Source organism: Azospirillum sp. TSO22-1, assembly GCF_003116015.1.
GTDB lineage: Bacteria > Pseudomonadota > Alphaproteobacteria > Azospirillales > Azospirillaceae > Azospirillum.
In genome coordinates this window covers 55013-97474 of sequence record NZ_LGQZ01000011.1, presented here as the reverse complement: position 1 = coordinate 97474, position 42462 = coordinate 55013, and the positions used below count along the sequence as shown (strand labels likewise).

Below are 42462 nucleotides of genomic sequence, written 5' to 3'. Positions count from 1 at the left end.
AAGGCACGTCGGTTCTGGGCGGAACCTTGAGCTACGGCGGCAGCAGCCAGGGCGCGGTCAACGCCGGCAGCTACGCCATCACGCCCGGCGGCCTGACCTCGAGCAATTACGCCGTCACCTACGCCAGTGGAACGCTGACGGTCGGCAAGGCGCGGCTGACGGTGACGGCCGACGACAAGAGCCGCTTCTTCGGCGACAACAACCCGGCACTTACCTATACCATCACCGGCTTCGTCAACGGCGAGGCCGCCGGCAGCGCCAACCTCGGCGGCGCCCCTCTGCTCACCACCAGCGCCGGGACCGCCACGCCGGCCGGATCCGCGCCCATCGCCGCATCCGTCGGCACGTTGTCGGCACGGAACTACGACTTCGCCACGACGGACGGCACGCTCATCATCCTGCCGGCGCCCCCCCTGGCCACCACCCCGGCGGCGACGACCACGACGACCTCGCCGACAACACAAACAACGCCGGTCGTCTCGCCATCCACCACGGTGGTGACGGTGGCACTGGACAACCCGGCGGAGAGCGGAACGCCCACCGGCACCAGCAATCCCGGCGCGCCATCGACGATCGTGCTCGCTGCGGGCGAAAACCAGCGGACGGCCTCGATCACCGCGGCCGTATCGGTTAACCTGCTGCAGACGGCGGCGTCCGGAAGCAACGGCGTGGTGACCGTGTCGGTCCCCAAGGAGGTCATGACCCAGAGCGGCGGCTTCACCTTCAAGCTGCCGGACCAGATGACCGGCGGGGCCAGCGGCGACGTCACCATCACCGCGACCACGGCGGAAGGCAGCCCCCTGCCGAACTGGCTCCGCTTCAACGCCGACAGCAAGACGTTCGTCGCGGCCAATGTTCCCGACGGCGGGTTGCCGATCAGCGTGGCGGTCTTCGTCAATGGCCAGCGGACCGACATGACCATCGCCGAGCGTGGATGAGCCTGGACACCGTTGCACCTGGATTCGGGAGCCGTCATGAGCAACGTCGTTTCGCAAGTGGTCTACCGGCCGGCTCGGCGCCACCCCGACCGGCCGGCGGTCATCACCCGCACCGGAGAGGTCTTCTCCTACGCGCAGGCGGCGGAGGCCGTCGGGCAACTGGCCTGGCACCTGCGCACGCAGGGCATCCGTCCCGGGCAGGTGGTCGGCGTGTCGATGAGCGGGCATTCGCTGCACCTGCTGACGCTGCTGGCGCTGGCGCAGGTCGGCGCGGTATCGCTGCCGCTGCACCCGGCGGCGCCGGCGGAGCGTCGCCTGCTGGCGGCGCGCACATTCGGCGCGACCTGCGTGGTGTCGGAAAGCCGGGACCTCGCCCTGGCCGGGCTGACGTTCATCGGTTTGGACCGGTCGGAGTTCCGCTCCGACGGCCCCTCCGACCGCGACGTCCACCCGACGTCGCCGGACGACCCGATGCACATCATGGTCAGCTCGGGAACCTCGGGCGACCCCAAGGCGATGGTCTGGACGCACGGCAACGTCGCGCGGCGCAACCAGACGTTCGAGCCGGGCGGCGATTCGCTCAAGCGCGTGCTGCAAATGGACCTGAACTTCTTCGTCGGCTTCGGGCCGGCGCTGCGGGCCCTCGCCCATGCCGACGCGCTGGTGTTCCCCATGAGCCCGTCGGCGGAACACGTGCTGCTGACGCTGATCACCCAGAAGATCACCCACGCCTATCTCTCTCCCCATCAGGCCAGCCTGCTGGCCGGGCTGGTGGGGGCGAACGTCGCGAACGCCTGCCCGGATCTGGTCAGCCTGCGGGTGGTCGGGGAGCGTCTGAACGCCCAGCAGCTGCAGGCGCTGCGCCGGCGGCTGACCCCGAACGTCTACGTCGCCTACGGCGCCGTGGAGGCGGGCGTGGCGACCCTGGCGACGCCGGACATGCTGGAGCGGCACCCGGAAACCGTGGGCGCCCCCTCCGCCTGGGCCGAAGTCCAGGTGATCGATGCGGCCGGCGCACCGGTTCCGGCGGGGACGGTCGGCGAAATCCGCATCCGCTCCACGCAGCAGGTGAGCGGCTACCACCTCGACGAGGCGCGGACGCAGGCCCGGTTCCGCGACGGCTGGTTCCATCCGAACGACCGCGGCCATGTCGATGCGGAGGGGCTGCTCTACATCGAAGGGCGCGTGGACGACATGATCAACGTCGGCGGCGCGATGGTGGACGCCGAGGACGTCGAGCGGACCCTGTGCGCCCATCCCGCCGTCCGCGAGGCGGGGGCCTTCGTGCACGCCAGGGCCGACGGCCAGGCGTTCCTGTCGGCGGCGCTGGTGCTGGCCGACGCCGGGCGGCTGGCGGAGGTCCAGGCGTACGCCCAGGCCAAGCTGGGGCCGCTGGCCCCGGTGCACTACGTGCTGGCGAGCGCGCTGCCCCGCACGGCGACCGGCAAGATCCAGAGACGGCTGCTGGCCGCCGCCTTTCCGCCGACCCGGGCGGACGCCGCGTCGCCGCGGCGTCCCGCCGTCTGAACCGGGGAGCCGCCGCCATGCCGCCGACGTTCATCGGGATCGCGGGACTGCCGCGGGCGGGATCGACCCTGCTGTGCCAGCTGCTGGCGCAGCATCCCGAGGTCGACTGCGAGGGACACAGCTCGCCGCTGTGCAACGCGCTGCTCATGCTGCGCCGTTTCCTCAGCGACGACGACTTCATGCTGGCGCAGCTCGACGCGCAGTTCGACCGGTCCTACGCCAACCTGCGCAACGCCATGCGCGGCTTCCTGCACGGCTGGCACGCGGCGTCGGGCAAGAGCGTGGTGGTGGACAAGAACCGGGGGTGGCTGCACAGCATCGACCTGCTGCTACATCTCGACCCCGACGCGCGCCTGCTGATCCCCATCCGCGAACTCGGCCAGATCTACGGCTCCATCGAAGCGCAGCACCAGCAGACGATCCTGCTGGATTTCGCCGACCATCTGGCGGACTTCGACCGCCTCGGCCGGGCCGACCAGCTGTTCGCCGGCGACAAGGTGATCGGTGCGCCGCTGGCGTCGATCCGGGCCGTCGGAGACCTGCCGCAGGAGGTGCGGAACCGCCTCTATTTCGTGAAGTTCGAGGATCTGATGCGCAATCCCGCCGGCGTCATGTCGGCCGTCTTCGCCTGGCTGGGGTTGCCGCCGCACGACATCGACTGGAAGACGCTGGCCGTCGCGCCGCACGAAAGCGACAGCCACTACCGCTTCAAATACCCGCATCGGCGGCGGGACCGGTTGGTCCCGCCCCGTCGCCACGACGTTCCGCCCCGCATCCAGGCGCAGATCGAAGCGGCGTGCGATTGGTACTACGCGTGGTTCTATCCATCAGCGGAACAATGACCGGAAAAAGGCGTGCAGATGACAAACAACGCACATGATGTTCGCCCTGCCGGCAGCGCCGGCTATGAAGTCAGGGCGGTCTTCATCCTCTCGATCGGCCTGGGTCTGGTGGGGCTGGATCGCTTCATCATCATGCCCCTGTTCCCGGTGATGGCCAAGGATCTGGGGCTGACCTACAAGGACATGGGGCTGATCTCGGCATCGCTGGCGCTGACGTGGGGGCTTTCCGCCATCTTCATGGGACGGCTGGCCGACCGGATCGGGGTGAAGGCGGTGCTGGTTCCCGCGGCGCTGGCGTTTTCGGGGCTGGTCGCCCTGAGCGGGGTCGCCGGCGGCCTGGGCAGTCTGCTGATCATCCGCGCCCTGATGGGCTTCGCCGAGGGGGCCTTCGTTCCCGCCGGCATCGTCGCCGCCATGCGCGTGTCGAAGCCGACCCGGGTGGGATTGAACGTCGGGCTCCTGCACATGGCGATGGCGCTGTTCGGCCTGGGAATCGCGCCGATCATGGCCACGCAGCTCCTGAAGGTCCTGCCGTCCTGGCATTGGATCTTCGTCATCGCCGCCGCGCCGGGCGTGCTGATGGCGTACGGCCTCAAGCGGATCCTGCGCTCCGAGCCCGCGCCGGCGGACGCCGGGCGGGCGCTTGGGCCGGGCGTGTCCTGGCGGTCGGTGGTGCGGCGCCCGGCGATCGTCGCCAACGCCCTGGCGATGGCCTGCTGGTTGTCGGCGGTGACGATCAAGGCGGCGCTGCTGCCCAACTACCTGACCGATCATCTGCATCTCCCGCTCGACCAGATGGGGTTCGTCCTGTCCGGTCTGGGGGTGGGGGGAGTGATCGGCATGCTGACGGTGCCGGCGTTGGGCGACCGCTTCGGTTACAAGCGCGTGGCGCTCGCTTCGGCGGTCCTGCACCTCGTCGCCCTGGGCCTGTTCACGTTCGCCGGCCCGGACGTCGTCTATCTGTTCGCGCTGCTGCTGTTGTCCAGCCTGGCCGGCGCCGGCGCCACGGCGCTGACCGTCGGGCCGCTGACCGGCGGAGCCGTGGGACGGCCGCTCGCCGCCACCGCCACGGGAATCGTGGTGGGATGCGGCGAAATCATCGGCGGGGCGGTGACGCCCGTGCTGGTCGGCTCGCTGGCTGCGAACAACGGAATCGGCGTGGTTCCAGTCTGCGCGTTCGTGGCCGTCGGGCTCGGTGGCCTCGTCCTCGCCTTGGGCGTCCGAGAGCCGGCCGGCTGGGGGTATGGGCGCAGGTTGGAGGCGGTTCCTTAACTGTGTTTCGACGTGCAACCTTGGCTCTGACGCAGTTTTGGAATTGCGGCCGCCATAGCGCTGCTCAGGATGTCGGACGTCACATCCGAAAGAAGCATTTTGATCCGCCGCCGCGCCCGAACATTGTCATGTGCAGGGCGCCACGCTGAACGTAGACGTGACTAAACCGCTGCCCCTTGGAAGTGTTAACATCCGATATGCTCGTCCTCCTCAACTCGGCGTTGGGGTCGGAAAGCTACGCTTTCGCTTGCGGCACCTCCATCACAGTGTTCTTCCCATCGGCTCCTCGTTGGGAACGGTGACAGGCGCTTACGCAGTCCTCAGGACTCCTTGGCCTGCTTGCGGCGTGGCACCACGGCCGGATCGACTGTGATGGCGCGATAGATCTCCACCCGCGCGCCCTCTTCGACCGGAGCGTCGAGGGCGATGACCTTGCCGTACACCCCGACACGCTGGGTCTCGAGGTCGATCTCCGGGAACTGCTTCAGGAGCCCGGAGCGTTCGATGACCTCCCGCACGCTGATGCCTTCGGGCACCTCGAGGGTCTGCTGGGAGTGGCGCTTGGGCAGGGCGTAAACGACCGAAACCTTCATCGGCGGATCTCCTTCGCCTTACACGCAATGCCCGGCGGGGCCGGTGGCGATGGCCTTGCCGGCCCGCAGATCGAGGAGCCGCTTGCCGACGACCATGAAACCGGCGGCCAGGAAGCCGCCCGGCGGCAGGATCATCACCAGCACGCCAGAGTCGAGCGGCGACACCTTCATCTCCAGGAACTTGAACGCTGGCCCCAGCAGCAGCGAGGCGTCGGCGAACAGCGTGCCCGAGCCGATGATCTCGCGCACCGCGCCGATGGCGGTCAGCGCCAGCGTGAAGCCGATGCCCATGAACAGGCCGTCCATCAGCGACGGCAGCACCGGCTCCTTGGCCGCGAACACCTCCAGCCGGCCGAGCGGCAGGCAGTTGGAGACGATCAGCGGGATGAACAGGCCCAGCACCTTGTAGAGTTCATGCATCCAGGCGTTCATCGTCAGGTCGACCAGCGTCACCATCGCCGCGACGATGAGGATGTAGACGGGGATGCGCACCTCCTGGGTGATGTAGCCGCGGAAGGTGGCCACCAGCAGGTTGGAGGCGGCCATCACCACGGCGGTCGCCACCCCCATGCCGAATCCGTTGGTGGCGCTGGTCGTCATCGCCATGGTCGGGCACATGCCCAGCAACTGGGCGAGGACGCCGTTGTTGTCCCACAGCCCATCGCGCACGATCGTCCGGTAATCCGTAGCCATCAGCGCACCTCCACCATCTGGGGCCTGTGGGACGCGAAGAACGCCAGCCCCTCGCGCACGGCGCCCACCACGCCGCGCGGGGTGATGGTGGCGCCGGAGAACTGGTCGAACTGGCCGCCGTCCTTCTTGACCTTCCACTTGTCCTTGGGCGGCAAGTCCAGCGACAGGCCCGAGAAGCGGGTGATCCAGTCACCCTTGGCCGGATCGATCTTGTCGCCGAGGCCAGGGGTCTCCTTGTGCTGGGTGGCCCGCACGCCGAGCACGCGTCCCTCCGCGTCGACCCCCAGCATCAGCCGGATTTCGCCGGCGTAGCCCGAGCCCAGGATCTCGTAGGCGACGCCGGTGACCTTGCCGCCCTTGGTGGCGCGGTAGACGGTCAGCGGCTTGCCGTGCTCGCCCGTCAGGGTGATGGCGTCGGTGACGGGGTTGTTGTCGTGCAGGCCGGGTGGGATCACCTGCGCCAGCGAGTTCTGCTTGTCCTCCAGCGCGCGCGCGGCGATGGCGTCGGCGGTCAGCACGTCGGTGAGGGCGAGGATGGCGCCGAAGCCGGTGCAGAAGGCGCCCAGCACGGCGGCGTGAAGCCAGGTCGGCTGCGTGGTCATTTGCCCCCCTTGATCGGCAGAGGATCGCCCTTGCGGGTGCGGCCGAAGACGCGCGGGCGGACGTGTTGGTCGATGATCGGCGTCAGCGCGTTCATCAGCAGGACGGCGAAGGCCACACCCTCGGGATAGCCGGCGAAGGTGCGGATGATCCACGTCAGCAGGCCGCAGCCGATGCCGTAGACCAGTTGCCCCTGCTTGGACACCGGCGAGGTCACGTAGTCCGTGGCGATGAAGAAGGCGCCGAGGAAGGTGGCCCCGGAGGTGACGTGGAACAGGCCGCCGGTGAAGCGGTCGGGGGACACGGCGTGGAACAGCGTGCCCAGCACGAACAGCGTCCCGATCATCGCCACCGGGATGTGCCAGGAGATGATGCGCTTCCACAGCAGGTAGGCGCCGCCGGCCAGGATCAGCAGGGCCGAGGTCTCGCCGAGGCTGCCGCCGTGGACGCCCAGCGCCATGTCGAGGAGGTCGGGAACCTGCTGGATCGAGGTGCCGACCGGAATGCCGCGCGACAGTTCCGTCTTGATGTGGCCGAGCGCCGTGGCCGCCGTCATGCTGTCGAGCGTGCCGCTGCCGAAGGTGATGCGCAGGCTGTCGAGGAAGCCCGGCGCCCCGGCACTGAACAGCGGATGCGGCGCCACGAAGGCGGTCATCTGCACGGGGAAGGACACCAGCACGGCGACGCGGCCGACCATGGCCGGGTTGAAGACGTTCTGCCCCAGCCCGCCGAAGACGTGCTTGGCCAGCGCCACGGCGAACAGGGCGGCGATGACGGCCACCCACCACGGCGCCCACGGCGGCAGGCTCATCGCCAGCAACCAGCCGGTCAGCACCACCGAACCGTCGGTCAGCGCGGGCTGCAACGGCTTGCGGGCCATCGACAGGCACGCCGCCTCGATGAGGAGGCAGGAGCCGATGGTGACGACGAACAGGAAGATCGCCGGCCAGCCGAACAGCCAGGCGTCGAACAGCGTGGCCGGGACCAGCGCCGCCAGCACCGTGGTCATGGTCGATTGGACGCTGGTGGGGGCGTGCGTGAACGGCCCGCTTTTGTCGGTGAAGGCGGTGGTCATGCACGGGCCTCGCTGTCGGCGGTGGGGGCGGCCTGCTGGGCCTTGCGGGCGGCGGCGGCGGCGCGCTTGGCCTCCGCCAGCTTCTCCAGGCGGGCGCGGCGGGTTTCGACCAGGGTGCTGATGTGGTCGCGCTTGCGCGCCTCGCGGTCGAGGTCGTTGAGATGGCCCTTGGCGTAGTTGAAGTAATGCACCAGCGGGATGTGCGACGGGCAGACGTAGGAGCAGCTGCCGCACGACACGCAGTCGCGCACGCCGAGCTTGGCCGCCGCCTCGACGTTGTCCTTGCGGATGTAGGCCGCCATCTCGACCGGAACCAGACCGCAGGGGCAGATGGTGACGCAGGTGCCGCACCGGATGCAGGGCTGCGACGGCCGCTCGTTGGTCTCCTCCGCGGTCAGCGCCAGGATGCCGGAGGTGCCCTTGACCACCGGCACGTCGAGCGACGGCAGCGGCTGGCCCATCATCGGCCCGCCGCTGACCAGGCGCTGCGGCGGCCGGCTCAGGCCGCCGCAGAACGACACCAGATCCGACACCAGCGCCCCCAGCGGCGCCTCGACGTTCCTGGCGTCCTTGACGGCGCCGCCGCCGACGGTGACGACGCGCGCCAGCAGCGGGCGGCCGAAGCGCACGGCGTGGTGGACCGCCCGCGCCGTCGCCACGTTGTGCACCACCACGCCCAGGTCGGCGGTCAGCTTGCGGGCCGGCGTCTCCTGGCCGATGATCGCCTGCGTCAGGTGCCGTTCCGACCCCATCGGGTACTGCGCCGGCACCGCGGCCAGCGAGACGTCGCCCAGGCCGGCGCCCAGGCCGGCGCCCAGGCCGGCGATGGTCTTGCCGACGATCTCCAGCGCTTGCGGCTTGTTCTCCTCGATGCCGATGACGACGCGCCTGGCGCCCAGGGCGCGCGCCATGATCCGCGCCCCGTCGATCACCTCCGCCGCGTGCTCGCGCATCACCCGGTCGTCGCAGGTGAGGTAGGGTTCGCACTCCGCGCCGTTGATCAGCAGGATGTCGATCGCCCGCTCGGTGCCCAGTTGCAGCTTGACGGCGGAGGGGAAGGCCGCCCCGCCCATGCCGACGATGCCGGCCCACGCCACGCGGTCGCGGATGGCCGCGGGATCGGCGTCGAAGGGATCGGCGATGGGGGCCGGCAGGTCGTCGGTCCAGGCATCCGCGCCGTCCGGCTCCAGCACGATGGTCGGTTGCGGCAGGCCCGAGGGATGGGGGGCGGCGAAATCGGTGATGGCGGCGATGCGGCCGGAGGTGGGCGCGTGCACCGGCGCCGACACCGCCCCGATGCGGTCGGCCAGCCGCTGCCCCTTCTTCACCAGATCGCCCTCCGCCACCACCGGCGCCGCCGGGGCGCCGATGTGCTGCTGCAGGGGCAGGTAGAGGGCGCGCGGCAGCGGCAGGGCGACGATCGGGCTCTCGCTGGTGCGCTCCTTGCGGTACTCGGGATGGACGCCGCCGCGGACGGGGAAGAGCTTCATCGGGCGGCGCTCCTCAATGCGCGTTGTCGAGAACGTTGTCGGCGGCGGGGGCTGCCGCCTGCGGTTTGTCCCAGTGCCAGCTACCCAGCGTCACCGGGACCTTGCACATGGTGATCGCCTCGGTCGGACAGGTCTTGAAGCACTTCCTGCAGCCGTGGCAGTTGTCGGGGATCACGGTGTGGAGCTGCTTGGGGGCTCCGATGATGGCGTCGGCGGTGCATTCCCCGATGCAGCGCAGGCAGCCGATGCACAAATCCTCGTTGATCAGGGCGTATTCGGGGCCGGTGTCTTCGTGCTCCGACAGGTCGGCGGTGACGCCCAGCTTCTTGGCCAGCTTTTCCGCCACCGCCTTGCCGCCGGGCGGGCACAGCGTCACCGGCGCGTCGCCGCGGGCCAGCGCCGCCGCGGCCTGGGCGCAACCGACGTAGCCGCATTGGCCGCACTGCGAACCGGGCAGTAGGTCCTGGAGTTCGGCCTCCAGGGGATTGCCCTCGACGCGGAGGAGGCGGGCCGCGACCCCGAGAACGGCGCCGAGCGTGACGCCCATCGCCGCAAGACTTCCGACGGCAAGCAACATGTCGTCCCCTCCTAGTTGGCGCTGATGCCGGAAAAGCCCATGAATGCCAGCGCCAGCAGGCTCGCGGTGATGAAGCCGATGGGCGGCCCGGCGAACAGCGGCGGCACGTCGGCCAGCGTCAGCCGTTCGCGCAGGCCGGCGAACAGCACCATGACGAGGCTGTAGCCGAGCGACGAGGCGAAGGCGAACAGCGTGGCGTCGATGAAGCCGTACTTACCCTCCACCAGCAGCAGCGTCACGCCCAGAACGGCACAGTTGGTGGTGATCAGCGGCAGGTAGATGCCCAGGAGCTGGAACATGGTCGGCGACACCTTGCGGATGACCGCCTCGGTGAACTGCACCGCCGCCGCGATGACCAGGATGAAGGTGACGGTGCGCAGATAGCCGAGGTCGAACGGCTTCAGCAGGAAGGCCTCGATGACCCAGTCGCCCATGGACGACACCGTGATGACGAAGGTCGTCGCCATGCCCATGCCGACCGCCGTCTCCACCCGGGTGGTGACGCCCATGAACGAGCACAGGCCGAGGAAGCGTGCCAGGATGACGTTGTTGACCAGAGCCGCACTGACGATCAGCAGAAATGTCTCTTGCATGAACCCCGTTCCCCTCCGTCACTCTTGATGGCAGGCATCGGTGGCCGGCGGTGCCCGCCGCACGAACCGCGGCGAGAGCAGACCGAGCCGGTTGAGCCGGCGCGCCCGGAGATGCGCCAGGCCGAAGCCCAGCGCCAGGCCCGCCAGCGCCGCCAGCGCCGCCGGCCCGTCACCGCCGCCCGACCATTTGGCCGTCAGCCCGCCGGCGAACAGCAGCAGCAGCGGCAGCGCGTAGGCGGTGGCGGCGGCGCGCAGCAGCGCCCCGTCCTCCACCCCGACGACCACCCGGTCGCCCACGCGCAGGTCATGCTCGTCGGGGAAGGCGAACCGCTTGGCCGCCATCCGGCGGCTGTTGCCCGACTTGGTGCCGCACAGCATGGCCGAGGCGCAGCCACCGCAGCCGGACACCGTTTCCGGCTCCAGCCAGACGCGCCCGCCCTCGACCGCCACCACGCGGGCCAACCCTTCGGACAGCCCGCGGCCGGCGTCGTCGACGTCGGGGGAGGCGCCGAGCGCTCCGTTCATTCCCGTCACGCCCTGACCGTGGCGGTGACGCCGTCCGGAGTTGCGTAAATGGCCATTTCGGCGCCGGTGGCGCGCAGCAGCGCCTGCCGGCGTTCCGGGGCGACCATCAGCATGGCGGTGGACAGGCCGTCGGCCCGCGTCGCCGTCTCCGCCACCACCGAGACGCTCTGCATCGCCGGCGCGGTGGCGCCGGTGCGGGTGTCGATGAGGTGGGTGAAGCGTCCGGCGTCGTCGAACAGCGTGCCGTAGCCGCCGGAGGTCGAGACGCAGCGGTCGACGACGTCGATCTCGGTGACGGCCTTCGACGGGTCGGCCGGGTTGGCGATGCCGATGCGCCAGGCCGAACCGTCCGGCTTGGTCGAGAGCGCCCGCGGTTCGCCCATGTCCACCAGCATCTTCTCGAAGCCGTGGCCGCGCAGCACGGCGGCCACCCGGTCGGTGATGTAGCCCTGGGCGCCGCTGTTCAGCGTCAGCGCCATGCCCGGCCGGGCGAAGGCGATGCGTGCCGGCGACGCCTCGACGCCGCGCCAGCCGACCAGCGCCAGGGCGGCGTCCAGGTCACGGCGCGAGGGGCCGTCCGGGTCCGGGCGGGCGGCGGTGAAGTGGCGGAAATAGGTCTGCCACAGCGGCTGCACCGTGGGGTCGTAGACACCGTCGCTGGCCGCCGCGAGGGTCAACGCGTGGCCCAGCAACTCCACCAGTTCCGCCGGGGGATTGGTCAGGATGCCGTCGCGGTTGAGGGACGAGAGCGCCGAGTCTGCGCGGTAGACGCTGAAGATCCCCTCCAGCCGGGCCAGTTCCTTCAACCCGTCCTGGATGGCGGCGCGGGCTGCCGTTTCATCGTGGTGGTAAAGCTGGATGGCCGAGGGAGCGCCGAGCGTCGTGCCCTCCCACCGTACCAGTTGGGCGCGTGCACCGCCGGCCCTCATCAGGAGTGGCAGACCGGCGGCGGCAGCAAGAACCGTGATGGCGCGGCGGCGAGTGATCCTAATGGTCATGAAACGGCGGCCCCCTTCGACAAACCAACCCCGGATCAGCCTTCCGCGCGTCGCTTCAGTCAGGCCAAGAAGAAAATTACGCGGGCGGCGTATTGTTCGTCGCAATGATGACGCGGGGGGCGGCCCGTAACTTATCTATTTTGCGTGAACGCTTGCGACGAACTGCCGCATGCGGCGCCGTCCCGAGGCGGGGCCTGCTGTCGGAAAGGGCCTGTCGTGAAGGGACGTGCCGGGCGAGGCGCATCACGGCACCCGTCAGGATCAGGCGCCGCAGCATCGGCGCTGTGGCCGATTGCAGGCGCGCGGGAGGCCTCGGCCTTGGAACGGGAGCATCCCCGACCGACTCGGGGATGAGCTGCTCCGCAAGGCGGAACTCCTGCATCGCGGCGTAGTAGCGGTGGTGATGCATGTTGGCGCGCGCCGCATTGAGCGCCGCCGCGATCCGGTCGCCGATGACAGGCCCCTCCGGCAAACCCGCCTCCCACGAATGCCTGCCTCCAACCATGTCGTATGCGGCCGAGCTTGGCCGCGAGCTGCAACTCCAGATCAAGGCGTGGCGTGGCAAGTTCTTCGTCTTCCTCAGCGACCGCCGCGTGCCGCCCACCAACAACGGCAGCGAGCAGGAAATCCGCCCGTCCGTCGTGTTCCGCAAGGTGACCAACGGTTTCCGCTCCGACTGAGGGCCGGGCATCCACGCCGGGTATCGCTCCGTGACCGGGACGGCGCGCCGACAAGGGCAGTCCGCCTGGACCGCCATCCGCTCCCTGGTCGATGGGACCTTCGCTATCGCCTGAACGTCGGGGCGCCAACCCGGTGAGCAATCACGCCACGCATCTCGAATCCACAGATAATTTTATAGCGTATCATTATATACATAATGGAATTAACCGGCGCATACTTAGATATTCTTGCTGTTTCCATATTTTTATTATGGACTCCCGTGCGCTGCATCCCTAGCATTCCGTTACCTTTACTTTCGCAGGGCGGGGACTGTGGTAACGGAACCGGCGCGCATCGGGGGTTCGGGGCGGTGGAGAGCGGACGGCGTGCTGCTGTCGATGCCGTTCGGCCTGCCGCACATGCCGTCGCTCGGGCTGTCGCTGCTGAAAGCCGCCTGCGCCCGCCGGGGCCTGCCGGTCGAGGTGCGCTACGGCTATCTGCCCTTCGTCGAGGCGATCGGCTACCGGCTCTACCAGCGCATCGCGCAGGGCGGGCTGCGTCACCTCGGCGAATGGATCTTCCGGCCGGCGCTGTGGGGACCGCCGTCGGCGGCCGACGATGACGCGTTCTGGGACGCCTTCGCCGCCGATTCCACCTCCGACCTGCTGCCCGGCGAGACCGTCGCCGACCTGCGCCGGCTGGTCGGCACCTTGCAGGCGCAGGCCACCGCCTGGATCGAGGGCTGTGCGGCGGACACCGACTGGACGGCGTACCGGTTCGTCGGCTTCACCAGCCTGTTCCAGCAGAACCTCGCCTCGCTGGCACTGGCCCGGCGCATCAAGGAGCGCGCGCCGGCGACGACGGTCGTCTTCGGCGGATCGAACTGCGAGGGGGAGATGGGGCTGGCGCTGATGCGCGCCTTTCCCTTCGTCGACTATGCCTTCTCCGGCGAGGCCGACGACACCTTTGCCCCCTTCACCGAAGCGGTGCTGGCCGGGGCGGAGCCGGCCGACGCGCCGGGCATCATCCGCCGCGACCCGGCGACCGGCGCCCCGGTGCCGCCGCGCGCCTGGGCGGCGCCGGTGGAAAACCTGGACGCCCTGCCCTACCCTGACTTCGACGACTACTTCGCCCAGCTCCCGTCGATCAGCCATCCGGTGCGCCCGCACGTCAACTTCGAGACGGCCCGCGGCTGCTGGTGGGGGCAGAAGAACCATTGCCGCTTCTGCGGGCTGAACGGCTCGACGCTGGCCTTCCGCAGCAAGTCGCCGCACCGCGCCGTCGCGGAGATCGCGCACCTGGCGTCGCGTTACGGCACGCCGCACGGCGCGGTGCTGCTGCGCGCCGCCGACCAGATCCTCGACATGGGTTATTTCACCGAGGTGCTGCCGCACCTGCGCGCCGCGGCCGGCGGCATCCCGCTGTTCTTCGAGACCAAGAGCAACCTGACCCTGGCCCAGGTGCAGGCCCTGGCCGAGGCCCGCACCAAGATGATCCAGCCGGGCATCGAGAGCCTGAGCACCCCCGTGCTGCGGCTGATGCGCAAGGGCTGCACCATGCTGCAGAACGTGCAGATCCTCAAATGGTGCACGGCCGTGGGCGTGGTGCCGATCTGGAACCTGCTGTACGGCTTCCCAGGCGAGGAGCCGGAGCACTACGCGGCGACCGCCGACATCATCCCGCTGCTGGTGCACCTCCAGCCGCCGAAGAACGCCGGGCGCATCCGGCTCGACCGCTTCAGCCCCTACTTCATGGACCCGCGGGGGCACGGCCTGACCAACCTGCGCCCGCCGCCGGCCTTCGCCCACCTCTACCCGGTGGCCGAGGAGGATCGGGCCGGCTTGTGCTACCGCTTCGACTTCGACTACGCCGACGGCCGCGACCTGTCCTATGCCGGGCCGGCGCTGGAGGCGGCCCGGCGCTGGATGGAGGCGCCGCACCGCGGCCCGCTGGTCGGCTTCGACGACGGCGAGCGCTTGGTGGTCTGGGACGCGCGGCGCGAGCCGGCGCGCTGGACCGCCTTCGACGGGGCGTTGCGCGACGCCTTCCTGTTCGCCGACGCCATCCGGCCCGAGGCCGAGGTGGCGAGGCGGCTCGCCGCGATCCTCGGGCCCGAAGCAGGCGCGGTGGTGCACCGCCAGTTCCTCGATGAAGGATCCCGCCGCGGCCTGCTGCTGCGCGAGGACGGCAAGCTGCTCGGCCTGATCGTGCTGAAACCCGGCGCGACCGCCCCGGCGCTGCCGCCGGGCATGATCGAGATTGTGACCCCAAAGGCGGCTTGCCGGACGACGGCGCCGGACTCCGCCCCCCATCCCACCGACGCCGTCGCTTTCGAGGAGGTGTGAATCATGACGACCGCCCTGCGTACCCTGTCCGAGACCGCCGCGGCCCCGGCCGTGGAGGCCCGCCGCGTCGAGGTCAAGCTGAGCCTGTACGGCGCCGAGGCGGCCCGCCTGCCGGCCGTGCCGGGGCTGGGCTGCCTGGAACTGTCGGGCACCGGCCTGATCAGTTCGGAATGCGGCACCTCGGCCTTCACCATGGCCGGCACCGTGCGCTGCCACCGGTCCTCCGCCGGTCTGACGCTGCGCACCGCGACCTTCACCGGCACCCGGCTCAGCGGCTATGACGCCGGCCCGGTCGAACTGACGCTGTCCAGCCCGGAGATCGTCCGTCCGGCGGGCTCGTTCGAGGTCGAGACGACTCTGTTCCTCAGCGACGCCAACAACGCCGCGCTGCCGGTTCGGGCGGTGCTGCGCGGCTTGGTGGCCGACGGCGCGCTGCGCGAGCTGACGGTGGAGGGCGGCGGTGCCGGCTTCTGCTTCGCCGAGTTCCTGGCCGACGGCGAGTGCCTTGACGAGGAGGAGTGATCCCATCCCGTTTCCCGTCCGGCCGGCCGTGCCTCCCGGCGCGGTCCCAGCCGGGCGGGAGCGGCGGGCCGACGCGCTGCTGCTGTCCATGCCCTTCGGCGCGCCGCACCTGCCCTCGCTCGGACTGTCGCTGCTCAAGGCGACGCTCGAGCGCACCGGGCGGCGCGCCGAGGTGGCCTATCTCGGCCTGCGCTTCGTCGACCGCGCCGGCTACCGTCTGTACCAGCGGATCGCGCAGGGCGCGGGTTTCCTGCTGGGCGAATGGATCTTCCGCGCCGCCCTGTGGGGGCCGCCCACGCCCGCGCAGACCGACGCCTTCTGGCGCGCCAACTTCCCCGACGGTACCGCCCGTCTGGACCCGGACGACGCCGGGCTGAAGCGCCGCGTCGCCGCGCTCCAGGCGGCCGCCACCGTCTTCGTGGAGGACTGCGCCGCGGCGTTCGACTGGGCCGCTTATCCGGTGGTCGGCTTCACCACGCTGTTCCAGCAGGATTCCGCCTCGCTGGCCTTGGCGCGGCGGGTGAAGGAGTGCGCGCCGGCGACCCGCGTCGTCTTCGGCGGCCCCAACTGCGACGCCGAAGCCGGGCACGCCCTGCTCCGCCAATTCCCGTTCGTCGACGCCGTGTTCTCCGGTCCGGCCGAGGACAACTTCCCGCGTTACCTGTCCGCTTGCCTGGAGGGGCGGGAACCGGCGGCCGAGCCCGGCGTCAGCGTGCGCGAGGCCGCGACCGGCGCCGTCCGCGCGCCCGCCGCCTGGAACGCCCCGCCGGGCGCGCTGGACGACACGGCCGTGCCCGACTTCGACGACTATTTCGACCAGATCGCCACCGTCGCCCACCCGATCCGGCCGCAGCTCACCTTTGAGACGGCCCGCGGCTGCTGGTGGGGGCAGAAGAACCACTGCATCTTCTGCGGCCTCAACGGGTCGAGCCTGGCGTTCCGCAGCAAGTCGCCGGCCCGCGCCGTCGACGAGATCCAGCATCTGGCGCGCCGCTACGCCGAACGCGGGGTAACGCTGCTGCGCGCGGTCGACCAGATCATCGACGTCGGCTATTTGGACAGCGTGGTGCCGGCGCTGGCCGAGGCCGGCATCCGCATCCCGATCTACTACGAAACCAAATCCAACCTCGGCCGCGCCCAGGTCGAGGCGCTGGCCAGGGCCAACGTCAGGCTGCTGCAGCCGGGCATCGAGAGCCTGAGCACACCGCTCCTGCGCCACATGCGCAAGGGCTGCACCATGCTGCAGAACGTGCGGCTGCTGAAATGGTGTCAGGAGCTGCGCATCCAGCCGCTGTGGAACCTGCTCTATGGTTTCCCCGGCGAACCGCGGGAGGAGTACGCGCGGATGGCGGCGCTGATCCCCGCGATCACCCACCTGACGCCGCCGCGCAACAGCTACCGCGTGCGGCTGGCCCGTCACAGCCCGCTGTTCACCGGGCCCGAGCGCTACGGCGTCGCCAACGTGCGGCCGCACCCGGTCTACCGCTGCCTGCACCCCGGCCTAGACGACCGGGCACTGGCGGAGCGCGCCTACCATTACGAGTTCGACTTCGCCGACGGCCGTACCCTCGACCATTGCGCGCCCGCGCTCGCCGCCGTCGAGGCATGGATGCGGCCGGATGGGCGCGGCGCCCTGCTCGCCTTCGCCGACGGCGACGGGCTCATGGTGTGGGACCGGCGGCCGGCCGCCGCCGCGGAATGGCTGCGCCTCGACCGGTCGCTGGCCGATCTGGCGCGGTTCTGCGACGACATCCGCTCGACGGAAGCGGTGCGCCGCCGGCTGGAAGAGACGCAGGGCCGGCCGGTCTCCGCCGCCGAGGCGGAGGCCGCGCTCGACGCCCTGGATGGGCGGCGCCTCGTGCTGCGCGAGCGCGGGGAGGTGCTGGCACTGGCCATCCCGGCCGCCGTGCCGCCGCCGCCCGCCGCCCGCATCGCTGCTCTTCCCGTCGGCCTGAGCGCACCAGGATGGGGCGGCTCAAACGCTAACAGAACCGCCTCTACTTCATGAAGTTCGAAGACCTGATGCGTAATCCCGCCGGCGTCATGTCGGCCGTCTTCGCTTGACTGGGGTTACCACCGCACGACTTCGACTGGAAGAGGCATCACGGCTTAGCGACTGATTGCGCTCGCGGATTTCAAGCTTGCTGCCGCAACTTCGGGCAGCGTCCCTCGAAGAGAGCCGAACCTGCTCAGTGGCCGGGCTGGGCCAGACAAAACGGCCCTTCTCTGTGTTTCGGCGTGCAACTTTGGTTCATCCGCACATCCGGTGCTGAAGTGGCGAGGGCCGTAGTAACGGCTGGCGCCGTAGTCGTCAGGCGGTGCACAAGACGCGCTGACGGAGCAGATCGAACTTGGCGCGGCCGAACATCTGGCGCTTGATCAGCTTCAGGCGATTGATCTGCCCCTCGACCGGACCATTGCTCCAGGGCTCCTGGAGAGCGGCTTGCAGCGCGTCGAGATCGGCGGCCAGACCTTGGGCGAAGCTGCGCAGCGCTGTCGCGGAGGAGTTTTCCGAAGTCGTTGATGAGGTCCGCCACCTCACGGAGGTCTGGCGCAACCGCCCGCACGGTGTCGATGAAACGGCGGTCGGCACGGCTCAGCATGGTTGGGTCACTCGTCAGTAGGCGGGCCGCGCGGCGGCTGGATGGCACGCGCCACGACGGCAGAGGAGCATCGGGTCGCTCAAGCTCCCCCGCGATCCGCAGTTCGCCGAGCGGGTCCATGACGTGGTCGGGCTATACATGAGTCCGCTAGAGTGCGCCGACGCACGCCACAAACCGCATCGGAATGTGGGGGAAAGCGTGGGCTACAAACATCGCTTAAACGAAAATGCCCAAGCAAATGTCGGTTTCGGACATAGATGAGAGCGACAGCCCAACGGCCTCGCCGTCGTGCATAATATAGATGGGAGCAAATATTGGTCATTCCCGAGATGGATCCATGAATATCGCCTATAAACAAGATAGATTCGCCCGTCTACAAGCCCAGGCCGCGACAAAGTAACCTGACCTGCTCCTCCGTGTACCGTTTCCGCATGGCGCTCTCCTCCTCACGGGATGGAAACGCGCCCGAAAAGTCGCCTGCCAACTGGAGCAAATTTTCGGTTCAGGACCAGCCGCCCCGCCGCTTCCGGCATCATATGTTCAACGGAAGGTAGATTCAAAATCGAAGCACAATTCTTCTTGTTGTGCATATCCATCCGGTGCTGAGCTCCGGGTTTGCCGAAGGCTGCTTGAATTTGTCGCTCCTTCCCAAAGGGTGAGACCGTCCGCCTTGCGCCAATAGTGTTGAAAAAGTCGGGCGCTGATCGAGTACCGCTCTGCCGATCGCGAGGACAGAACAGCAGGCACCGGCCCCCTCACGCCGGCCTGAGCTCCGGCATGGGGATGAGCTTGGCGAGCTTGCGGAGGTTCTGGGCGACGGCGAGGTGGAACTCGTCGCGGGCGGTCGAGCCCCAGAATGCGTTTGAGGTGACGGTTCTTGGAAAAGGTCGAGTGGTCCGGAACGTCGCCCTCCAGGCCGAGCCGGCAGAACCAGCGGTAGGCGAGGTTCAGATGCACCTCCTCGCACAGCCGGCGCTCCGAGCGGATGCCGCAGCAGTAGCCGATAAGCAGCATCCGGATCATCAGCTCCGGATCGATCGAGGGGCGCCCAATCGCGCTGTAGAACGGCTGCAGATGCGCACGGAGGCCGGACAGGTCGACGAAGCGGTCGATCGAGCGAAGCAGGTGGTCCGACGGGACATGGCGTTCGAGGCTGAACTCATAGAACAGCGCCTCCTGCATCACCGTCCGCTCGCCCATCATCGCTGCGTCCTCCTCCTGCCAGGGAGAATTGAATCAGCACTTCAGACCACGGGCAATACCGACTTTTTCAACACTATCCGCCAGGAGCGGACCTTTGAGTTCCCTCCGATTATGCATGAGAAAGGCTATGGGTAGCCTAGGGCCAGCGTTTGGTTACTTTCCGAGCCGCCATATCGGGTAAGCTGGAAAGGCGGAATCTTGCGCGACCACCACGACAGCGGGCGGTGACCGCCACAGGCGTTATCCGAAAATCGCCGTCTCACTTCACGCGGCGCTTGATCGTTCCGCGGAATAGCGTCTAAATTTCGCACTCATTTTTTAGTGTTTGCACAGCTATGGCTTGCGGCCGATATCCCATGCCTCTGAAGACCATTAGCGACGTTATGAGGGATGTTTTCGATGGATCTGGCTTCAAGTGCCTAGTCCACGAAAAGCGTAATCTCGACGAAGACCCGTATTCGGAATACAGCGAGAGCGACCAGCGCATTCGAGGAAAGCTGTTTGAGAGTCCCGAGAACAGGACTATCCGCACGGTGCCGACAACGGGAGTCGATGAGAAGACCCCGAGCATCCTCACATACTTCATGGATGGTTCACGACGGGTATTCAGGTTTTCTGACATCATCCTCACAGACGGCCGATACTTTCCAGTCCTTGCTGGCCAAGTCGGAGTCGCCGTCCTCAAGCGATGCGAAGACGGTTCGCTGTCGCCCATGCGCCAGTACGTCCGGTACGAGAATATCCTGGTGTTGCCGAACACCATCGACGGGCCAGACCAGCAGGCCATGCGGGACGCCTTGTCCACGAGCATGAAGGTGCAGTTCCAGATCGCCGACTACGAGGCGGGATCGTCAGGCGGGAATGCCAGCGAGGACTACATCAACAAGGGGACGAAGCGGATTCTGGACCTGATGCATGACCTTGAGCTGGGCGCCGTCGCCAGCATGATGGCAAACCGCGATCTACGGGACGACGCCATGCTCGTTATCGACGGGAGCCTGCAGTTCAGGAAGGAAGTGCTCGACCGGAACAAGTTCCCCATCGGCCAGCTTGGCAACATGGTCGGGGTCAGCAAGTCGTTCACGCCAAGCCAACCCGTCGCCGGAATGAAGGGCGGGAAGCACCTTGGGACGATCCTCCAGGAGTTGGAGTTCGGCCAGCGAACACCCGTGTTCAAGGCGGGGGACGACGCGTACGCCAAGATCTTGGGTGTCTGGTATCTGCGAATTCGGCCGCGGCAGAAGATGAGCAGCCCATTGGCGGGGGTTGTCAAGGTCGAGGTGCTGGCCAACGGAAGCGAAACCGACGACGGACTAAACGGCGACAGGGTCGATCACCTGTCTGCCCTGATCCTGTCCGAGCGCAATGTCACCCCCTATGGCTCCGACAACCGCTGGGCTAACCACCTCTACCCGATCCACTTGACGGAAAGCTACCTCAAATCGGGGTTCCTCTCAGACGTATACTTCAAGGGACTGCTTTAATGCCTGAGATTATCGGCCGGGTCGTCGCGACCGAGAAGAACCCATCGACCACGAATAGTGTCCAGTTCTGGGTCGAAAAGGACATGGTGCTGAAGCCTTTTGACGTCGTCATGATCCGGCACATCAAGGGAAGCCACACCTACGCCATCATCACCGAGCTTCGGTACCTCACCGACAGCGCCGGATACCTTTCCGACTGGGTGTCGTCCGACTTCGGCGACGTGGCGGCGGAGCCGCGCAACGAGCGGATCGGCACCACGGTGGCCGACGCCGAGATCCTGTACAACGACCAGGACCTGGAGATGCCGATCCGCAACGGCGCCCCGGTCGAATGGGCCGACTCCGACGGCATCCGCAAGGCATTGGGGCTGCTCAGCCTGCGGCATCCGGTGCCGGCGGGCTGGTTCCGGATGTCGAACGGCCAGGAGGTCGTCGTCGATTTCGAGGGCAACTACCTGATCGGGCCGGAAGGCGCCCACCTCAACATCGCCGGCATCTCCGGCCTGGCGACCAAGACCAGCTACGCCATGTTCCTGTGCAGCGCCCTGCAGCAGCGCCGCCCGGACGACGTCTCCCTCGTCATCTTCAACGTCAAGGGGTTCGATCTCCTTTCCCTGGACGAGCCGGCCAAGCCCGAGGACCTGTCCGAGGCCGACCAGGCGAACTGGCGCAAGTGCGGGCTGGAGCCCAAGCCATTCGGGAACGTCTCCTACTTCTACCCTTACGCCGACAGCGAGTCCCTGGCCTACAACGCCTCCAAGGTGCCGCGCGACGTCCACAAGCGGCAGCTCGCGGCCGGCACCTGCCACCACTACATCTACCCGGTCGCCTACGGGAAGCAGAAGCTGTCCCTCCTGCTGACCGACATCGACGACGGCACCCGGACGATGGAGGACTGTGCGGCCGAGGTCGCCGAGGACAAGGATGTGGGGAACTGGAGCACCCTGCGGGAGCTGCTGTCGGAGAAGACGAAGGCCGCGGCCAAGGGGAGCGGCCCAAAACCCGGGGCCATCACGGTGCAGTCCTGGCGGAAGTTCTACCGCCTGCTCAGGACGCGCACGAAGAACGACATCTTCACTGAAGTGGCGGGCAGCCGCCCGAAGGAGCGCCGCCAGTGCCCGACCGCCGAGGTCCTCAAGCACCTGGGGCCGGGCAAGGTCGTGGTCATCGACATCGAGCCGCTGCCCGACTACCTCCAGACCCTGGTCGTGGGCGATATCCTGGAGCAGATCATCGCGGCCAAGCTGGGCGGCTCCGAGGAGCAGCAGGACGACCAGCACGACATCGGCCGGGTCGTTATCTTCGCCGACGAGCTGAACAAATACGCCCCCAAGCAGGGCGGCGGCTCCCTGACCGACACCCTGCTGGAGATCACCGAGCGCGGCCGCTCGCTCGGCATCGTCCTGTTCGGTGCGGAGCAGTTCCGTTCCGGCGTGCATGACCGTGTCATCGGCAACTGCGCGACCAATGTGTTTGGCCGGACGTCCGCCGTGGAGATCAAGAAGGCGTCGGAATATCGGATGCTCAACCAGACCCAGCAGGCGTCCCTCACCCGCCTGCCGCAAGGCACCCTGATGATCCAGCATCCCGTCTTCACGTCGGCCACTGTGAAGGTGAACTTCCCGCGCCCGGCCTACGCGCAGCCCAAGGGCGGGAAGTGAGGGCGCCATGGACGACATCGTCATTGGCTCTCGCATCCTGGACGTCCTCACGACAGGCATGTACCCGGACGGGCTCGACGCGCTCCGAGAGTACGTTCAGAACTCCTACGACGCCATCCGACGGGCCGAACGCGCCGAGATCCTGAAGCCCAACTTCGGGGAGGTGGTGGTCAGCATCGACACCGAGAAGCGGGAGGTGGCGATCCGGGACAACGGCCTCGGCATCCCGGCCGCCGAGGCGCGGACGACGCTGCTGAGCATCGGGGCCTCGAAGAAGAGGGTCGGCGACGACGCCGGATTCCGCGGCATCGGTCGCCTGGCCGGCTTGGCCTACTGCGAAAAGCTCGTCTTCTCCACCGCCTACAAGGACGAGGCGCAGGCCACGGAGCTGGTGTTCGATGCCGCGGGCATCCGGAGGAGCATCTCGGCCACGTCGCGCACAGCCGAGAACGAGACCGCGGCCGCACTGCTGGGCCGGATGACCACGCACCGCCTTGTCGACCGCAAGCCCGGCATGCCGTTCTTCGAGGTCAAGCTGGTCGGCGTGAACCCCCGGGCATGCCTCTTCCTGGACGTCGAGGAGGTCCGCGCCTACCTGCGCCAAGTGGCTCCCGTCGAGTTCAACATGCAGTCGTTCGTCTACGGCCACTCGAAGATCAACCCTTTCCTGGAGGAGCACGGCGCTCGGCGGACCATCAACCTCACCCTCCTCGCCAACGGCCGGGAGGAGGCGGTCAGGAAGCCCTACAAGACCTACCATGAGGCCGGGAACAAAATCGGCAACCGGGTCGACATCGTGGGCATCGAAACCTGCGTCGACCCGTCCGATCCCCCACGCTGGATCGCTTGGCTGTCCACGGCGCGCGACCTCAAGGGCGTGATCACGTCCGAAGACGTGCGCGGCATCCGGCTCCGGTCGAACAACATCCTGATCGGCGACCACAGGACGTTCTCGCGCGTCTTCGAGAAGGTGCAGAAGTCCTACTTCCGGATGAACGGGTACTATTCGGGGGAAGTCCACATCCTGGACACCGACATCATCCCGAATTCGCGCCGCGACTTCTTCGAGGACAACGAGGCGTGGCGCGAGGCGGAGAGGACGCTCATCGACTGGGCACGCCCGCTTGTGAAGCGCGTTTACCAGAACGTGGACGAGCGCCGGCGGGGGGCCGACCTGGTGGAGCGGGATGCCGACATGGTGTTCGAAGCCGTGGACAGGGAGGCCGCCCAAGGGTTCGCCACCGACGCCCTCCGCGCCCAGGCCATCGACAGGCTCCGCGAGCAGGAGGAGCGGATCGACAAGGCCATGACGGCCGAGCGGACGGCGGAGGAGGCCGAGTCCCTGCGCCGCAAGAAGGAGGAGGGCGCCGCCCGCCGCGCGAAGCTGATGGAGGGGCCCCGGTCGCTGATCGACGAGAGCTCCCTGAACCGCGACGAGCGAAAAATCTTGAGGCTGGTCATGGACGTCGTGCACAAGGTCTGCGGCGGTGACTTGGCGACAAAGGCCGCGCAGGAAGTGAACAGGAAGCTCAAGGCCAAGCGGGCCAGGAAGGGTTGACGGGCCGATGGACACTGGCGACAGATCCGCGGCGTGGACACGGGGGCGGTGGTGACGGGACGCAACATTCTTCTCATCGAGCCGGGCTACCGGAACAAGTATCCCCCGCTCGGGCTGATGAAGATCGCCCAGTACCATGGGCCGCGCGGCAAGAACGACAACGTCCGCTTCATCAAGGGGGAGGACAAGTCAGTCCTCTCGATGGGCTGGGACCGCGTCTATGTGGCCACCCTGTTCTCGTTCGAGTTCGACCGGACCGCCCACGCCATCGACTTCGCGGTCAAGGCGGCCAACGGCCAGCGGGAAAAGGTTTTCGTCGGCGGCATCGCGGCCTCCCTCGCGCACGACCGCTTCAAGTCGGAGCGGCGCTGGCACGGCATCCGCTTCATCAAGGGCCTCCTCGACAAGGCCCCGGCCGTCTCGCTGCAGTTGGACGACTTCGCGGAGGAGCTCTACTCCGACGACCGGGCCGGCACGCCGATCGAGGACCTCGTGCCGGACTACGGCATCTTGGAGCAGGTGAAGTACCGCTACCCTGTCCGGGACGCCTATTTCGGCTACGCGAGCCGCGGCTGCATCCGGAAATGCCACTTCTGCGGCGTGCCTGTCCTCGAGGGGCCGCAACGGGACGCCACGTCCCTCACGTCTCTGGTGTCCGCCGTGGACAAGATCTACGGGCCGAAACGTGACTTGGTCCTGATGGACAACAACATCACCGCGTCGGCCCGCTTTCGGGACATCATCGCGGAGATCCGCGACCTGGGCTTCACCCCGGGCGAGAAGCTCAAGCGCGAGCATGAGCGCGTCGGGTCGCTCCGGCGGGTGGACTTCAACCAGGGGGTCGACGCCCGCATCCTCGCCGGCGACCCGATGTATCTCAAGGAGCTGTCGACCATCTGCCTGTCCCCGTTGCGGATCGCCTTCGACCACATGGGCCTGCGGAAGCCGTACGAAAAATCGGTCCGCATCGCGCACGAGTTCGGCATGAAGGACCTCTCCAACTACATGCTGTTCAATTTCCACGACAGCCCGGCCGACCTGTTCGCGCGCATGCACCTGAACGTGCGGCTCAACGAGGAGCTCGGCATACGCATTTGGTCGTTCCCGATGCGCTACCAGCCCGTCGACCGGACCGACCGCAATCACGTGGGCGAGAGGTGGACGCGCTACCAGCTCCGCTCAGTGCAGACCATCCTACAGGCCACCCACGGCATCGTGAGCGGCAACCCGGAGTTCTTCGCCAGGGCCTTCGGGTCCACGGCCGCGGAGTTCGAAGAGATCCTGTTCATGCCGCACGACTACATCTTCTTCAGGGACTGGTTCGAGTCGGGTGGCGGCCAGGCGGTGCGCGACGAGTTCGCGGCCGAGGCGCGCCGCCTGACGCCGGAGGACCGGGCCGAGCTGCTGGGCCTGCTCTCCTCCTGCCCGCCGAGCGGCATTGCCGGGCTGGGCGCCATGACCGCTAACCCGGCCCTGCGCCGGATCCTTCCCTACTACGTGCCGATGAGCAAGGAGGATTGCGACCGCAAGTCGAGGGAACTCAGGCAGGCCAAGGCCGCGCCGCCCGTGCCGGCGGAAGAGATGGTCGAGGACGCCGGGCTCGACGACGACCTGGAGATGGCCGCAGCATGAACGGCACCGACGTCGTGGTCGGCAAGGACATCTTGGAGCTCCTCAGTTCCGCGATGTACGTGGACCCGCTCACCGTCTACCGGGAGTACGTCCAGAACGCCGCCGACGCCCTGGCGGCCTCTGTGGAGGCGGGACTGCCGCCTGACCCGGCGGAGCCCCAGGTCGCGGTCACCATCGACCCGGGCGCGCGCACCGTCAGGATCAGGGACACGGGGGCCGGTGTTCCCGCGGACACGTTCGCGGCCCGCATGACGGCCATCGGCGCTAGCCCCAAGCGCGGCACCGGCGCGCGCGGCTTCCGGGGCGTGGGCCGCCTAGCCGGGCTTGCCTACTGCCGGGAGCTGACGTTCCGCTCGCGGGCCGCCGCAGGCGAGCCGGTGCGGGAGATCCGGTGGGACTGCGCCAAACTCAAGTCACTGCTCCGGTCGGCCGAGTACGCCGCCGGACTGCCGCAGTTCGTCGCCGATATCGTGGACCTGGGCGAGGCCGCGGACCCTGCGCGGTATCCGGACCGCTTCTTCGAGGTCGAGATGGGCGGCATCATCCGGCATCGGAACGACGCCATCCTGGACGCCGGCACCGTGTCGGAGTACCTGTCGCAGGTGTCCCCGGTGCCGTTCTCGCCCGAGTTCACACTCGGGGCCAAGATAGACGCGTTCCTGCGGCGGCACACCGCCCCCGGGGCCATCGAGATCCGGGTCAACGGCGGCGAGCCGCTCGTCCGTCCCCACCGCGACGCCTTTGAGGCCGACGACGGGAAGCCCGACGCCTTCACCGACGTCGAGTTCAAGGAGCTGCCGGGACAGGACGGCGGCGTGGCCGCCGTAGGCTGGCTGCTCCACCACGGCTACCGGGGAGCCATCCCGAGCGCGGCGCTGGTGAAGGGGCTGAGGTTCAGGTCCGGCGACATCCAGGTCGGCGGCCATAACCTTGCCGAGGACCTGTTCCCGGAACCGCGGTTCAACAGCTGGACGGTGGGCGAGGTCCATGTCCTCGACCCGCGGATCCTGCCCAACGGGCGCCGCGACAACTACGAGGAGTCGGTCCACCTTCGCAACCTGCGGAACCATCTGTCGCCCGTCGGACGCGACATCGCCAAGCGGTGCCGCACGTCGTCGGCCAAGCGGAAGTGGCTCCGCGAGTTCGAGTTCCACGAGACCGTGGCCCGGGAGAAGCTGGCCATCCTCGCCCAGGGGACGCTGGGCGAGGCGGCGCGCAACGCCATGGTGGCCGAGGTGGAGCGTTCCATCGCCCCCATGGCCAAGATCGCAGCCATGGAGGACTTGGCCGCCGAGGCGGAGGCGAGGCTCCGGCCGAAGGTCGAGGAACTCCGCGGAGAGTTGGACACGCTCGCGGACCGGAGCCCAGCCGAGAGCCCGATGGCGCGGCTTCCGGTGGAGAAGCGCGCCATGTACGAGCACCTGTTCGAACTCGTCTACGAGTGCGCGGCGAACCGGGTCGCGGCCAAGGCCCTCGTCGACAGGATGATGCTCAAGATCTTGTAGCCCCGGCGTCCCGTACCCACCCCCCGGTCTAACCACACCGAGGCCGTCCACATACGTGTGGGTGCCTGTCGAGAGCTGCATGTTGGACCGACGGCAGCGCCGTCTCGGCATTCACGTCGGACGCATCACCACGTCGGGCGAAATCGCAACCAGCAGGTTGGCCAATCTTTCGCTCGCTGCCTTGTCTCCAAGCGGGCTTGGAGAGAGGAGCGTGCAATCCTCTACTCCTTGGATATGGTGGAGATAAGCCCAAGACTCTGAGGGTGGAGGAAACAAGACGAAGCCCCCCATCGGATGACATCTGATCACCTCGCCTTGCGTAACCCACCCGACGGTGCGCCTGTATTTTTCTACGGTATGGGCCTTCGCATCTTGGGGCCTCTTCACCGCATGATGTTGCGGGCTGGCAAGACATGCATCACCGATCATTAGAAACCGCCCCGCTGGCGTCGTGATCCTGATTAGATAGTCCGGAGAACATTTCTCCTCCGATCCGAAATACGGTCGGTCCTTGTCGAATTTCTGATGCATGGCTGCCCATTCCAGCACCGGCATTCCGCGCTGATGAACGGGAGGAATATTGGTGTAGTCTATGAACGTAGGGTGAGCTTCGTAGTCCAACTCGAGAACGACATCGTCCCGCTGCAATCTCCATGAACACGAATGCAATTTGTTTACCGGGTTGAGGAAGCAGGAACCGGCGAAGCCCCATCGTCTGAACTCCTTCGCGAGCCAGACCGCCCCCCAAAGCTCCCACAATCTATTCAGATAGATAGGAGGATAGTGCGATCTGGCCGACTCCACCGTCGAAATAGCTTCTGAAAGGCGGGGTGCGAACGCACGTAGTAGATGACGCAGACGATGGTCTCGCTGGAATATCGGACCTAGATATATACCGGTTTGCAGTTCGCCGTCTCTGCAAAGACGGGACAGCATTCCCTTCAGCCCAGCGATCTCGCGCAACAGTCCGCCTAACCGCTCAGTAGATTTATGAAGCTCCGGCAACCTACCGTCCGGATTGTTCCTCCCGACTCTCTCCTTCAAAAGTTGCAGCTCCTCAGCGACCTCGTCGCCCGACCGCCGGAGCATGTCGTGCCTCTTGGCTGCCCAATGGGAGACGATCGCATTCTCCGGCAGCGGGATATCGCGTCTCGACCGGGGCCCTAACTCGGAGAAGGGATCTCGACGGATCGAATCCGCGAATTGCAGTTCGTCTTTGACGTGTTTGACGAGTTCCTGGACAGCCATATGTCCGCCGCTGTTGCCTCTACGGCTCCACGCTCGATCAGGGCGCTGGTCGATTACGTCCCAGGTGGCGTTCACGCCGAGTTCAGACTCGATGTCCTCGATCATGGCGATGACGTCACGATAGTTGAGCAACGCCGTCGGAACGATGTAGCATCGTAATACGGCGTCTTCGGGGACTTTGAGGGACAGCGAGATTTCGCCAAAGCGGCGATCGCGTGCTATCTCCTGCTCAAAATTCCAGCGCTGCCAGCTTGCCCCCTCCGGCGCGGGGTCGGTGAGCTTTTCGAGCTTAGTAGTCTTATCCCCCGATTGAGCACCGTATCCCCTGACTAGAATGTCGAGGTACGGACGATCGTCGCGGATACCGTACCACGAGGTCGACTTCCACGCGTACTGAACGTACTCGCCGTCCTCGCCCATGACGCGTACAGCTTCGATCATGGAGCCCACTACTGCCATGGAGACACAAATCCGAGACGGGACTGTTGCCGTGCCAGCTTGAGGCGACGGCGGGTTCGTCGCAGTTCTTCCATTCCGTCTACGGCTTTATCCAGAGCATCCAGAGCGGGCTGAACCTGATCAAAGGCACCGGACAACTTGACGAGGACACGGCTTGCCAGAACCCGATCGACCAGATCGTCTCGGCTGAGAAGATCCTTGCCTTTGAGATCCAATCGATGATGGAGACCAAGAAGGGCCCTGATATCCGAGAGCGCTCGTCGGGATGGAAGGAGGTCATGTCTCAAATCGTGCTCGAAAACAGCTTTGTGCAGGGCTTGTAACACCTCGTTGATCCGTGGATCAGTAGTCGCACCATCGACCGTCGCGACCGGAAGCCCCGAAAGTGGCTGGATCGAACCGAAGTCGGGCAGCCCGACGGGGCTCTCGGCATCCCAATCCACTTGTTCAAGTTCGAGAAGGAAACACCGGTCGATCACCTTCGGCGAAGGTGGCCGCGAAGAATCATCGATGTTCATCGTCCCGAGGACGCGGCATGGCGCGATCCTTGTGTCCGGGGTCATCGCGCCTCTACCGCCATCCAAGGCGTAAAACATGCGTGACAAATAGTATTCCGGACGTGTTAGGTTGAATTCGTCAAACAAAACGATGTGTGACTGGCTTTGATCTTCTAGAAGACGAAACAGCAGTCCCTTTTCGGCGAAGAGCGGGCTGTCATTTTCCCAATGCGCCTGGACGGCAACCTCGTGGAACGTCTTGCCGGACTCCATACCAAGGATCCGTGCAATCGTCCGGACGAGGGTCGACTTTCCGCAACCAGGCGGGCCCGCGAGGAGCACGATCGGGCGCACCGCGAGTGCGAGAAGCACGACGATGATGTCGTCGAAACGCTGATGCGGAGCGGCCGATTTCAGCGAGTCGCGGAGCTTCTCCAGGGCGTATGAAAATTGCGCATCCGGAATCCGCGTGCCCCAGTCCGAGCCACGATCCTGTCTTGGATCTGGTCCTCCGGCGGGTGCGGTGCTTGCCGGTCGCTCCGGTCCAACTGACGATTCTTCGTCTGGGACGTCACCATCCTGATCGCCTTTTTCAACATCAACCGCTCGCTCTTCCTCGACTGCGCCGTGTGAGATCGATGGTCGATCGGTCGTTTCCAGGTCGGACCATGGCTCCGAGCGATCGTCCTGCAACCCTTGGCTACCTACCTCGACGATGATAGGAGCTTCCTTCGGCTGATTATCAGCCGGGATCAGTTGCTCTTCATCAAGCCCGTCCTTCACGACGCGTTCGAGTTCCTCAGCCGAGACCCAGCCGCGATCCGCGGTCAGGGCGACGATCTTGGACATGCCGAGGTCGAGAACTACATCCTCCGCCTGATCGACCGCCAACGTACTGGGCTTAAGATCGCCATCGAATGGATTTAATGCCGCTTCTTCACGTTTGCGGTGTGGGGCTGCGTCGATCCAGAGCGTAGATTTCGTATCGCGCACCTGATCGGAATGAACGGTCGCCCGCTGCCGGACTGGATCCCAATGGACACTCATCTTGCCTGGAGATTGTAGGACTTCCAGCGCCTTGAAGTTGCGCCCTTTGCGTGCCTCCACGCCAGCCGCTCCGCCGGGCACCAACCGCATCTTCGGACGCGATCCTGCCGCCAGCGGGGGAAGGCCTTCGATGGGCCTCATTCCGCCGTCATCGATAAACGGATCGTTGGGATCTAGGATAGTAAACTGCTCCTCAGACTCCGCTGTTTGCTTGATGCCGATGAGCAACGGGTACGGCAGTGTCGATTCCAAGGCTGGCTTGACGACGGCGCCACCCTGTTCGTCTGAGTCCCGGAGCCGGGGTGGGGCATAGTTGTGGAGCCTGTGAGCAAGACCGCCGGCTGCGGCGGCGATTGCAAAGGACGTGCCGACGCGAAGCACCTTCGGCCGATGGCGATCGGGAAAGAACGCAGAAAGTATCGCTTCCTCAAATTCAGGGAGTAGACTCGTTCCTCCGGCAAGAAGGATGAAGTCGATGAGACGGTAAGCGTCACCTGGGCCGTTTACCTCACGCTCGCTTAAGCGGGCTTTGCTTATCCTTCGCGCGTAGTCGGTATTTGTATGGTTGTTGTACAGTCGCTCGCATAACCTCTGGAACAGTTGCCCAAGGGACCCGGCGAGGGTCTTGGAGACGGACCGCAGCATCTTCTGGGTGATGACCATAGATGCGTCGCCCGGAGAGATTTCAACGGGCGCATCTTTTCCGGTCTGACTCGCGCTGACCTTCGCCCTCTCGATCGCTCTGAGAACGCGATCACGACTCTCGAGGTCCTTGTCCGCGCGTGGTTCTAGGACGCCCAGTGCCTGTGCAAGTTGCTTGTCGACCCACCGCCCGGCATGATCGACGCTGTCGCCCCTGAGCGCACGGATGCGCTGGTCGCGTTGGGCACCTGTTGTGTCGACGTCGACAATGGCCTGATCCCGTCGACTGACGACCAACGTCATGTTCGCTGTCGACGCGCCCACGTCGATCACCAAGATGACGTTGTTCGCGCCGCTCTCGAGTTTCAGCGTGCGCTTCAGAAGTCGGAAATACTCCGCCACCATCTCGGGTTCCGGGATGATCGTGACGTCCGGCAACGCCGCTTCGAGCGCATCTCTATAACGGGTACGCGTCTTGTCGTCGCCGATGGACGGCATCAGCGCATATTTGCGGCGCTGCCGATATTCGACGGGCAGCTTGTCGAGAATCTTCCGCAAATATTCGCGAAATACCTCGTCGCGATCCAATTCCCGGAAAGGAGTGCGCGGATCTCTCCTGTCATAGTACATCTTCCGCACGGGTTCCGCGCTGTGAAGCATCCAATCTTTGATGTCATCGATCTGGAAGAACCATTCGGCGTCCTTAGGGCGATCCAGTTCGAGGCTCCAGATCTTGCGATCCATCACTTTCGGGTCGGCGACGATGAAGCACGTCGAAGGCCGAAACGGCTGCGTACCATTTTGTAGTAGGAACCTGAACGCTGTTTCGGTTTCGGACATGCGCTAGTCAAACCTTCGATTATTTGGCGAGGCGCGGAGAAAGGGTTCGGCGAACGCGGGCGGGCGCCCGCTAATCGCCTTCGACATTTCTTTGCGACAATGGCGTGTTCGCGCGATGCTGGCAATCGGATCGTTGACGGAAGGCGGCGCGACGTTAGTCAGAACGTGGACGGGACGTCCCCGCCGGCGCGATCAAACGGGTTGGATCCTTGGCCGACGAGGGATCAGTCGCGATTTCCACATTTGAGCAGCATCTGAACCGCCGCGAATGTCCATGACACCAAGTTCTATCCCGACCTGCTAACCGATAGTGTTGAAAAACTCCCGGACCCAGCAGAGCGAGAAATTTTCCGTCTTATTTTGACTGTATTGCGCAGTGATATCGCTTTGAAGGCCGGCAGAACAGCGCATTATTGCGTAGAAACGGCTGCGAAACACTCGCCAGAGAGTTTTTCAACACTATCCTAACCCGAAGCGGACATCCCGCGTTACCGCGGGTAGTGTCTCAGTTTGAATTTTGACGTGGCTTGACCGGGTGTCGCCCCGCCGCCTCCGGTGCTATATGCTTAGCGGAAAGTATAGCACAGGGAAGCCCTGCCGATGTCCGATTTCCCGCCCGACCCTCCGTGGCTCCACCTGCTGACGCAAGCAGACCTTGCGTGGCGCGACCGGGAGCTTGCAAAGGGGCGCGACGCAGACGCGCACATTGAGGCAGAGCTGCGCCGCGCCGAGAAGTGGCCCACGAAGACGGATAGGTACGATGCCTAAAGGACCCCAAGGCCAGAAGCGCCCTGGCGACGTGATCGGCGCCGCCATCATGGTGGCGAAGATTGCTACCGGAGAGATTGAGGAGAGCACCCAATCTACGGACGGCGCCGACTCGGTCAAGCGTGAGGCAGGCAAAAAAGGGGCGGCGGCTAGATCATCTGCTCTTGATCCTCAAACGCGTCGCGAGATTGCTCAAAAAGCGGCAAGCGCACGATGGGAGAAGAAATAGAGGTAGGCGTTGCTAGCATCAGGTCAGATATCGACTGAATAAACCTTGTGGCGTCCATGCCGCCGAAACATAGCCGCGCCCATTCTGCGCACATTGGGCGCCAAAGATCGTCTCCCGACAATGTCAGTCGTGATGCAGCAGCGGATACCCATTCGTGATGATCCGTTAGCGACATAACCTGCGAGCACGCATCAGCGACATCTGAGAACTGCCGGCCAACTCGATCAGCTACACTCCCCCAATTCTTACGCTTCAGGTCTTCAAACACAACCTGCTCCGGTGCGTCGCCGCCAGGAAGTAGGCTGCACCCAGGAGATTCGGACTGATCGCCATCCAAAAACACTCCAGTGGGGCGAGGAAAGCGCTTCTGGAATGCCATAATTCCTAGATTGCGCCCAACGCTCGCGGCTCCGTACGTTGTAATCAAGCAGCGCTCAACCAGTCCTTTGCTGTGACAGACGATTATTTCACGCAGCATTGTGCGTGCGCGGTCGTCCTCCACATATAGGTCACATTCAGGATTGGGATACTCATCCATTCTGGACATAGCGAACTCTGGGCTTACGCCCGCCATAATGTGCTTCCCACGATGCCCCTGCATTAGGTAAAGGCGGGCTTCTAGCGGTAGTTCCGCCAATACATAAGGGGAATGCGTTGAAAGTATTATTTGAAGCTCTCTCTCCTTGCAAAGCGCAGCAAGGTCGCGGATAAGGCGACGCTGAGCCCTTGGGTGCAATGATGTCTCAATTTCATCAATTAGCACTAGGCCATATTGCTCAGGATCAACCTGCAAAAATTCTGCGATTGTTGTTTGTCCGCTGCCTGAATTGTACCCTGAATAAATTACCCCTTGCTGACCGAACACGGGCACCTTTCTATCTTCGGAAGCATCGGTCACAGCAATTCTTGCGCTTTCGTATGGCCAGCCCATGATCTGGCTAAAGCGGGCAAGTCGGTCCTTATCAAAATGTTGTGCGGATTTCTCAAGCCTCGCTTCTTTAGCGAGTTTGCTATAGCCAATCCTCGCGGAAATTGGCTGAATGCGACGCAAATCGATGTAACTAACATTACGCTGGGGCCGCTCTGGGTTGCCTCTCCAGCGCTCACCTGGAAGGCGGACATCATAGGGTTTCGTCTCTTTGCCCTGCCGCACCGTGGAAACTATCTTGGCGCCACGGGGGTCTTCCCAAACTGTTTTTGGGAAGAAGTCAGAGGCAAACCAAGATTCCCGTTCTGGAGGTGCGTTGTTGGTCGGCCGGTACGAAGCCGCTGCGCACTGTAGAACAGTGCTTTTTCCTGTTCCATTTTCGCCCACTAGAGCGACAATCGGAAATTCAAATGGAACCCTCTGCCCGTCCCACCCACGCAGCCCAGTAATCTCAAGCGACTCGAGGAACTGCGGCCAGCCAGTACGTTGCTGCCACTTTGCCGCAAGCCTTCTCATTTCGCGACTGTTGCTCACTGCCCGGCTCTCCGTCATTCCGGCTGCCGCCAAACACCGCCACCGAGCGCGCCGCGTGCCGCCGATTTCCGCCTATCCATACGATAGTGGTGGTGCTAATTCAATAGGAGACCGGCAGTAACCCCGTGGCACTGCCGTGAAAATGAACTTTTTGCTTGGCAGAGGAGTGCTGACCACCTACACTACAGCCATGAACAAGCTTCCTCTCGCCAAGCGCGTCCAGATCCTTTCCATGCTGTGCGAGGGATCGTCCATGCGGTCGATCTCCCGCGTGACGGACGTGTCGATCAACACCGTGACCAAGCTGCTGGTAGACGCGGGGGAAACCTGCCTCGCGCTGCATGACGAACTGGTGCGCAACGTGCGCGCCAGCCGCATCCAGTGCGATGAGATTTGGTCATTCTGCTACGCCAAGGAGAAGAACGTCGAAAAGGCCAAGGCCGCTGGCGAGGATGCCGTCGACGTGTGGGCCTGGACGGCGCTGGATGCCGACACGAAGATGATCGTCTCCTACTTCGTGGGCGACCGCTCCGGCCAGTCCCCCATCGCGCTCATGGACGACCTGTGCGGCCGGCTGGCGAACCGAGTGCAGCTCACCACCGATGGGCACAAGGCGTACTTGGAGGCGGTGGAAGGGGCTTTCGGCGGGGATGTGGACTTCGCCCAACTCATCAAGCTCTCCGGCGACATTCCGGAGGCTCACAAGGGTCGCTACAGCCCGGCGGAGTGCACCGGCATCCGCAAACAGAAGGTCGAGGGCAACCCCGACCTGAAGCACGTTTCCACGTCCTACGTGGAACGCCAGAACCTCACGATGCGGATGAGCATGCGCCGGTTCACCCGCCTCACCAACGCCTTCTCCAAGAAGCGGGACAACCACATCCACGCGCTGGCGCTCTACTTCATGTTCTACAACTTCACCCGCATCCATAAGAGCCTGAAAGTGTCCCCCGCCATGGCGGCCGGCGTCACGGATCGGCTGTGGAGCATGGAGGATATCGCCATCGCCATCGATGCACGGGCGGAGCCGCCGAAGAAGCGCGGGCCGTACAAGAAGCGGGAGAAGGAGGCGGTAGCTTAACGGCTTCGCCCCGTTTGCGGTTGCCTCTTCCCCCCGAAAGTGCGATTCTTCGCCTTATGAGCGACGCTGTTCGTGAAGCCACTGACTGCTTTATCGGCTTGGGCATTGAGGCCCATAAGCCGCTAACGCCGTTGGAAATCCAGAAGATGCTGTATTTTCTGGAGGGGCTGCACTTGGCATTGGTGGACGCCCCGCTTTTTGATGAGAATTTCCAAGCATGGAAGTTCGGGCCGGCCCTTCCCAGCGTTTATCGGCGCCTCAAGCGGTTCGGCGATGGGCCTGTGAGCCCGGCGGTTATTGACACCAGACTGGGATCGACTCTGTCCGAGTCCGTTCTCGGAATGATACGGCTCGTCTATGACGTGTTCTCCAAGTTCGACGCCCCAACATTGGTGGGGTTGACGCATCTACCGGGAACCCCCTGGGCTATTGTGAGGAACGAAAAAGGCATTCCGAGAGGAGAGAACTCGGAGGAGCCTATTGATATTGAGCTTATTGCGGACTGGTTTAAGTCTAAATGGCTTGAAGCTGTTAAGCCGGCCGGACACGCAATTACATTTTACGACAAAGAAGAATTTCCGGAATGGGCGACGGCATAAGGCTTCGTTTCGCTGTCCGCGCGTCTGACCCTTTCGAGCGTCAGATGAGGGAGATTGAGGATGCATACCCTCAACTCAAGGGGTTTCTGAACGCAATCGTATCGGCATATGACAACGCCATCGAGGGGCGCTCTGGAGAGCGCACGGTAGCCAAGTACAAGCCGCGACAGAAAGCTGGCCCAAACGAACCGCTGCATACGTTCAGCGAGATCGCCGTCTTCCTCCGGTTCGAGGACGCTATCGCTTACATCGACGGCTTGTGGTTTCGCGACATTGACGTGGCGGTCGGCGTCGCGAGAAACATCAAGCGCGCTAGGCAGGCTACCGGAAATTCAAACTGAGACACTACCGCCGTTCCTGAACCTGGAGCGCCAGGCTCGCCCAGCCCTTGCGCATGTCGGTGTGGCCGCTGGCCAGCCAGCCCCGCACGCCGCTCGGCACCGGGATCATGCCAGGGCGCCGACGACGGCCGCCGCCAAGGCCGGATCGACCGGCCCTTCCAGGCGCAGTCGCGCCCGCCGGGCAGGATGACCTCGAGGATCGCCGCAGGGCGCGCGGCCGGCATCACCGGAGGCGGCAATGATCCAGGAGGTTCCGGCGCTGGCGGTTCGGTGGCGACCGGTTCCGGCGTGATGGTCACCGCGACAAAGGTGGACGGTTCGGCCACGGCGGTGCCGGAGGCCGTCATCAACCGCCGCCAACGATACAGCAGGCTCTCGTGCACGCCGAACCGGCGGGCCGCCTCCGTCACCACCACGCCGGGCCGGAACGCCTCCTCGACCGTCCGCACCCTCTCCGCCGGCGTGTAGTTCCGCCGCCGCTCCGTCCCCGTCAGAACCTCGACACGCTGGTAAGCCATGACGTTTGCCACTCGTTTGCGTCCGCGCGATGACGCGCCCCGCAAACCTCGGACGCCGCACTCTACCTTGCCAAGGCGGCGCTCAGCGGATGCGTACCTTGCTCATCACCCCCTCCACTGATGTCGGCGCTGTCGCTTCCAGTTTCGATGCCCGCGATCGGATCGCCATTGGTCATCCCATGCCGTAGGCGGCCGGCGTAGTCGCCCGGAGATCCGCACACTGTCATCGTTTACCTCGGCTGCTGCGGACCAGCGCAGCTCTGCAAGCGTTCGTGGATAGCGCCGCATCTGGCCGACGAGACGCCCAAGACGCGGCTTGCCAGTGCCAGGGACCGGCACACGGCGAATTCTGAACATGGCCTTTCTCCGCTAGGTGACTACCTAGCGGAAAGCCAAGGCCTCCTCGCTGCGACGACGCTGCATGACCAGGGCTCGTGTACGACAATGGTCGCAACATAGTGCGTCGGGGCCGTTGCGCCCAGTCAGCCCATGATCAATGTTCTCAAATCCGGTGCCCCGTTCTGCACCATCGATTGCGTTCCGCTTATCGAATGGCTTCGCCATCCTTCGGAGGGGCTGCCGCCGTCGTACTGAGGGTCTCTCCATCCTGTGTGCTCAGCCCCTTCGGGAACTCCGCCTCGCCTTCGAAGAGGGCGACGATGGCGGCATCAGGAGCGTCAAAGTTGTCAGCGATGTTCTTCACGCCCAACGCGCCAGCAGGCTTCCGCTTCTCGTTGGTCATTCTGGCTCCTCCGATGTGTCAGTCACTATATCACCGAGCCGAGGCGGCTCGAAGTCGAAGTCGGCCTCCGGAACGTTCTGACGCAGCATGTCTACCAGCGACTGCGGCTCTGTTCCCGCCTCAGGTGGAGCCTCAGCATGCAGCATGTCGTCGTCACGCGGGGGATTGCCGACGCCGGAGCGCGCCAGAATTTCCTTAGCTTTGGATTGCTTCTGTTCACTGGCCATTCTGGTATCTCCCAAAGCCGTCTCTACAAGGCGAAGACCGACTGAAAATGGTTGATACTGCTCTTATAGTAATAAGCCCACCGCAGCGTTGTCTCGAAGACACTCTTAGAACATACACATGCGGCGCAGATGACCGGTCTAATTATGCAATTTTGGAAGCTCATCGCAATGCACCATCCCACATGAGCTATTTCAGAATGGTCCTTGGTCAACGGGTCGTGTCCCCACCCGCGGCATGCTCCTGCGGTCGGATGTGGACACAAGCGGGGTGCAGCGGGTCAGGTCACGTCCCTGGGCGTGGTGCAGGAGATGTGGGGAACCGGCCCGCCGAAGAGCCCCCAGAGAAGGCGTAGGCGGGCCGAACCGCTCACTCCTTGGGACGCTTGCGGCGGGACGGCTGCCCGGCGGCGTCGATCTTCAACGCTTCCAGCATCTGGGACGGATGAACGCCGAGCGCCAGAGCGAGATCGACGATCATCGCCAGCGACGGATTCGACCGCCCGCGCTCCAGGTCGCTGAGGTAAGGTACACTCATGCCTGCACGATAGGCCAGTTCCTCCTGGGAGAGGCTATTGGCGACGCGCAGATCTCGCAAGATGGCGCCAAACTGAACGGCAACGTTGACCATCCGCTGGATGGCACAGTGTTGCCGTTCCGATCACCATAAGATATATCTGAAGTCGCTCGATGCTCGCGGATGCCATCGCTCGGAAACGATGGCTCAACCGGCTGACGGCGAAGGACAGCCACATTCTGCGCCGGAGAATCACGATGGCCGACCCAACCGCCCTTGCACGTCCAACGCTCCGGCATCTACTCCTAGCCGGTTGGTGTGTGCTGTCCATGAGGACCGGCGCGCTCGCAATGGACGCACCTCCTCAGATTCCTCTCGATGCAGGTACGTTGGCGTCTACCCAGGCGCCCATCGAAGGTGCCAGTCGTGTACCGCTGCCCGAAGGCAGTCCGGCCGACGAAGCAAAGCCTGCTGCCACGCAACGGATGATTCGGGTGTACTACACAGACACGCAAGGTGGCGGCACGACGGCGTCGTTCTTTCCAGTTTCCATGAGTGGTCCGTCCGCGGCGTGCGGAATGCCGATCACTGAACATCCCCTCTGCCGCGGCGTCACCCTCCAATGCCAGCGTGCCGCTGATGGCGCCTTTCGCTGGGTCATCAACGGCTTTTGCGAGTAAACCATGCCCCGCATCTTCATCATCCTCGTCAGCTTGGCCGCCGCGGTGCTCGGCGGATGCCAGACGACGGCACCGGTCGACCGCGCCCAACTCGGAAAGATCGTCCTAACAGGCAGCAATTACGCTGATGAAACGGTGAATTGGGAGGTGCCACCGCGCGATAGCGTTTTCACAGGAGCTTATCACAGCAAAACCCCCATCGTGGTGCCTGGCGCACAAACGATCACGACCGGAGAAGTGCTGTCGCTGATCGCCTCGAGCCCCGACGCGGTGCTCATCGACGTGCTCGGAGGCGGCGCCCACGCCACCATTCCCACGGCACTCTGGTTGAACGGTGCGGGGTTGGGCGAGAACCTCAACGACCGGGTGCAGGTCCGTATGGCCGAGCGCCTGAACACCCTTACCGCAGGTGACCGTAGAAAGCCGCTCGTGTTTTTCTGCCTGAGTGCCCAGTGCTGGCTGTCGTACAACGCCTCTCTGCGCGCTGTGGCTTTGGGCTATACCAACGTGAAGTGGTATCGCGGAGGGCAGACCTCCTGGATGGCTGCCGGTCTGCCCACGGAGACCTCGATCGAAAGTCGCTAGTGCATTGACGCAGACATAGGATTCATAGAGCGGCGCCGACGTGCGATTCTGTCGGCATGGCTCAGACCGTCAGCGTCATCGTTGGACCGGAGGATCGTGCGCGCTTGGCCTCCCAGATGCGCTGAACGGCGCGCAGGCTGATGCCGACCGTCTTGGCCAGCGCCCGGCCCGTCCAGTGAGTAACGGCGCCGGGTGGTTCCGAACAGGTCAGCGCCAGCACCTTGCGCGATGTCCTCGGCCGCATCGCTGATCACCCGATCAACGGCATCGCCGACCTGCTGCCCTGGAACATTGCCGCAGCGTCCGCAGCCTGAACGCCAACGTCAACCGGCAATCGCCGCAGCTCCCAGCCGAGGCTTACAACCCAGACGCTTCCGCTTAGGTAGTGTTACCCATAAGATGAGAACGGGCGGCACCTTGCGGCCCCGCCCGTTCTCATTTTATACGACCCAAGCCTCACTTCATGGGACACGCCACAAGCCCCAGGCGGTGAGATTTACCGCGCCGCCTTCCTCCGCTCACTCGGCATCACCCAAGGCATCTGGTCCAGCGTTTCCATGTCGATGACCTCCCGGCCGCTTTGCACCGCCATCTCGGCCGCCAGAGCGAGCAGCTTGCAGGTCTCGCCCGTAAGTCCTTCGGCCAAGCGGTGGATCCGGCCAACCAGTTCTTTTGAGCGGAAGCTACTTTCCTGCTTCAGCTGCAGCCCCTGGGCAAAGCGCCCAATGAACACGGCGTATTCGTTGGACACCGCCCAGCGGGGAATCCCCATGGGCTCGAACCGGTTGCCAAGTTGCTGGTCGGTCTGAAAGACGCGCACGGCATCCTGGGTTCCCAGGGCGACGACGGATATCTTCAGTTCGTTGCTCAGGCTCTTGAGGCTGTTCAGCACCATCGAGCGTTGGTCGACCTTGCCAACCAGCAGGTTGTTGACCTCGTCCACGATTACCACCCGCGTCCCCACCGCGCCGAGAAGAACCAGAAGCTGGTCCCACTTGCTTTGGGCTCTGGCGGTTGAACGGTATGGCGCCTTCAGGGCGCGCAGGATGGCGTCGTAGAAGCCGTTCACGTCGGCGAACGGAGGAGATTGGAGGTAGACCACCGGGCGCTTGCCGTAATCCGGACTGTCTTCGCTGGGGCTGTGGTCCCGCACGAACTTGTAGGCGAGCGCCGTCTTCCCGTTGTTCGTATCGCCATAGATCAGGCTGCAAGGCGGTCTCGGCACGTTGGGGTGGTTGTACAGCCAAGCCAACCGGTCGAGCACGGCCGTTCCGGTGTCGTATTCAACGTAGCGGGGGCTCCTGATCCGGCGAATCCGGGTAGCGATGTCTTCGGCAGACATTCCCAGTTCCAGCGAACCGCCCCCAGCAAACGGCTCAAGATGCATCACCATTCCTCCACGCCCGTCCTGATCTCACTGTCGTCGAAGTCGAAGTCCGTTGCGGAGGTCGAAGGCTTGGCCGGCGTTCGCTGCTCGTTGTCAACCACGAGTGCCAGATGTCCCTCGCGCTGACGGGGCGTTTTTGGTGGGGGCGTTTTCAGCGCCACCGGTTCTGGCGACTGCGGCGGATCCAGCGTCAGGGCGGCGCGATGCTTGCGCAACTCTGCCCGCTTGGCCTGCTCCCGGCGCACGCGCTTGGTGTGCTGCGCCGCCTCGGCCGTGATGCGGTGCATCTCTTCGTAGGCTTCGAAGATGGCGGCCTCGTTCTCCGCCGCCTTGCCCTGGCGCCGCAGGTAGGCCTCGACCGCCCGGTAATCCCACAGCGAGATTGAGGGGCGGCCATAGTCCCTATAGGGGATTTCCACGTAGTCACCCAGGCTCGGGTCGAGGAAGTAGAGCTTCGAGATATCGGTTGGGTCGCGCCGAACCTTGAACTTTCGCCGGCGGCGCCCTTCATCGGCCCGCACCCACTGGGAGAGCAACGGGTCGCGGTACCAGATCTTGTCCCAGACGATGCCTTCAGGCTGTACCGTGCGCTCAATGAAGGGTAGGAAGTCCAGACGGAGGCGGCGCGGGTCCTGAATCGGCTCGGGCAGGCCACGGCCGCGCATGCGGTCGCTGCCGACGATACCCTCGTTCCACCGGGCCAGCGGTGGGAAGCCTATCCCCTCATGAACCTTGTTGTGGTAGATGCCAACGATACGGTTCAGGAGCCATCTCCGAAGCTCCTCCAGCGTCATCTTTGCCTTGGCTTCGGACTTGTACTCGCCCCGCTGCTTGGGGTTGGAAAAGGTGGCGCCGGGCAGCGCGTGAATCTTCTTGCCCAGCGCGCCGCACAGCCGCTCGATATGTCCGCCGTAGTGCGGGGTCTTGGGCGGGCGGAACTCGTAGCGTACATCATGCTGGTCCAGCGTGTCCTGGATCAGGTAACTGCGGAAGTCCTTACCGTTGTCGGAGTGGATCATGCGGGGCTTGCCCCACACCGGCCACTCACCCTTGATGCCGAGTCGCTCCAGTTCCGCCGCCTTGCCCAGCATGCCTTGGCACAGGCACAACCCCACGGCGAAGGCGCTCGGATGGTCCAGCGACAAGTGATAGCCGACCACCATGCGGCTGAAGACGTCGATGGCCAGCGTCAGCCAGGGGCGGCCGATCGGCAGACGCATCTCCTCGTCCAGCACGATGATGTCGAGCAGCGTGTGGTCGATCTGCACGACGGCGAGCGGCGAATCGGCACCGGGGAACTCCCCCTTCACCGAACCGAACTTGTCGCGCGCCGCCTTCTTGCCCTCGCGCTTCAGCACCTTCTCCCTGGGGTCCACCGCCCGGAGGCGATCACGGATCGTGCTTCCGGCCGGCCTGGTCAGCTTGGCGACCCGACAGCGACGATGGACCTCGATGATCACCTCCTCGCCGGTGACCTTCTGTTTGGACAGGTAGAGTTCCTTGATCACGCTCTCGATGACCGCCTCGATGGCGGGATCCAAGCGCTTGGGCATGGCCCTGCCCTTACGCCGCGGAGCGAGGTCGGACATAAGCCGCCGGCCTTCGTAGGTCTTGATCCAGCGGTAGAGCGTGGAAAGCCCAATTCCATGTTGCTCGGCCACCCACTTCACGTCCTCGTGGCTGCGGCGCTCGCAGCGGAC

36 protein-coding genes and 3 pseudogenes (1 of these 39 running past the window's edge) are annotated in these 42462 nt (G+C 65.2%); 19 read left to right on the top strand and 20 right to left on the bottom strand.

All coding sequences use genetic code 11. The features are described from left to right. From TSO221_RS03405 to TSO221_RS03390, 4 genes are all read left to right on the top strand, one after another. On the top strand, window positions 1-938 hold a 938-nt coding region (locus tag TSO221_RS03405), incomplete at its 5' end, for an MBG domain-containing protein (RefSeq protein WP_211099122.1). A gap of 36 nt (window positions 939-974) precedes the next feature. Continuing rightward, on the top strand, window positions 975-2465 hold the full coding sequence (locus TSO221_RS03400) for a class I adenylate-forming enzyme family protein (RefSeq protein WP_109117071.1): 1491 nt from the start codon (window positions 975-977) through the stop codon (window positions 2463-2465). Window positions 2466-2482: 17 nt separating this feature from the next. Next, a complete protein-coding gene (locus TSO221_RS03395; protein ID WP_109117070.1) occupies window positions 2483-3307 on the top strand; it encodes a sulfotransferase in 825 nt (274 codons plus the stop codon). An 18-nt stretch (window positions 3308-3325) separates the two neighbouring features. Continuing rightward, window positions 3326-4579, top strand: a complete 1254-nt coding sequence (locus TSO221_RS03390; protein ID WP_109117069.1) for an MFS transporter — start codon at window positions 3326-3328, stop codon at window positions 4577-4579. Window positions 4580-4899: 320 nt separating this feature from the next. Here the strand turns inward: TSO221_RS03390 and TSO221_RS03385 are convergent, their stop codons facing one another. Genes TSO221_RS03385 through TSO221_RS03345 form a run of 9 tightly spaced genes read right to left on the bottom strand, consistent with a single transcriptional unit; the run spans window position 4900 to window position 11723 of the window. Further along, window positions 4900-5172, bottom strand: a complete 273-nt coding sequence (locus TSO221_RS03385; protein ID WP_109117068.1) for an RnfH family protein — start codon at window positions 5170-5172, stop codon at window positions 4900-4902. 18 nt (window positions 5173-5190) lie between these two features. Continuing rightward, complete coding sequence (locus tag TSO221_RS03380; RefSeq protein ID WP_109117067.1) at window positions 5191-5865, bottom strand: electron transport complex subunit E; 675 nt, start codon at window positions 5863-5865, stop codon at window positions 5191-5193. Beyond that, complete coding sequence (rsxG, locus tag TSO221_RS03375) at window positions 5865-6467, bottom strand: electron transport complex subunit RsxG (protein WP_109117066.1); 603 nt, start codon at window positions 6465-6467, stop codon at window positions 5865-5867. Before rsxG ends, TSO221_RS03380 begins: the two co-directional genes overlap by 1 nt. Beyond that, window positions 6464-7540 carry an RnfABCDGE type electron transport complex subunit D gene (locus TSO221_RS03370; protein WP_109117065.1) on the bottom strand — a complete coding sequence of 359 codons (1077 nt, stop codon included), beginning with the start codon at window positions 7538-7540 and terminating at the stop codon, window positions 6464-6466. Before TSO221_RS03370 ends, rsxG begins: the two co-directional genes overlap by 4 nt. Beyond that, window positions 7537-9030, bottom strand: coding sequence for an electron transport complex subunit RsxC (gene rsxC, locus TSO221_RS03365; RefSeq protein ID WP_109117064.1), 1494 nt, complete (start codon window positions 9028-9030; stop codon window positions 7537-7539). Before rsxC ends, TSO221_RS03370 begins: the two co-directional genes overlap by 4 nt. Window positions 9031-9043: 13 nt before the next feature. Continuing rightward, on the bottom strand, window positions 9044-9607 hold the full coding sequence (locus TSO221_RS03360) for an RnfABCDGE type electron transport complex subunit B (RefSeq protein WP_109117063.1): 564 nt from the start codon (window positions 9605-9607) through the stop codon (window positions 9044-9046). Between the two features lie 11 nt (window positions 9608-9618). Then, window positions 9619-10200, bottom strand: coding sequence for an electron transport complex subunit RsxA (gene rsxA, locus TSO221_RS03355; RefSeq protein ID WP_109117062.1), 582 nt, complete (start codon window positions 10198-10200; stop codon window positions 9619-9621). Window positions 10201-10218: 18 nt separating this feature from the next. Continuing rightward, window positions 10219-10725: a SoxR reducing system RseC family protein gene (locus tag TSO221_RS03350; RefSeq protein ID WP_109117061.1), complete on the bottom strand. Its 507-nt coding sequence runs from the start codon at window positions 10723-10725 to the stop codon at window positions 10219-10221. 5 nt (window positions 10726-10730) lie between these two features. Further along, window positions 10731-11723 (bottom strand): FAD:protein FMN transferase, encoded by a 993-nt coding sequence (locus TSO221_RS03345; RefSeq protein ID WP_109117060.1) that lies wholly within the window; start codon window positions 11721-11723, stop codon window positions 10731-10733. Window positions 11724-12247: 524 nt separating this feature from the next. On the opposite strand from TSO221_RS03345, the pseudogene TSO221_RS03335 reads away from it, so the two are divergent. From TSO221_RS03335 to TSO221_RS03320, 4 genes and pseudogenes are all read left to right on the top strand, one after another. Further along, window positions 12248-12517, top strand: a pseudogene (locus TSO221_RS03335) (transposase); the annotation flags it as partial. A gap of 252 nt (window positions 12518-12769) precedes the next feature. Continuing rightward, window positions 12770-14728 (top strand): RiPP maturation radical SAM C-methyltransferase, encoded by a 1959-nt coding sequence (locus TSO221_RS03330; RefSeq protein ID WP_109117058.1) that lies wholly within the window; start codon window positions 12770-12772, stop codon window positions 14726-14728. A gap of 3 nt (window positions 14729-14731) precedes the next feature. After that, on the top strand, window positions 14732-15250 hold the full coding sequence (locus tag TSO221_RS03325; RefSeq protein ID WP_109117057.1) for a hypothetical protein: 519 nt from the start codon (window positions 14732-14734) through the stop codon (window positions 15248-15250). A 28-nt stretch (window positions 15251-15278) separates the two neighbouring features. Next, window positions 15279-17258, top strand: coding sequence for a RiPP maturation radical SAM C-methyltransferase (locus tag TSO221_RS03320; RefSeq protein ID WP_109117056.1), 1980 nt, complete (start codon window positions 15279-15281; stop codon window positions 17256-17258). 303 nt (window positions 17259-17561) lie between these two features. On the opposite strand, the gene TSO221_RS03315 is transcribed toward TSO221_RS03320, so the two are convergent. Both TSO221_RS03315 and TSO221_RS03310 read right to left on the bottom strand, forming a co-directional pair. Further along, window positions 17562-17843 (bottom strand): transposase, encoded by a 282-nt coding sequence (locus tag TSO221_RS03315; protein ID WP_109117055.1) that lies wholly within the window; start codon window positions 17841-17843, stop codon window positions 17562-17564. Window positions 17844-18720: 877 nt separating this feature from the next. After that, a pseudogene (locus TSO221_RS03310) lies at window positions 18721-19056 on the bottom strand (transposase); the annotation flags it as partial. A 356-nt stretch (window positions 19057-19412) separates the two neighbouring features. Here TSO221_RS03310 and TSO221_RS03305 point away from each other — a divergent pair. The 5 genes from TSO221_RS03305 to TSO221_RS03285 are packed head-to-tail and all read left to right on the top strand — an operon-like array spanning window position 19413 to window position 26896. Then, window positions 19413-20540: a hypothetical protein gene (locus TSO221_RS03305; protein WP_146208694.1), complete on the top strand. Its 1128-nt coding sequence runs from the start codon at window positions 19413-19415 to the stop codon at window positions 20538-20540. Continuing rightward, on the top strand, window positions 20540-22201 hold the full coding sequence (locus TSO221_RS03300) for an ATP-binding protein (RefSeq protein ID WP_146208693.1): 1662 nt from the start codon (window positions 20540-20542) through the stop codon (window positions 22199-22201). Before TSO221_RS03305 ends, TSO221_RS03300 begins: the two co-directional genes overlap by 1 nt. Window positions 22202-22208: 7 nt before the next feature. Next, window positions 22209-23759: an ATP-binding protein gene (locus TSO221_RS03295; RefSeq protein ID WP_109117052.1), complete on the top strand. Its 1551-nt coding sequence runs from the start codon at window positions 22209-22211 to the stop codon at window positions 23757-23759. A 51-nt stretch (window positions 23760-23810) separates the two neighbouring features. After that, window positions 23811-25391 (top strand): radical SAM protein, encoded by a 1581-nt coding sequence (locus tag TSO221_RS03290; protein ID WP_109117076.1) that lies wholly within the window; start codon window positions 23811-23813, stop codon window positions 25389-25391. After that, window positions 25388-26896, top strand: coding sequence for an ATP-binding protein (locus TSO221_RS03285; protein ID WP_109117051.1), 1509 nt, complete (start codon window positions 25388-25390; stop codon window positions 26894-26896). The genes TSO221_RS03290 and TSO221_RS03285 overlap by 4 nt, the downstream gene beginning before the upstream one ends. 111 nt (window positions 26897-27007) lie before the next feature. Here the strand turns inward: TSO221_RS03285 and TSO221_RS34835 are convergent, their stop codons facing one another. The 3 genes from TSO221_RS34835 to TSO221_RS34830 form a co-directional block, all read right to left on the bottom strand. After that, the gene (locus TSO221_RS34835) at window positions 27008-28585 is read right to left on the bottom strand and encodes a hypothetical protein (RefSeq protein WP_146208692.1); all 1578 of its coding nucleotides are present in this window, start codon (window positions 28583-28585) and stop codon (window positions 27008-27010) included. A gap of 8 nt (window positions 28586-28593) precedes the next feature. Further along, window positions 28594-31629 carry an AAA family ATPase gene (locus tag TSO221_RS03275; protein WP_109117049.1) on the bottom strand — a complete coding sequence of 1012 codons (3036 nt, stop codon included), beginning with the start codon at window positions 31627-31629 and terminating at the stop codon, window positions 28594-28596. Between the two features lie 917 nt (window positions 31630-32546). Continuing rightward, window positions 32547-34088 carry an AAA family ATPase gene (locus TSO221_RS34830; RefSeq protein WP_158283981.1) on the bottom strand — a complete coding sequence of 514 codons (1542 nt, stop codon included), beginning with the start codon at window positions 34086-34088 and terminating at the stop codon, window positions 32547-32549. Window positions 34089-34278: 190 nt separating this feature from the next. On the opposite strand from TSO221_RS34830, the gene TSO221_RS03255 reads away from it, so the two are divergent. The 4 genes from TSO221_RS03255 (at window position 34279) to TSO221_RS36260 (ending at window position 36577) form a co-directional block, all read left to right on the top strand. Continuing rightward, window positions 34279-35169, top strand: coding sequence for an IS1 family transposase (locus tag TSO221_RS03255; RefSeq protein WP_199229372.1), 891 nt, complete (start codon window positions 34279-34281; stop codon window positions 35167-35169). A gap of 56 nt (window positions 35170-35225) precedes the next feature. Next, window positions 35226-35768, top strand: a complete 543-nt coding sequence (locus TSO221_RS03250; RefSeq protein WP_109117046.1) for a type II toxin-antitoxin system antitoxin SocA domain-containing protein — start codon at window positions 35226-35228, stop codon at window positions 35766-35768. After that, window positions 35753-36109 carry a hypothetical protein gene (locus TSO221_RS35870; RefSeq protein WP_109117045.1) on the top strand — a complete coding sequence of 119 codons (357 nt, stop codon included), beginning with the start codon at window positions 35753-35755 and terminating at the stop codon, window positions 36107-36109. Before TSO221_RS03250 ends, TSO221_RS35870 begins: the two co-directional genes overlap by 16 nt. 270 nt (window positions 36110-36379) lie before the next feature. Next, entirely contained in the window at window positions 36380-36577 is a 198-nt protein-coding gene (locus TSO221_RS36260; protein ID WP_247877899.1) for a hypothetical protein, read from the top strand. Window positions 36578-37171: 594 nt separating this feature from the next. Here the strand turns inward: TSO221_RS36260 and TSO221_RS03230 are convergent. The 3 genes from TSO221_RS03230 to TSO221_RS36760 form a co-directional block, all read right to left on the bottom strand. Beyond that, window positions 37172-37369, bottom strand: a complete 198-nt coding sequence (locus TSO221_RS03230; RefSeq protein WP_109117044.1) for a hypothetical protein — start codon at window positions 37367-37369, stop codon at window positions 37172-37174. Continuing rightward, entirely contained in the window at window positions 37366-37596 is a 231-nt protein-coding gene (locus TSO221_RS34825) for a hypothetical protein (RefSeq protein WP_146208690.1), read from the bottom strand. Before TSO221_RS34825 ends, TSO221_RS03230 begins: the two co-directional genes overlap by 4 nt. Window positions 37597-37963: 367 nt before the next feature. Then, the gene (locus TSO221_RS36760) at window positions 37964-38224 is read right to left on the bottom strand and encodes a helix-turn-helix transcriptional regulator (RefSeq protein WP_109117043.1); all 261 of its coding nucleotides are present in this window, start codon (window positions 38222-38224) and stop codon (window positions 37964-37966) included. 59 nt (window positions 38225-38283) lie between these two features. Here TSO221_RS36760 and TSO221_RS34820 point away from each other — a divergent pair, with 59 nt between their 5' ends. Both TSO221_RS34820 and TSO221_RS03220 read left to right on the top strand, forming a co-directional pair. Further along, window positions 38284-38790, top strand: coding sequence for a hypothetical protein (locus tag TSO221_RS34820; RefSeq protein ID WP_146208689.1), 507 nt, complete (start codon window positions 38284-38286; stop codon window positions 38788-38790). A 3-nt stretch (window positions 38791-38793) separates the two neighbouring features. Further along, entirely contained in the window at window positions 38794-39375 is a 582-nt protein-coding gene (locus tag TSO221_RS03220; RefSeq protein WP_109117042.1) for a rhodanese-like domain-containing protein, read from the top strand. 100 nt (window positions 39376-39475) lie between these two features. Here TSO221_RS03220 and TSO221_RS03215 read toward each other — a convergent pair. The 3 genes and pseudogenes from TSO221_RS03215 to TSO221_RS03205 all read right to left on the bottom strand — a co-directional run. Next, window positions 39476-39598: pseudogene (locus tag TSO221_RS03215) on the bottom strand (IS630 family transposase); the annotation flags it as partial. Window positions 39599-39871: 273 nt separating this feature from the next. Beyond that, complete coding sequence (locus tag TSO221_RS03210; protein WP_109117041.1) at window positions 39872-40768, bottom strand: TniB family NTP-binding protein; 897 nt, start codon at window positions 40766-40768, stop codon at window positions 39872-39874. Continuing rightward, window positions 40762-42462 carry the 3' portion of a Mu transposase C-terminal domain-containing protein gene (locus tag TSO221_RS03205; RefSeq protein ID WP_109117040.1) on the bottom strand. It continues 255 nt past the right edge of the window, so 1701 of the gene's 1956 nt are visible here — the last part of the coding sequence; the start codon falls outside the window, past its right edge — the gene reads right to left on this strand; it ends in the stop codon at window positions 40762-40764. The genes TSO221_RS03210 and TSO221_RS03205 overlap by 7 nt, the downstream gene beginning before the upstream one ends.

Bases quoted from the DNA above. Each gene is read 5' to 3' on its own strand.
- TSO221_RS03370 (WP_109117065.1), bottom strand. From the start codon at position 7,540: ATGACCACCGCCTTCACCGACAAAAGCGGGCCGTTCACGCACGCCCCC.
- TSO221_RS03325 (WP_109117057.1), top strand. From the start codon at position 14,732: ATGACGACCGCCCTGCGTACCCTGTCCGAGACCGCCGCGGCCCCGGCC.
- TSO221_RS36760 (WP_109117043.1), bottom strand. From the start codon at position 38,224: ATGGTCAACGTTGCCGTTCAGTTTGGCGCCATCTTGCGAGATCTGCGC.
- TSO221_RS03385 (WP_109117068.1), bottom strand. From the start codon at position 5,172: ATGAAGGTTTCGGTCGTTTACGCCCTGCCCAAGCGCCACTCCCAGCAG.
- TSO221_RS34835 (WP_146208692.1), bottom strand. From the start codon at position 28,585: ATGATCGAAGCTGTACGCGTCATGGGCGAGGACGGCGAGTACGTTCAG.
- TSO221_RS03400 (WP_109117071.1), top strand. From the start codon at position 975: ATGAGCAACGTCGTTTCGCAAGTGGTCTACCGGCCGGCTCGGCGCCAC.
- rsxG (WP_109117066.1), bottom strand. From the start codon at position 6,467: ATGACCACGCAGCCGACCTGGCTTCACGCCGCCGTGCTGGGCGCCTTC.
- rsxC (WP_109117064.1), bottom strand. From the start codon at position 9,030: ATGAAGCTCTTCCCCGTCCGCGGCGGCGTCCATCCCGAGTACCGCAAG.
- TSO221_RS03230 (WP_109117044.1), bottom strand. From the start codon at position 37,369: ATGACCAACGAGAAGCGGAAGCCTGCTGGCGCGTTGGGCGTGAAGAAC.
- TSO221_RS03395 (WP_109117070.1), top strand. From the start codon at position 2,483: ATGCCGCCGACGTTCATCGGGATCGCGGGACTGCCGCGGGCGGGATCG.
- TSO221_RS34825 (WP_146208690.1), bottom strand. From the start codon at position 37,596: ATGGCCAGTGAACAGAAGCAATCCAAAGCTAAGGAAATTCTGGCGCGC.
- TSO221_RS34820 (WP_146208689.1), top strand. From the start codon at position 38,284: ATGCTCGCGGATGCCATCGCTCGGAAACGATGGCTCAACCGGCTGACG.
- TSO221_RS03250 (WP_109117046.1), top strand. From the start codon at position 35,226: ATGAGCGACGCTGTTCGTGAAGCCACTGACTGCTTTATCGGCTTGGGC.
- TSO221_RS03295 (WP_109117052.1), top strand. From the start codon at position 22,209: ATGGACGACATCGTCATTGGCTCTCGCATCCTGGACGTCCTCACGACA.
- TSO221_RS03350 (WP_109117061.1), bottom strand. From the start codon at position 10,725: ATGAACGGAGCGCTCGGCGCCTCCCCCGACGTCGACGACGCCGGCCGC.
- TSO221_RS03220 (WP_109117042.1), top strand. From the start codon at position 38,794: ATGCCCCGCATCTTCATCATCCTCGTCAGCTTGGCCGCCGCGGTGCTC.
- TSO221_RS03390 (WP_109117069.1), top strand. From the start codon at position 3,326: ATGACAAACAACGCACATGATGTTCGCCCTGCCGGCAGCGCCGGCTAT.
- TSO221_RS03305 (WP_146208694.1), top strand. From the start codon at position 19,413: ATGCCTCTGAAGACCATTAGCGACGTTATGAGGGATGTTTTCGATGGA.
- TSO221_RS03300 (WP_146208693.1), top strand. From the start codon at position 20,540: ATGCCTGAGATTATCGGCCGGGTCGTCGCGACCGAGAAGAACCCATCG.
- TSO221_RS03275 (WP_109117049.1), bottom strand. From the start codon at position 31,629: ATGTCCGAAACCGAAACAGCGTTCAGGTTCCTACTACAAAATGGTACG.
- TSO221_RS03210 (WP_109117041.1), bottom strand. From the start codon at position 40,768: ATGGTGATGCATCTTGAGCCGTTTGCTGGGGGCGGTTCGCTGGAACTG.
- TSO221_RS03255 (WP_199229372.1), top strand. From the start codon at position 34,279: ATGAACAAGCTTCCTCTCGCCAAGCGCGTCCAGATCCTTTCCATGCTG.
- TSO221_RS03285 (WP_109117051.1), top strand. From the start codon at position 25,388: ATGAACGGCACCGACGTCGTGGTCGGCAAGGACATCTTGGAGCTCCTC.
- TSO221_RS03360 (WP_109117063.1), bottom strand. From the start codon at position 9,607: ATGTTGCTTGCCGTCGGAAGTCTTGCGGCGATGGGCGTCACGCTCGGC.
- TSO221_RS03380 (WP_109117067.1), bottom strand. From the start codon at position 5,865: ATGGCTACGGATTACCGGACGATCGTGCGCGATGGGCTGTGGGACAAC.
- TSO221_RS35870 (WP_109117045.1), top strand. From the start codon at position 35,753: ATGGGCGACGGCATAAGGCTTCGTTTCGCTGTCCGCGCGTCTGACCCT.
- TSO221_RS03345 (WP_109117060.1), bottom strand. From the start codon at position 11,723: ATGACCATTAGGATCACTCGCCGCCGCGCCATCACGGTTCTTGCTGCC.
- rsxA (WP_109117062.1), bottom strand. From the start codon at position 10,200: ATGCAAGAGACATTTCTGCTGATCGTCAGTGCGGCTCTGGTCAACAAC.